The sequence below is a fragment of the Marinomonas vulgaris genome, assembly GCF_018145875.1.
In the GTDB taxonomy this organism is placed as follows: Bacteria; Pseudomonadota; Gammaproteobacteria; order Pseudomonadales; family Marinomonadaceae; genus Marinomonas; species Marinomonas vulgaris.
Map to the genome: position 1 here is coordinate 57,672 of NZ_JAGSSV010000010.1, position 49,377 is coordinate 107,048.

At 47.6% G+C, this 49,377-nt stretch carries 47 protein-coding genes (1 of these 47 cut by a window edge); 26 read left to right on the forward strand and 21 right to left on the reverse strand.

The window, feature by feature from the left end; translation table 11 throughout:
• The 4 genes in view from J9B83_RS09615 to J9B83_RS09630 are tightly spaced (at most 25 nt apart) and all read right to left on the reverse strand, a layout consistent with a single transcriptional unit that may run on beyond the window.
• Positions 1-363 carry the 5' portion of a VWA domain-containing protein gene (locus tag J9B83_RS09615; RefSeq protein WP_211536543.1) on the reverse strand. It extends 636 nt beyond the left edge of the window, so the window shows 363 of its 999 coding nt (coding positions 1-363); the start codon lies at positions 361-363; the stop codon falls past the left edge of the window.
• Positions 356-835 (reverse strand): DUF4381 domain-containing protein, encoded by a 480-nt coding sequence (locus J9B83_RS09620; RefSeq protein WP_211536544.1) that lies wholly within the window; start codon positions 833-835, stop codon positions 356-358. The genes J9B83_RS09615 and J9B83_RS09620 overlap by 8 nt, the downstream gene beginning before the upstream one ends.
• A complete protein-coding gene (locus J9B83_RS09625; RefSeq protein ID WP_211536545.1) occupies positions 835-1,743 on the reverse strand; it encodes a DUF58 domain-containing protein in 909 nt (302 codons plus the stop codon). The genes J9B83_RS09620 and J9B83_RS09625 overlap by 1 nt, the downstream gene beginning before the upstream one ends.
• A gap of 25 nt (positions 1,744-1,768) precedes the next feature.
• Positions 1,769-2,737, reverse strand: coding sequence for an AAA family ATPase (locus J9B83_RS09630; RefSeq protein WP_211536546.1), 969 nt, complete (start codon positions 2,735-2,737; stop codon positions 1,769-1,771).
• A 129-nt stretch (positions 2,738-2,866) separates the two neighbouring features.
• Here J9B83_RS09630 and J9B83_RS09635 point away from each other — a divergent pair, with 129 nt between their 5' ends.
• The 4 genes from J9B83_RS09635 (at position 2,867) to J9B83_RS09650 (ending at position 6,859) form a co-directional block, all read left to right on the forward strand.
• Positions 2,867-3,088 carry a DUF2835 domain-containing protein gene (locus tag J9B83_RS09635; RefSeq protein ID WP_211536547.1) on the forward strand — a complete coding sequence of 74 codons (222 nt, stop codon included), beginning with the start codon at positions 2,867-2,869 and terminating at the stop codon, positions 3,086-3,088.
• A 35-nt stretch (positions 3,089-3,123) separates the two neighbouring features.
• Positions 3,124-4,164, forward strand: a complete 1,041-nt coding sequence (locus tag J9B83_RS09640) for a quinone-dependent dihydroorotate dehydrogenase (protein ID WP_211536548.1) — start codon at positions 3,124-3,126, stop codon at positions 4,162-4,164.
• A 49-nt stretch (positions 4,165-4,213) separates the two neighbouring features.
• Positions 4,214-6,382 (forward strand): bifunctional 23S rRNA (guanine(2069)-N(7))-methyltransferase RlmK/23S rRNA (guanine(2445)-N(2))-methyltransferase RlmL, encoded by a 2,169-nt coding sequence (gene rlmKL, locus J9B83_RS09645; RefSeq protein ID WP_211536549.1) that lies wholly within the window; start codon positions 4,214-4,216, stop codon positions 6,380-6,382.
• A 216-nt stretch (positions 6,383-6,598) separates the two neighbouring features.
• The gene (locus J9B83_RS09650; RefSeq protein ID WP_211536550.1) at positions 6,599-6,859 is read left to right on the forward strand and encodes a formyltetrahydrofolate deformylase; all 261 of its coding nucleotides are present in this window, start codon (positions 6,599-6,601) and stop codon (positions 6,857-6,859) included.
• Between the two features lie 109 nt (positions 6,860-6,968).
• On the opposite strand, the gene J9B83_RS09655 is transcribed toward J9B83_RS09650, so the two are convergent.
• Entirely contained in the window at positions 6,969-8,057 is a 1,089-nt protein-coding gene (locus tag J9B83_RS09655) for a DUF3549 family protein (protein ID WP_211536551.1), read from the reverse strand.
• A 101-nt stretch (positions 8,058-8,158) separates the two neighbouring features.
• Between J9B83_RS09655 and J9B83_RS09660 the strand changes: the two genes are divergently transcribed.
• From J9B83_RS09660 to can, 4 genes are all read left to right on the forward strand, one after another.
• Positions 8,159-8,497: a YqcC family protein gene (locus J9B83_RS09660; RefSeq protein WP_211536552.1), complete on the forward strand. Its 339-nt coding sequence runs from the start codon at positions 8,159-8,161 to the stop codon at positions 8,495-8,497.
• 12 nt (positions 8,498-8,509) lie between these two features.
• Positions 8,510-9,382 (forward strand): DUF1853 family protein, encoded by an 873-nt coding sequence (locus J9B83_RS09665; protein ID WP_211536553.1) that lies wholly within the window; start codon positions 8,510-8,512, stop codon positions 9,380-9,382.
• A 124-nt stretch (positions 9,383-9,506) separates the two neighbouring features.
• The gene (locus J9B83_RS09670) at positions 9,507-10,361 is read left to right on the forward strand and encodes a putative RNA methyltransferase (RefSeq protein ID WP_211536554.1); all 855 of its coding nucleotides are present in this window, start codon (positions 9,507-9,509) and stop codon (positions 10,359-10,361) included.
• Positions 10,354-10,986, forward strand: coding sequence for a carbonate dehydratase (gene can / locus J9B83_RS09675; protein ID WP_211536555.1), 633 nt, complete (start codon positions 10,354-10,356; stop codon positions 10,984-10,986). Before J9B83_RS09670 ends, can begins: the two co-directional genes overlap by 8 nt.
• Positions 10,987-11,084: 98 nt before the next feature.
• Here can and J9B83_RS09680 read toward each other — a convergent pair whose 3' ends face one another.
• Both J9B83_RS09680 and J9B83_RS09685 read right to left on the reverse strand, forming a co-directional pair.
• A complete protein-coding gene (locus J9B83_RS09680) occupies positions 11,085-12,038 on the reverse strand; it encodes a LysR family transcriptional regulator (protein WP_211536556.1) in 954 nt (317 codons plus the stop codon).
• Between the two features lie 116 nt (positions 12,039-12,154).
• Positions 12,155-13,363, reverse strand: a complete 1,209-nt coding sequence (locus J9B83_RS09685; RefSeq protein ID WP_211536557.1) for an AGE family epimerase/isomerase — start codon at positions 13,361-13,363, stop codon at positions 12,155-12,157.
• 152 nt (positions 13,364-13,515) lie between these two features.
• Between J9B83_RS09685 and J9B83_RS09690 the strand changes: the two genes are divergently transcribed.
• Together J9B83_RS09690 and J9B83_RS09695 are read left to right on the forward strand one after the other, a co-directional pair.
• Positions 13,516-14,718 (forward strand): ROK family transcriptional regulator, encoded by a 1,203-nt coding sequence (locus tag J9B83_RS09690; protein WP_211536558.1) that lies wholly within the window; start codon positions 13,516-13,518, stop codon positions 14,716-14,718.
• Between the two features lie 63 nt (positions 14,719-14,781).
• Positions 14,782-16,299 carry a TyrR/PhhR family helix-turn-helix DNA-binding protein gene (locus J9B83_RS09695; protein WP_211536559.1) on the forward strand — a complete coding sequence of 506 codons (1,518 nt, stop codon included), beginning with the start codon at positions 14,782-14,784 and terminating at the stop codon, positions 16,297-16,299.
• 60 nt (positions 16,300-16,359) lie between these two features.
• Here the strand turns inward: J9B83_RS09695 and J9B83_RS09700 are convergent, their stop codons facing one another.
• From J9B83_RS09700 to J9B83_RS09715, 4 genes are all read right to left on the reverse strand, one after another.
• Complete coding sequence (locus tag J9B83_RS09700; RefSeq protein ID WP_211536560.1) at positions 16,360-16,524, reverse strand: hypothetical protein; 165 nt, start codon at positions 16,522-16,524, stop codon at positions 16,360-16,362.
• 163 nt (positions 16,525-16,687) lie between these two features.
• On the reverse strand, positions 16,688-17,509 hold the full coding sequence (locus tag J9B83_RS09705) for an HAD-IIB family hydrolase (RefSeq protein ID WP_211536561.1): 822 nt from the start codon (positions 17,507-17,509) through the stop codon (positions 16,688-16,690).
• 161 nt (positions 17,510-17,670) lie between these two features.
• Complete coding sequence (locus J9B83_RS09710) at positions 17,671-18,024, reverse strand: HopJ type III effector protein (protein WP_211536562.1); 354 nt, start codon at positions 18,022-18,024, stop codon at positions 17,671-17,673.
• 96 nt (positions 18,025-18,120) lie between these two features.
• On the reverse strand, positions 18,121-19,314 hold the full coding sequence (locus tag J9B83_RS09715; RefSeq protein WP_211536563.1) for a Bcr/CflA family multidrug efflux MFS transporter: 1,194 nt from the start codon (positions 19,312-19,314) through the stop codon (positions 18,121-18,123).
• Positions 19,315-19,580: 266 nt separating this feature from the next.
• Here J9B83_RS09715 and J9B83_RS09720 point away from each other — a divergent pair, with 266 nt between their 5' ends.
• A complete protein-coding gene (locus J9B83_RS09720) occupies positions 19,581-21,434 on the forward strand; it encodes an ABC transporter ATP-binding protein (RefSeq protein ID WP_211536564.1) in 1,854 nt (617 codons plus the stop codon).
• Positions 21,435-21,444: 10 nt separating this feature from the next.
• A complete protein-coding gene (locus J9B83_RS09725) occupies positions 21,445-21,774 on the forward strand; it encodes a DMT family transporter (RefSeq protein ID WP_211536565.1) in 330 nt (109 codons plus the stop codon).
• A 56-nt stretch (positions 21,775-21,830) separates the two neighbouring features.
• Here J9B83_RS09725 and J9B83_RS09730 read toward each other — a convergent pair whose 3' ends face one another.
• The 3 genes from J9B83_RS09730 to J9B83_RS09740 all read right to left on the reverse strand — a co-directional run bounded on the left by J9B83_RS09730 (position 21,831) and on the right by J9B83_RS09740 (position 25,781).
• On the reverse strand, positions 21,831-23,591 hold the full coding sequence (locus J9B83_RS09730) for an alpha-amylase family glycosyl hydrolase (RefSeq protein ID WP_211536566.1): 1,761 nt from the start codon (positions 23,589-23,591) through the stop codon (positions 21,831-21,833).
• 36 nt (positions 23,592-23,627) lie between these two features.
• The gene (locus J9B83_RS09735) at positions 23,628-24,863 is read right to left on the reverse strand and encodes a glycosyltransferase family protein (RefSeq protein WP_211536567.1); all 1,236 of its coding nucleotides are present in this window, start codon (positions 24,861-24,863) and stop codon (positions 23,628-23,630) included.
• A gap of 96 nt (positions 24,864-24,959) precedes the next feature.
• A complete protein-coding gene (locus tag J9B83_RS09740) occupies positions 24,960-25,781 on the reverse strand; it encodes an HAD-IIB family hydrolase (RefSeq protein ID WP_211536568.1) in 822 nt (273 codons plus the stop codon).
• A gap of 139 nt (positions 25,782-25,920) precedes the next feature.
• Between J9B83_RS09740 and J9B83_RS09745 the strand changes: the two genes are divergently transcribed.
• Positions 25,921-26,808 (forward strand): DMT family transporter, encoded by an 888-nt coding sequence (locus J9B83_RS09745; protein ID WP_211536569.1) that lies wholly within the window; start codon positions 25,921-25,923, stop codon positions 26,806-26,808.
• A gap of 101 nt (positions 26,809-26,909) precedes the next feature.
• Here J9B83_RS09745 and J9B83_RS09750 read toward each other — a convergent pair whose 3' ends face one another.
• A complete protein-coding gene (locus J9B83_RS09750) occupies positions 26,910-27,785 on the reverse strand; it encodes an MYG1 family protein (protein WP_211536570.1) in 876 nt (291 codons plus the stop codon).
• 113 nt (positions 27,786-27,898) lie between these two features.
• Positions 27,899-28,330 (reverse strand): MerR family transcriptional regulator, encoded by a 432-nt coding sequence (locus J9B83_RS09755; protein WP_211536571.1) that lies wholly within the window; start codon positions 28,328-28,330, stop codon positions 27,899-27,901.
• A 68-nt stretch (positions 28,331-28,398) separates the two neighbouring features.
• Between J9B83_RS09755 and J9B83_RS09760 the strand changes: the two genes are divergently transcribed.
• Positions 28,399-29,127 (forward strand): cation diffusion facilitator family transporter, encoded by a 729-nt coding sequence (locus tag J9B83_RS09760; RefSeq protein WP_211536572.1) that lies wholly within the window; start codon positions 28,399-28,401, stop codon positions 29,125-29,127.
• 100 nt (positions 29,128-29,227) lie between these two features.
• Here the strand turns inward: J9B83_RS09760 and J9B83_RS09765 are convergent, their stop codons facing one another.
• Entirely contained in the window at positions 29,228-29,779 is a 552-nt protein-coding gene (locus tag J9B83_RS09765; RefSeq protein WP_211536573.1) for a carboxymuconolactone decarboxylase family protein, read from the reverse strand.
• A gap of 150 nt (positions 29,780-29,929) precedes the next feature.
• Between J9B83_RS09765 and J9B83_RS09770 the strand changes: the two genes are divergently transcribed.
• Complete coding sequence (locus J9B83_RS09770) at positions 29,930-30,517, forward strand: TetR/AcrR family transcriptional regulator (RefSeq protein ID WP_211536574.1); 588 nt, start codon at positions 29,930-29,932, stop codon at positions 30,515-30,517.
• A gap of 2 nt (positions 30,518-30,519) precedes the next feature.
• Here J9B83_RS09770 and J9B83_RS09775 read toward each other — a convergent pair whose 3' ends face one another.
• The gene (locus J9B83_RS09775) at positions 30,520-30,957 is read right to left on the reverse strand and encodes a DUF3010 family protein (RefSeq protein ID WP_211536575.1); all 438 of its coding nucleotides are present in this window, start codon (positions 30,955-30,957) and stop codon (positions 30,520-30,522) included.
• A gap of 318 nt (positions 30,958-31,275) precedes the next feature.
• Here J9B83_RS09775 and J9B83_RS09780 point away from each other — a divergent pair, with 318 nt between their 5' ends.
• From J9B83_RS09780 to J9B83_RS09815, 8 genes are all read left to right on the forward strand, one after another.
• Positions 31,276-32,508: a pyridoxal-phosphate-dependent aminotransferase family protein gene (locus J9B83_RS09780; RefSeq protein ID WP_211536576.1), complete on the forward strand. Its 1,233-nt coding sequence runs from the start codon at positions 31,276-31,278 to the stop codon at positions 32,506-32,508.
• A gap of 229 nt (positions 32,509-32,737) precedes the next feature.
• On the forward strand, positions 32,738-33,730 hold the full coding sequence (locus tag J9B83_RS09785; RefSeq protein ID WP_211536577.1) for a Bug family tripartite tricarboxylate transporter substrate binding protein: 993 nt from the start codon (positions 32,738-32,740) through the stop codon (positions 33,728-33,730).
• Positions 33,731-33,828: 98 nt separating this feature from the next.
• Positions 33,829-34,269, forward strand: coding sequence for a tripartite tricarboxylate transporter TctB family protein (locus tag J9B83_RS09790; protein WP_211536578.1), 441 nt, complete (start codon positions 33,829-33,831; stop codon positions 34,267-34,269).
• A gap of 1 nt (position 34,270) precedes the next feature.
• Complete coding sequence (locus tag J9B83_RS09795) at positions 34,271-35,791, forward strand: tripartite tricarboxylate transporter permease (RefSeq protein WP_211536579.1); 1,521 nt, start codon at positions 34,271-34,273, stop codon at positions 35,789-35,791.
• A 116-nt stretch (positions 35,792-35,907) separates the two neighbouring features.
• Positions 35,908-36,591 (forward strand): response regulator transcription factor, encoded by a 684-nt coding sequence (locus J9B83_RS09800; protein WP_211536580.1) that lies wholly within the window; start codon positions 35,908-35,910, stop codon positions 36,589-36,591.
• The gene (locus J9B83_RS09805; protein ID WP_211536581.1) at positions 36,554-38,032 is read left to right on the forward strand and encodes a sensor histidine kinase; all 1,479 of its coding nucleotides are present in this window, start codon (positions 36,554-36,556) and stop codon (positions 38,030-38,032) included. The genes J9B83_RS09800 and J9B83_RS09805 overlap by 38 nt, the downstream gene beginning before the upstream one ends.
• The gene (locus J9B83_RS09810; protein WP_211536582.1) at positions 38,032-39,093 is read left to right on the forward strand and encodes an ABC transporter substrate-binding protein; all 1,062 of its coding nucleotides are present in this window, start codon (positions 38,032-38,034) and stop codon (positions 39,091-39,093) included. The genes J9B83_RS09805 and J9B83_RS09810 overlap by 1 nt, the downstream gene beginning before the upstream one ends.
• Positions 39,094-39,189: 96 nt before the next feature.
• The gene (locus J9B83_RS09815; protein WP_211536583.1) at positions 39,190-39,531 is read left to right on the forward strand and encodes a carboxymuconolactone decarboxylase family protein; all 342 of its coding nucleotides are present in this window, start codon (positions 39,190-39,192) and stop codon (positions 39,529-39,531) included.
• 105 nt (positions 39,532-39,636) lie between these two features.
• On the opposite strand, the gene J9B83_RS09820 is transcribed toward J9B83_RS09815, so the two are convergent.
• Positions 39,637-41,106, reverse strand: a complete 1,470-nt coding sequence (locus tag J9B83_RS09820) for a RimK family protein (protein ID WP_211536584.1) — start codon at positions 41,104-41,106, stop codon at positions 39,637-39,639.
• 285 nt (positions 41,107-41,391) lie between these two features.
• Here J9B83_RS09820 and J9B83_RS09825 point away from each other — a divergent pair, with 285 nt between their 5' ends.
• Together J9B83_RS09825 and J9B83_RS09830 are read left to right on the forward strand one after the other, a co-directional pair.
• A complete protein-coding gene (locus J9B83_RS09825; protein WP_211536585.1) occupies positions 41,392-42,570 on the forward strand; it encodes a GNAT family N-acetyltransferase/peptidase C39 family protein in 1,179 nt (392 codons plus the stop codon).
• Between the two features lie 103 nt (positions 42,571-42,673).
• Positions 42,674-43,732 carry a threonine aldolase family protein gene (locus J9B83_RS09830; RefSeq protein ID WP_211536586.1) on the forward strand — a complete coding sequence of 353 codons (1,059 nt, stop codon included), beginning with the start codon at positions 42,674-42,676 and terminating at the stop codon, positions 43,730-43,732.
• 95 nt (positions 43,733-43,827) lie between these two features.
• Here the strand turns inward: J9B83_RS09830 and J9B83_RS09835 are convergent, their stop codons facing one another.
• Together J9B83_RS09835 and J9B83_RS09840 are read right to left on the reverse strand one after the other, a co-directional pair.
• On the reverse strand, positions 43,828-44,679 hold the full coding sequence (locus J9B83_RS09835; protein ID WP_211536587.1) for a universal stress protein: 852 nt from the start codon (positions 44,677-44,679) through the stop codon (positions 43,828-43,830).
• A 29-nt stretch (positions 44,680-44,708) separates the two neighbouring features.
• Positions 44,709-46,199, reverse strand: a complete 1,491-nt coding sequence (locus tag J9B83_RS09840) for a SulP family inorganic anion transporter (RefSeq protein WP_211536588.1) — start codon at positions 46,197-46,199, stop codon at positions 44,709-44,711.
• A 425-nt stretch (positions 46,200-46,624) separates the two neighbouring features.
• Here J9B83_RS09840 and J9B83_RS09845 point away from each other — a divergent pair.
• On the forward strand, positions 46,625-49,377 hold a 2,753-nt coding region (locus J9B83_RS09845; RefSeq protein WP_211536589.1), incomplete at its 3' end, for a retention module-containing protein.

Here is a 49,377-nt window from a genome sequence, read left to right on the forward strand (position 1 = left end):
CACGGATTTCGCTGTATCGAGGCGATTTGCGGGTTGATCATTCAGCACCATGTCGGACACCTGCATACTGCCGGATAAATCCAAGGCGATTAGTAGATCCCGACCGGACGGCGTTACCTTGGTCGGCTCGCCAAGCCAGATCGGTTGAGCGATGGCCAATATCAATAGCACCCAAGCGACGAATAAACAGATGGCTTGATTTGGCGGTCGCTTGGTGGTGATGGCCTTGTCTTGATATTGCATCAGTTGTGCGGTGCTGTTCCACCAAAGAGCGTCTTCTTTTGGGGTTGCCTTGGGCAAAAAACGCATTAATAAAGGCAACGGCAAGAGGAGTAAGCACCATGGCCAAGTCAATTCAAGCATGGTGTTTCCTTATCCAAAACAGGGTGACGGCAATCATGTCGGCGCGTTGTTGCTCGTTGAGCTCTATCACTGGTCGATAAGGCCCATCGATAAACCCAGCGCCAAGAGAAGAAAAGCGTTTTTTGCCGGGTAGTTGCTCGTCGAGTTGGGCAAACAGTTGGGCGCTGGGCAATGATACGAGGTGCTGCTTTCCTTCGCTGACTAGGCAACGTCGAACCATTTCGTGACACAGTAAGAGGCTCTCTTTGTCGCTCAGCTCGGCTATGCTTTGTGTAATGGCCTGACACGCTTCTCGTCGATAGGTACGTTTTTGATGACGTTTATAATAAAAAGCACCAAGCGCCGTGATGGCGATAAGTAAGGCAGCGACCAGCAACCAAGTCCACCACACAGGAGGCCACATGGGGATGTTATCGGGCAGTAAATACGCTTTATTCGGCAATTCAAGAGGCGGCGTTGGGGTGTTTTCCATTAACGTAATGCTCCTTTTGCCAATAAGGTGCGAGCAATCTTTTCCGGCGATTCGTTTAAATCAAACACATAATGCTCAATGCCCAAGAGAGACAGGCGATGTTTGAATCTGGCATTGCTGGCAAAAAAGTCTGCCTTGGCCTGTTGAATACCTGATTCAGTCACTGAGATACGCTGAATGCCAAAGCCGCTGGTCATTTGGTAGTGTCCGGCGGGTAAATTAAAGGCGTGGCTGTCGATGATTTGTACCCAGTGAACGCGGTTGTGTTTGGCCAGTTGCCACAAGGCAGCTTCTTCTTTGTCGTCCCAATATTGTTTGTCCGTCAAGATGATCACATCTTTATTGTGAGCGTGATGAATCAAGGGGCTGCCTGTCCAAATACTGTCGGCAGTGTATTTGTCTGCCCTATGGCTCAAAGCCGTGGCGTTTTTGAGTTGTGCTAGCAGCACAGACAACGATTGTGTGTTACCGCTGGTCTGATGCTGAGCACCGTAGGTTAGGCGGTAAGACAAAGCATCGCCTTGTTGCTTGGATCGCCACGCGATCAGCCCTGCTAGTTGAGCGAATCGTGTTGAAATAAAGGTGTGTTTTGTGCCGAAGTAAGCGCTAGGAGAAAGGTCCATGAGCAAAAGTCGCTGGTGGTCATTTTCTTGCGCGTACAAACGGGTATGAGCTTGGCCGGTGCGAGCCGTAACACGCCAGTCGATATGGCGTAAATCGTCGCTAGCTTGATAGGAGCGCAGTTCGAGCATTTCCATGCCGTGGCCTTTTTGTCGGGACCGACGTTCTCCTGTGGTTGCAGCAAATCGCATGGCTTTGGGCGCTCGACCAAGGTGCTTTGCATAATGAGCGAGCAAAGCAAAATGCGTGTCGTCCAGTTCGGGGGAAGGGGCTAATAATGGGTTCATAGGCCAATCATCGACTCAATGACCCTCACAGCGCAGGCACGTGACTGATGAGTCTTTTTAACAAGTCATCCACGGACAAGCCCGCCGCTTGTGCTTCAAAACTGATGATCACTCGATGGCGCAACACGGGCAAAGCAATCTGGCGCACATCGTCTGGGGTGACAAAATCACGACCATGAAGTAACGCATTGGCGCGGGCGCAACGGTCTAACGCCAATGTACCGCGTGGGCTGGCGCCGTAGTCGATTAGGTTGGTGCCCTTGCCGGCGTCGCCAAGGTACAACTCCGGCTGCCGTGTCGCCATAATGAGTTGCACTATGTATTGCTCCACGCTTTCTGACATGTACAAAGACAAGGCTTTTTGTTGCAGTGCGAGTACATCCGCTGGGGTGCAAATGGGTTGCGATGGCGTGGAGGTGGTTTTGTGTAAATCTTGTTGTCTCACTAAACGCAGCACTTCTAACTCGCTGGCCGCGCTTGGGTAGCCCAGGTTGATTTTCATCATGAAGCGATCTAACTGCGCTTCTGGCAAAGGGTAGGTGCCTTCTTGCTCGATGGGGTTTTGTGTGGCGATGACAAAAAACAATTCGGACAAGGAGTAGCTGTGATTGCCAACGGTGACTTGCCGCTCGCCCATGGCTTCCAGTAACGCCGATTGCACTTTGGCTGGCGCGCGGTTGATTTCGTCGGCCAGTACAATGTCGTTCATGATGGGGCCAGGAATAAAGCTAAATTGTCCGGTTTCTTGCTGATAAATGTCGGAGCCGGTAACGTCGCCAGGCAGTAAATCTGGCGTAAATTGAATGCGTTGGAAGCGACTGTCGATAGCGTTCGCTAAGGCTTTAGCTGCGGTAGTTTTGGCAATTCCTGGCGGGCCTTCAAGCAGAACATGGCCATTGGCGATCAAGGCAACGAGTAATTCGTGGGTTAAATCGGGTTGGCCAAGAACGGCACGGTTTAAGTGGTCTTTTAATTGTTCAATTACAGCTACCATCGAACCTAGGTTCCTTATACTTCTGTCAAAAAAAGTGTCAACGCAATATAATAGCGCCCATATTATCGGATTCAATTCTTTACGCACAGGGTGTTCTCTGTAAGGGTAATGTAAGCACAGGACGAAAAGATGGCGAAAATTGTATTAAATGTGGCCCTGTCTGCATTGAAGTATGAGGCGATGTACGCTGGGTTGGCGAAAAACCTAGTGGCCAATAGCTTAGACGGTCGAAAAGTTCAGTTGCCCCTGTCAGCGTTTCAGCGTTTTGTCACCCACCAAGGAATTCACGGTTTTTTTGAAGTGGAATTTGATGATTCGAATAAACTGATTAGCGTTACAAAAATTAGATAGCGCTGTCTAATGTTAACCGCCTAGGAGCTTTATATATGTACCAACTCGCGCGCTCATTGTTGTTTAAATTAGACGCTGAAGTGTCCCATGATCTGTCTTTGGAGCTTCTTGGAGCCAGCAGCCGATTGGGCCTTAAAAAGTTCCTAGGGGAAATGCCGGCTACCAAACCTGTTGATGTAATGGGGTTGCGTTTCCCTAACGCCGTGGGCTTGGCCGCAGGGCTAGACAAAAACGCCGATGCGTTCGAAGCGCTGGGTGCGTTGGGTTTTGGCTTTGTGGAAGTCGGGACGGTGACGCCCAAAGGCCAGTCGGGTAACCCAAAACCACGGTTGTTCCGTTTGCCTGAGCACGAGGCCATTATTAACCGCATGGGGTTCAACAACAAAGGCGTAGAGCACATGGTGTCACGCATCAAACAGCACCGTTACCCGGGCATTTTGGGCGTGAATATTGGTAAGAATTTGACCACATCGGTGGAAGACGCCGCCGCGGATTATTTGGCTTGTTTGACTCAAGTGATTCCTTATGCGGATTACATTACCGCCAACATCAGTTCGCCAAATACTCCAGGGTTACGCAGTTTGCAATTTGGCGACAGCTTGGCGCAGTTGATTGCGCCGTTAAGCGAAGCCCGAGATCGTTACGAAGCCGAGCACGGTAAACGCGTGCCTTTGGCGGTGAAAATCGCCCCAGACATGACAGACGATGAAATCAAAATGGTCGCCGACACCTTGGTTGCTCAAGGTGTCGATGGCATTATCGCCACCAATACCACTTTATCTCGCGAGGCCGTAGTTGGTCATGCGTTTGAAAAAGAAGCCGGCGGATTGAGCGGTGCGCCGGTGCGCGATGCCTCTACTCATGTGGTGCGAGTATTGGCGGAGCATTTAAAAGACACCTTGCCGATCATTGGTGTGGGTGGTATTTCAAGCGGTGCCGATGCGGTTGAAAAACTGCAAGCGGGCGCACGCTTGGTACAAATTTATTCCGGCTTTATTTACCACGGCCCAGAATTGATCAAAGAAGCCATTGCGACCACAGACGCCTATTATCGTGAACGAGAGTTAGGCTTGTAGGTTGACCTTGCACGACACATTCACAGACATTAAAAAAAGTACTTTCATAATGAGCACACAAACACAGACTACCGAGTCAAACAGCCAGGTGTACGACCTAGAAATCACCTGCCCACTAGGCTTGGAAAACGTCTTAGAAAAAGAGTTACACAGTGAAGGGCTAACCCAAACTCGGTTTGGTGAAGGCCAAGTCAAGTTGAACACCGATTTGGAAGGCATGTACCAAGTTTGCCTTTGGTCTCGTGTGGCGACCCGCGTTATGTTACCGATTGCCAATTTTAAAATTGACTCTGCCGACGAGCTTTACGATGCGGTAAAAGCAATCAATTGGTCTGAGCACATGTCCGCGACCGACACCATTGCTATTGATTGCCATGGTACTAACCACCACATTCGTAACACGCAATTTGGTGCCGTGCGCGCCAAAGACGCAATTGCCGATTACTTTGTTGATTTGTCTGGCGAGCGCCCCAGCGTGCAAAAAGAACAGCCAGATGTGCGTATCGCCTTGCGTATTAAGCGTGAAGTGGTGACGGTCAGTATCGATTTGTCTGGCGAAAGTATGCACCGCCGTGGTTATCGTCAACAAGGCAGCATGGCACCGCTAAAAGAAAACCTCGCGGCGGGTTTGTTGTTGCGCGCGGGTTGGCACAAAGACTGCGGTTTGACGCAGTTGATTGACCCTATGTGTGGTTCTGGCACCTTCTTGGTGGAAGCGGCGATGATGTCTTTGGACATGGCGCCGGGTTTGGGTCGTCAATACTGGGGGTTCAAAGGTTGGAAGCAGCACGATCATCGTTTGTTCCAGCAGTTGAGCGACTTCGCGAAGAACCGTAAGCGCAATGCTGATGAGCTTGGCTTGCGTTTCCAAGGCACCGACCAAGACCAAAGAGCCATTGCCGCGTCTCGTGAAAGCATCAAACGTGCTGGCCTAGTGGGCGTGATTGATGTCAACATGACCCCCTTCCAGCAACATGAATTTGCCATCGATGAAACCAAACCCGGTTTGGTGATTTGTAACCCGCCTTACGGTGAGCGAGTTGGCGACGAAATGGCGCTGATTGCTTTATACCGTGAATTAGGCGAATGGGTGGTGAATCATGCCCGCGGTTGGCAATTTATGATGCTGACCAGCAACGACCACTTGGCGCGTCAAATTCCAGTTCGTCCTGAAAAAAGCACTCGCGTGATCAACGGCGGCATCGAATGTCGTGCGTATTTGTTCCCATTGCTTGAAGGTAAAATCAAAGAAGACGTGGTTGCCCAAGCGGCGATGACGCCGGGCGCACAGATGTTCGCCAACCGATTGCAGAAAAATGCCAAGAAGCTGAAAAAATGGGTCGAGAAAAATAAGATCCAATGCTATCGCGTGTACGACGCCGACATGCCTGAGTACGCCGTTGCGATCGATATTTACAGCGATTGGGCACACGTACAAGAATACCAAGCGCCGAAAAGCGTCGATCCTGAAAAAGCCAAACAGCGTTTGTTTGAAGTGATGTCGGCGATTCCGAGCGCGCTCAACATTGCTGAATCCAAGGTGGTATTGAAGCAGCGTCAGCGTCAGTCTGGTAAAGAACAATACGAAAAGTTTGATCAAACCAAATATGAAATGACTGTCGAAGAGTACGGCTGTGATTTTATTGTGAACCTGAAAGACTACCTAGATACCGGCTTATTTTTGGATCATCGCCCCGTGCGCAAACTGATTCAAGACAAAGCCAACGGCAAGCGCTTCTTGAACTTGTTTTGCTATACGGCGACGGCGTCTGTTCACGCGGGTCAAGGTGGCGCGCGCAACTCGTTGAGCGTCGATATGTCCAATACCTACACCGAGTGGGCGCGTCGTAATATCGAGCTGAACGAATTTTCGGATTTGCATCACCAAGTGGAACGCGCCGATTGCATCGAGTGGCTTAAGCAAAGCCGTGATAAATTCGACCTGATCTTTATGGACCCACCGACCTTTTCGAACTCGAAGAAAATGGCCGATGTGCTGGACATTCAGCGAGATCATGGGGAATTAGTGCGTTTGGCCATGGCGCGATTGGCACGAGGCGGAGAGCTTATTTTCTCCAACAACTATCGTCGATTTGTGCTTGATGCGGATCTTGAGCAAGAATTTAACGTGAAAAACATCACCAGTGAAACGCTTGACCCAGATTTCGATCGCAATGGAAAAATTCACCAATGTTATCTGATTAAGTTCAAAGGCTAATTTAAGAGCTAATCTGATAGCAGGCTGGAACGAGTAAAAAAGGAAAGCGCAGGCTTTCCTTTTTTCGTTTAAGCGGCAGAGAGAGCCATTATTTTGTCATCTTGATAGGACAAGATGTGTGTTTTGAAAAAAGTGTCTATAGTTAGTTCACGTCATGTTAATTCACGTAATCGTTATTTTAGGCCATTTTACAAAAACGACTGAATGAGGTGAGCGATGAAACTCAAATTAACGCCAACTCAAAACCTGTGTGTTGGGTATTTAGAATCGGGTTTTAAGCTGATTCAACTGGATGAGCAGTTTTACTTTATTAAAGGTGAGCGGCGACAAAAGGTGTTGCCCAAAACCTTAGATGCGCTGGTGAACCGAGGTGCACTTGAACATACCGAGCAAGGTGAATACGCCTTGAGTGATGAATTTATTGAACACCGCAAAAAAATGCGTCAAAAAGGCGAGGCAGAACTCACTTGCCACTAGCGGGTTGCTTTTGTCGCTCAATATTCAAATGATCAGAGCCTGTCGCGTTTTCCGCTACAGGCTCTGATGCTTTTTATTCCATTTATTCACTTCACTCGAGCCGATTTTATTACTGCACTGATTTAGGTGTTTGCGTGAAGAGGTAACCAACGGCTTGAGCCAGTGTTGGGCTAACGCGACCGCTACGTAGCAAACTCCATAAAGGTTGTTCGGTTTCTGGGTGTTGGCTGAGCTCGGCGGCGATTTGTTTAAAAGCGATGTAGCCATCTTCTCTGTGTGCCAATTTCTCCATAATGATGCGCAAAAGCTGTGGGTTTTGTCCGAGCCAATGGGGGCATTTTGCCGCTAATGCAGCGATAGGATGAAGCTCCTGATCTTGGCATTCGCTTAAACTGCCCAATAAACCAAACAAAGGCAGTAATAATGCATCGTTAAGGTCAGCTCTTGATAAGGCGCGTAAATAGCTGGCTTGCATCAAGGCGTCTTGCTCGGTTTGTATTAGTTCAATCAAGGTATTTTGTAGGCTTGTAGGCAAGATTTCATGTTCCAAGGCATGGCACAAAGCGCTGACTAGGGGCGACGCCGCTAAGGGCAAGGCGTTGTTGATCAAGGCGTGATATTTGTCGTCGTTCACGCGAGCGGCGAGTTCGGCAATGCCTTGTAAGCCGAGAGTTTGCCACGCTTCGTTCGCTTCGCTCAAATCTGACGATAAGTAGTCCACCACGGCTTGAAAGTACGCCGAAGGCGCTTGGTGTAAATCTTTACCGAGCATAGCGTGAAAGCTGGCCATGCGTTCTTGGTCTGGTTTAAAGGCGTATGGGCTGTCTTCTAATGCTTCCGATAAACCCGCTTCTTCGCCTTTATGAAGAATTTTATCGACGATGCTTTTGATAAAATGGTCTCGTGTGCCCAAATTCAAACAACCGGCTTCGTCCAGAGGTAATTTAAGAAACCAAATGACGCCGTCTTCGGCTTTGTTGGTTTGCGTTGCCTTGTTGCTCTGGTCAGCTAGTTTCTTTTTTAACAAGCACGCCAACCAAGCGTGTTGACGAAAAGGAAAGGGGTAGGCCTGCTGCTTACGGTCAAACTGGATGGCTTGTTGGGGCGTGATCTTGGTAATGTTGCGACCTAGGTCGTAATAGCTGACTTCACACTCGACCATGTCGAATAAGTCGGAAAGAGATTCAATCTTGTTCATGATAAAATGATGGCTCATGTTGCCGATAAAAGCCCAAATGCGCTCTTATGAGTTGATAAAATAGAGGCGTTATCTTACCGTTTTTCATAGGAGAAATCAGGTTGAAAGAAGTCTTTTCTGCTCATCATGTGTTAGCCGATTTGCTGATGGAGTTACAGATGGCAATGCAAAACGCACAGGTTTGGGATTGTGCCACGCCAAGCGACGCGGCACGGCAAAGCCAAGAGCCATTTTGTATTGATACCATGTCGTTTGAACAATGGCTGCGATTCGTGATGATAGAGCGTTTCAAAACAATGTTGGCATTGGGGCAAGATTTACCCGTACGGTGTCATATTTCCCCCATGGCTGAAGACGCCTTTAAAGGACTTTCCAGTGATAAAATTCACTCTATTGTGCGCTGTTTGGATCGTATTGATCAGCACCTGAGTAGCCGTTAATGGGCTGTTTTAATGAGTAGTAAAGGTTTCACTCATCCTATTGTGCGCGATCTGGCTTGGCTGGTGGAAGGGCATTATATCGAGTGCGATTTTGATCTTGCGCCGTTCTTGTTGGCAGACGTCAATCAGCGCTTAAAAGCATTGGATCTTGATTCCAGTTTGCTCGATCAAGCCTTAGCAGAATGCAAATCGCATTTTATGGGTAGCTATTTCGAGACGCTTTTTTCCTTTGCTATCGAGCATTTATCAACCCTGACCATTCGACTAGAGCATGTTCAAATCCAACGACAAGGCAAAACTTTGGGAGAGGTGGACATGCTGGTGGAAACACCACAAGGCCATTTACACCAGTTTGAAATCGCTATTAAGTTTTACTTAGAACGACCTGATTTAGCGCCTCACAATTGGATTGGCCCAAACAAAAATGACAGTCTGCTGATAAAGGTCACCCGTGCCCGTGAGCATCAATTAACCGTACTGCAAACAGAAGATGGGGCGGCAACGCTTGCGCCGCTTTTTGAAACCCTTGGTAAAAAAAGTCGGGTGCAAGCCAGTTTGTTGATGTTTGGACGCTTGTATTCAGCTTTAACGGATGCGGCGTCGGTGCAAGCTTGGTTGCTAAATAATAAGCGTGGTGCCTGGTTGCGGGTAAGGGATTTAAAGTGCTTGTCAGCGGTTTTCTCTCATGTTGTTTTCTTAGAGAAGCCCCATTGGATGGCGGCACCATCGCAGAATGTGGCCACTGAGTTCTGTGCCACAGCCTTAATAAATGCGATAGGTGAGTGGTTTTTACAGGACGATCGACCCAAGCATGTGTGCTTTTTTACCTCGGCTAACCCAGATGCACCGGCGCGTCATGTGTTTATTGTGCCAGATACTTGGTGACAAGTTTTTTATGTTTTGCTTGTGGCGAATAAGGTATTCTCCCTGTCGAAGTGCCTTGTAAGTGCATCAGAATCATAAGATTCTCCTAGTGTTTAACCGTTTTTTATCCAATTAAAGGAACATTGTGTCGACGCTTGAAAGTTTGATCTGTCCAATAGACGCCGCGCCCTTAAAGCTGAATGGACGGGTATTGTCCTGTGAGCATGGGCACACATTTGATCTGGCCAAAACGGGTTATGTGAACTTATTACCCGTGCAAAATAAACGCTCAAAAGATCCTGGCGACAGCAAAGAAATGGTCGCGGCACGGCAGAATTTTTTGAATCAGCAACATTATTATCCTATTGTTGAGGCGATCTTGGACTCCTGGCCAGATTCTCATATGGTCAATGATATGCGAATTCTAGACGCCGGTTGTGGTGAAGGTTATTACCTAAATGAAATGGGTAAGTCGCTGACATCAAAGGGTATTCATGCCGAGCGAACTGGACTGGATATTTCTAAATGGGCGGTATTGGCCGCCAGCAAACGGGACAAAAATGTCAGTTGGATTGTAGGCAGCAACGCCAGTTTGCCAGTACCAGAAGGGCGATTCGATGCCGTGGTGTGTTTATTTGGTTTTCCCGTCTTTTCGGAGTTCTCTCGAGCATTGAGCAATAAGGGTTTGCTCTTGCTGGTCGAATCTGGCGCCGACCACCTTATTGAATTGCGACGCCTATTGTACCCATCTATCCACGACTTCAAACCGACCTATGCCGATGGCGTCCCTGGTTTTAAGTTGATTAAAGAACAGGCTCAGCGCTTTACTTTTAGCCTGTCGTCGCAAACCCATATTCAAGAATTATTGAGCATGACACCACACATTCATAAGGCGTCTTATGAAGGGCGAGAAGCGGTGAAGTTGCTTGAGTCTATTTCGTTAACCGCGGACGTGAAACTCCGTTGGTATCAAAAAAATGAAGGAAACCATGATGTCTAATCATTTAGGAGATCTGTTTAATAAAAACCGAGAATGGGCGGCCAAGGTAACGGCGGAAGATCCCGATTTTTTCTCGACCTTGTCCCATCAACAATACCCCGAATATTTGTGGATAGGGTGCGCGGACAGCCGTGTTCCAGCCAACCAAATTGTCGACCTTTTACCGGGCGAAGTGTTCGTACACCGGAATATTGCTAACGTAGTGGTGCATACAGATTTAAACTGTTTGTCGGTGATTCAATTTGCGGTGGATGTGCTGAAAGTAAAACACATTATGGTGGTAGGGCATTATGGTTGCGGTGGCATAAAAGCCGCCATGGCCAACGAAGAACACGGCATGATAGACAACTGGCTACGTCATATCAAAGATGTGTATCGGTTACACAGAGAGGAAATTGATGCCATTGATGATGAACATGCGCGATTTGACCGCATGTGCGAATTAAACGTAGTGGAGCAAGTGGCCAATGTGTGCCACAGCAGCATAGTGCAAAATGCTTGGAAAATGGGGCAGGAATTGCATGTGCATGGTTGGTGTTACAGCCTTGAGAATGGCTTAATAACGGATTTGAAACGCACAGTATCCAGTGCAGAAGAATCGATTGAGCAGCTTAATAATATGTGATGCCGAAGATACATATTTAAACTCAGATATAAAAAAACGAGCATTGGCTCGTTTTTTTTATATCTATTTTTTTGTCTTCTGCTTATCGTGCCGATAAGCTACAAATTGTTGTTTTCGGCAATGGTTCTAGCGCAACCGGCGATGGTAGAGCGCAGCCAAATGTGGCCAGGATCATGCTGTAACAGCGGGCTCCAAAGCATTTTTAATTCCACTGGTGGAATATCAAATGGTGGCGGTAATACAACAACGCTCTTGTTGTCTTTCATTAAGCGCGTTGCAAGAGAAGGTAGGGTGGCGACAAGGCCAAGTTGTTCTGTGGCACGCATGGCCACATTGTAGTTACGAGTGAAGAGGCGAATATTGCGTTTAAAGCCTAAATCTGCCAAAGAACCATCCACCCAACCTAACTTTTGTACTTCTTCAGGTTGAATCCCAACACCCACACCAAAGCCGGTTTTGCTTACCCAAACATGGGGGGAGGCGAGGTAGGCTTCTAATGAAAAGTTCTTTGCGATTTCAGATCCGGCAGGCACCAAACAGGAAAAATGGTCGACCCACACGGATTTTTGATGAAAAGACTGTGGCAAGATATCGAACCGGTTGATCACCAAGTCTACCTTGCCTTTTTCCACGTCGTGAAAGCTCACATCGCTCGGATTCATGACGTCTAGAATGACATTAGGTGCTTCTTCTTGCAGCTTTTTCATCAAAGGCGGGATCAGAGTGGCTTCTGCGTAGTCGCTGGCCATGATGCGAAACACTCGAGAACTGGATTGTGCTTCAAAATTTTGACCAAGGTGCAGTACTTCATCTACCGATTGTAGGATGTTTTGCACCCGTGGTTGCAGTTGAATGGCCAAGGCCGTAGGCATCATGCCATCGCTGGTGCGAACGAGAAGTGGGTCGTGAAATAGGTCTCGTAAACGTCGTAAGCCATTACTCATGGCAGGTTGGGTGATGCCGAGTTGGTTCGCGGCATGAGTAACGTTTTGCTCTCTTAGTAGAGAGTCTAAATAACGAAGTAAATTGAGGTCTATTTTGTCTAACTGCATAAAGTAAGAGGCTCTCGTCCACCAACGTAAGGGGCTGCATCATACTTCATTTTGATAATGAATAGAATGATTGCCCCTTGCTTATCGTCAATGCTTTGCCAGTCTAGTTCGGGAGTTTATTGTTTCAATTGCTCGATAACTTCATAACACGCGCCCATGGTGTGGTAATCGGTTTTACCCGCTGGGCTTTTACAATTGTCTATGGCTTGGTTGTCTTGGGTTAGAATGCGAAACCATGCGCCATGGTAATGGTCGATCATATGCGACCAGCTGTATTGCCAAAGCTGCTGGTAGCATTCCCAGTACTTGTCTTCTTTAGTATAGATGGCCAGCATGGCGGCAGCGGCAAAGGACTCGGCTTGTACCCAGAAGTATTTGTCACCATCGCACACTTGTCCCTCTAGATCGTAGCCATAACAGAGGCCGCCGTGGGTCTTGTCCCAAGATTTTGTCCAAGCTCGGTCGAATAAATGCTGGGCGGTTGGTATCAGCCAAGCTTGTGGTGAGCGTTGATGAATTAACAATAACAACTTGGCCCATTCGGTCTGATGACCAGGCTGGAAACCCCAAGGGCGAAACAGATTTTTTGGGTCGTCTTTGTTGTATTCCCAATCTACTTGCCAATTGGTGGTGTAGTGTTCCCAAATTTCGCCCCCAGCCAGTTTGGCTTGGCGGAGACAGATATTGTGAGCCAGCTCAATGGCACGCTCTAGGTATTTTGGCGATTGGGTGGCATCGTACGCAGCGATAAGCGCTTCGCAGCTGTGCATATTGGCGTTTTGTCCGCGATATGGTGAGACGGTTTGCCAGTCTGGGGAAATTTCATCTTTGTACAAACCAAATTCGGCGTCCCAGAAATGGGTTTCCATGGTGTTAAAGGTTTCTTCTATCCAAGGTTTGACTTCTTCCACACCGGCTTTGTAGGCAGTGGCATAGGCCAGCATGACAAAGGCAAAACCATAACAGTGATTGGTTTCATCTAGGTTTTGATCTTGGCTGAGGAGCCATACATAACCACCATTTTCTCGCAGGTGACGCTCACGCAAATAGCGTAAACCATGACGAGTGGCGTCTAAATAGGCTTGTTGGTCAGAAGCGCTTGCGTTGTTGGCCGCAGCCGCTTGATAGGCTTTGGCGTAATTAAACACAAAGCGGGTACTGCTTACTAGATGTCGCGTATCTTTGTCGTAAATTTCGCCATCGTCTTTGAAGAAGTGAAAAAAACCCCCTTTTGGATCGAGACAACGAGGATGATAAAAGCCCAAGGTGGTTTGTATGTGGTCTTTTAGGAAACGAGGTGATGCGAAATCAGGAAGCGAAGACATGAGGTTGTCCTTGTTGTGGCGTCGATATTTTTATTGGTCTGGTCAGTACTTTTTTGAGCAAGAGTTAATCTAAATGAGTTATATTATTAAATCAATTAGATTTATTAAATGTCAGCAATTAGTTTACGGGCTTAATTAAAAGGTGATCGGCTATGAAATCGTCAGGAAGTACGTCTGAACAAGGCCGCGTTTACAATGAAAGAATCATTCTGCATCTGGCGAGACAACACCCAGAAATTTCTCGGGTCACTATGGCAGAGCGCACTGGCTTAAGCGCTCAAACCATCTCGGTGATTACCTCTTCTTTGCTTGAGCGAGATCTGCTTACTGTTACCGGTAAGGTAACAGGACGACGCGGGCAACCTTCTATCAAGCTAAGCATTAATAAAAAAGGCGCTTATGGACTGGGTATCAATGTGGACCGAGATCATATCAGCGCGGCTTTACTGGATTTTAGCGGCGACTGTGTCTTGCTGCTTGAGCGTATGGTGTCGTTTCCAACAGAGCATATGGCGAAAGCCATTGCCATTGAGTTGATCGAAGAAGTAAAAGCGACCCTTGGTGACGATTGGCGAAAGGTGCAAGGCATTGGCTTAGCCAGGCCCGACTATATGGACTCTTGGCTCGATACCTTGGTGACGGACACCGAACAAAGAAGCAAGCTAGAAGCATTAAAGCAAGCCTTGGCTTATTGGCAATCGGATGCTTTTGAGGTCTGGTTGGCGGAATTAACGGGCGTGGCCTGTTACTGCGAAATCGACGCCGTGGCCGCAGCGACGAGCGAGCTTTTGTTGGCAACGAAAGCACCGCAACGGGACTTTTTTTACCTATTTGTAAGCCGTGCTTGTGGTGGTGCTATGGTGGCCAATGGCGAGTGTTATTTTGGTGCCCATGGAAAAGCAGGCAGTTTTGGCCTGATTCCAGCGGCAACGGGTAAGCACGGTAAATGGATTCTTGAGGCTTTGTCCTTGTCGTCGTTAGAGCGCTTTTTTGCCGCTCATCAGGCCGCTTGGCCAATAGACGATTTTGCATGGGGCAACCCCGCCAATAAATCGCTGATCGATCAATGGGCGAGAGAGGTCGCTCTGGAAGTCACCCCAGCGCTGACCTCTGTGATTGCCTTGTATGACCCCGAAGCCTTACTGATTGGAGGGCGCCTGCCATCGTCTGTGTTGACGGCACTGATCCGTCACATTGAGTCCAGCCTGATGAAGCACAGCATGCTGCCGACTCCTTGTATAAGAGAAGCGCAAACGGCACGCACGGCGGGTGTATTAGGGGCGGCGGTACTGCCATTGTATGATTCTTTTGCGCCGCAAAGAAATTTGCTGCTACTGGATTCCAAAAAGCGCTAAGTTCTAAAGAAGGCTATACGACAAAAACACGTCAATCTAATCAACCATGAGACGACAAGGGCTATGAGACTAGAAATACAATGTGAAGATCGAATAGGCATGGTGCGCGAAGCATTGGATTTGTTCATTCCTCATGGTATCGACATGCGGCTGGTGGAGGTTGATACACAGCGGCGTTGTATTTATTGTGGCTTTTCCGACATCCCTTTTCCAAAATTGCAGCGTTTGCTAGCGGATATTCGTCGCTTAGACAGCGTCGAAGATGTGAAAACCGTGATGTTCACCCCATCAGAAAGAGAGCACAACGCGCTTTATACTTTGCTGGAAGCTCTGCCCGATGGGGTTGTGTCGGTGGATTTAAAAGGCCAAATTACCATGGTGACGCAATTGGCAGCCGATGATTTGGGTGTTGTGATCACAGACTTATTACACAAACCTTTATCGCTCTTTATTAAAGGGCTTAATGTATCGAAAGACACATGGACAGACCCTAATCGTGGCATGAGCAAACGTATTCGTCTTCGTGGCAAAACTCTATTGTTAGAAACTAAGCCGATTTTTGTGACCCACGACGATGGTGCTAAATTGCCGGCTGGCAGTGTGATTTACTTAAAATCTCAAGCGCGGTTGGATCGTCAAACGGCCAGTTTGAAGCAAGCCCCCGAGGCCGAGAATCACTTAGAACATTACTTTCAACCGTCGGTGATTAAAAGCGGTGCCATGGGACGTACACTGTTAAAAGCCCGCGCCTTTGCTCATTTAGACGCGCCCCTGTTGATACAGGGGGAAGTGGGCACGGGTAAGCGAGATCTAATCGAGGCTTTATTTCAGTATTGGCAACAGCAGCAGGGCGACGATGAGACTCAATTGCGGGTGCGTTCCGCTAGAGACTTATCCCAAGCCGATATTGCGCAGTTAGATAACCCTGAACTCACCGCGGGTTGGTTGGTGATTGAAGACATAGAGCACCTAGACAAGCAAGTGCAGCTTGATCTTGTCCAATGGTTGCTGAAGCAACCGAGTATGCACACCAGTTTAGATGCCAAAGTGCGCATAGTCAGCGTGTCGTCTAAGGATGAAAAAGCCCTAGGGAATGGTGAGATATTGGATCGAGGTTTGTACTTCGAATTAGCAAGCTTAGTGTTGTCGCTGCCTTCGCTGCGAGAACGCAAAGCTGATCTAGAGGGCTTGGTTCAGCAAACCTTATTATCTCAATCAGAACGCTATCGCTTTTCTATGCCAAGCGTGTCCAAAGGCGCGCTGGCTAAACTAGCTTTGTACGATTGGCCAGGTAATCTGAAAGAGTTGCAAAATGTGTGCTTGCAAACTCTACTGACGGCGACCAATAAAGAGTGGCAAGCAGAAGACATTCACCTAGCCGAAGCCCAAGAAACGGCCAGTCTACGTTTGTTGGATGGTTCGTTGGAGAAAACCGTGAAGCAATGGGAAGCGGATCTGTTGCGGCGTTTGTACCCCAACTTTCCCAGCACTCGAAAACTCGCCAACGCAGTTGGAATGAGCCACAGTGCCATTGCGAATAAATTAAAAGAGTATGGGATTAATACAAAAACGCCGGATTAAAATCCGGCGTTTTTGCTAGTAGAAATAGTTAACACAGAGGTAGCATAGCCGCTTTGGTAATTAGTCTGGGCGTTTCTGGCGCGATATAGGTCGACGCATTTTTTCTTCGCGCTCGATTTTAATTGGCTGAAGTTTGGTTTTTGGTGCGACAGCGATTTTTTGAATGTTGGCTACCAAGAAAGCAATGGCTGCACAGGCAGCGATAAACAATAGAAATTCAAACATGGCATTTCTCCAATTTCGTTATTCTTTTAATCATGATGGTGCATTATGACCACTGGGTAAAGGCAATTATGTTGTCTTTACGTTAATGGCGGCATGGGAGTTAAAAATCAACCCAAGTCGGTTATTTGTCGTTCTTATTGCGCGTTTTCATTTTACAGACTTTCTACAAGTCATAACGTTTTCTTAAATACCGAGCCACGCCGTCTTCGTCGTGATGACCGATAATCTGGTTGGCGGCTTCTTTCACGTGGGGCATGGCGTTGTCTGTCGCAAAGGCCTCGTCGGCCACGTTGAACATGGATAAATCATTGTCGCCATCTCCGAATACTATTAACCGTTCGGCACCGACTTCCGCTTTTAGTTCCGTAAGTGCTGAGCCTTTGCACACATTACTGTGATGAATATCTAACCAAAAGGCATCCTGATTGTAGATTCCGCCGCCTGAGTAGGCGGTAAGATGCTGGTGTTTTTTGCTGTCTTGAATAATGTTATCGATAATTTCAGGTCGTCCCATGGCGCTGATGTTGGTGATTTTCGCGTGTTGGGGCAGTTCATCAAGCGTATGCAAACTCATGTTTTTATTGTTGCCCAGCTCATTGGCTAGGTAATTGTTCACATCGCCAATAACAGGGGAATGATATACACGGTGTGAGCCATCTTCGTCGAGGCAAAAAACGAAGGGCGTTATTTGGTTTTCTTCAAACGAGCCAAGTAACTCAAAAATATGCCCTTGGGACAACAGATTACGGTGACGATATTGGCTTTGGGCTGGGTCCCACCATTCCACACCATTTTTGAAGATTTGCCAGTTTGGAAAGTCATGGCCTTGAATGCAGGGCATGGCGGCGAAATGGGTGCGCCCTGTGGCGACGGTATAAAATACGCCCGCTGCTTTTAGGCGATCCAAGGTTTCTAATGTGTAATCAGAAAGGCGCTGGTGCCGGTTGAGTAGGGTACCGTCTAAATCAAAAGCCACTAATTCCATAATCACCTCATCGTTTTCAGTGTCAGCACTATCGCATTGAATGGGGACGGGTTTCAACCATGGCAAAGCGTGGGATAGTTTGTGAGCTGTGAATTAGACAATACGCCATTGAGATAAAAGAGGATCACAATGGCGTCGGTGTGTCGGCTGTTAGCTGTGGGTTACACGCTTTTAGCTGTGAGTGCAGGGGTTGGAAACGCAATGCCGCTCCAGCCATGGATCATAAACTGACGAATGTTCTGATGGTCTTCCCCCGTTGGGTTGTCTAACACGTCGACGCGGTAAAAGTCACCGAACAAGTTCAAGGTTTCGATTTTGTTTAGTTTAAGCAAAGAAGCCAGAGAGAAAATTTTGCATGAACCATTATTTTCATTAAGTCCGTTGCTTTGTTCGCCATTAGTGAAAGACGTCGGTGTGAAATCGTATTCACGTTCGATCACATCAATGACTTCTTTAAACATCACCTGTTCAGGGGTGGTCTTGACTTTCTCAACAAGGGTTTGAGTGGTTAGCACAGTAGGCTCCTTTTAGTGTTATAAAATTTAGAGTTATAAATTCAGATATAAAGTAAGACTATTAAATAATGATTTTCGATAAAGGTCTAGGTCGATTCACTGTTCCAGCATTGGTTTTGTGTAGCGAATCGTTACTTGAAATACCACAAAGGAAATGACGCCACAGGTCGCTATGGTGACCAGCATGGGAATAAAGGTGCCATTGTGCAGTAGACTGATGACGGTGCCGCCTAAAGCACCAAACGCAAAACGAGAGGTTCCTGCGAGGGCGGTGACACTGCCATTGTGGTTGCCAGCGTGCTTGAGTGCACCGGCCATAAACCCGCTGCCTAAAATCCCCATCGGGCCCATGTACATGATGCTGGCAACAATGATGGTCCACAGTGGTGGTCGATCGAACAGACAGATAACGAGCATCATCACAGACGCAAAAATAGGTACATAAATCGCGTATTTAGACAGGGTTTCTGTTCCTAGCTTCTCTACATAACGGCTGTTGATGGTGGAAGCAATCATCATGGAGATCACGTTTAAGCCCACTAAAAAACCAAAGTGAGCAGGGTCAACATCATAGATTTCGATGTATACAAACGATGCACCGGTAATAAAGCTCATCATGCCGCCAAAATAAAAGGCGGCCACCACGATATAACCCAATACGGAGGGGTTTTTTAATAAGGTGATATAATTACGAATGGCCTTCATAAAAGAGAAAGGCGAACGGTTTTCTACCGGCAAGGTTTCTGGGATGACACGTAAAAATAACCCTATGGCACTGAGAGCCAACAGACCTAAGAAAACAAAAATGTAGTGCCAATCCAGCAAGGTCAAAATAGCGCCGCCAATAATAGGCGCTGCCAATGGTGCTAAGGCCATCACCAACATGACCAGAGACATGGCTTTGGCGAATTGGTTGATCGACATGCCATCTTTGACCAACGCGGGAACACATACAGCCACAGCCGCGCCACCAAAAGCCTGAATAGCACGACCTGTCAGCAGCATGTCGTAGCTTTGTGACAAAGCACAAAAGAAGCTACCGAAGGCAAACACCAGCAACCCGCCTACCACCACACGGCGGCGGCCAAGCGCATCGGAAATCGGCCCAAAAACCAGTTGAAACAAGGCAAACACAATCAGATAAATACTGAGCGTTAGCTGAACCAAGCCAATGTCCGTGTTCAAACTGCTGGCGATTGTGGGGATACTGGGAAGGTAAGCATCAATGGCAAAAGGGGTCAAACCAGCCAACAGGCCAAGGACTAAAATAACAGGTAAAGTGAGCTTCATATATCAACTTAGTTAGGGCCATCTTTTTGTTTATACGCAGAATGCTTATTAAACAAAAATCCAACGATCAGAGTGAAAGAAAGTATAATCGCTTTGTATTCACAAGGACGGATTAATTGTGCAAACACTGAGTAAAGACAGTACGGCGTCAATTTTAAGGCTTTATCAGTTGTGGTGTTCATTTTTGTAACGTGGTTCAATTTCGCTCTTATTTTGTGGGTTGGTCATCTTAACTCATTCACTGTTTCCCTTTTAAAAGGAATGTCATGCTAGGTTTTTTTGAAAAGTGGGTCTCTGCATACCCTGATACCGAAACCGCTCAAGCCCCTAAAACCTTGTACGCATTTTGTCGATACTTTTCAAAAGGGGTGGAAGTGCCGCTTTTGCTCATGTCTTTGCTCACCGCCACCATTGCTATTTTGGAAGTGGTACTGTTTAGCTTTATGGGACAGCTGGTGGACTGGTTGATCAACCGAGATCCTGAGACGTTTTTTGCCGAAGAAAGCACCCATTTATTATTAATGTCGTTGATGATCTTGGTCGCCATGCCGGTGGTGACTTTCTTACATTCGGCGATTATTCACCAAACCTTGCTGGGTAATTACCCCATGCGCATACGTTGGTTATCGCACCATTATATTTTGCGTCAAAGTATGTCGTTTTTTCAGGATGAATTTGCTGGGCGTATTTCTACCAAGGTGATGCAAACCTCTTTGGCGGTTCGAGAAACCGTGATGAAGTTGCTCGATGTGCTGGTTTACATCTCGGTGTACTTTATTTCTATGGTGGTGTTGATCGCCAAAGCCGATTATCGCTTGATGATTCCTATGCTGGTTTGGCTCGCCTGTTATGTACTTTTGCAGGTCTATTTCGTGCCAAAACTGAAAAAAATCTCAGCGGAACAGGCCGACGCCCGCTCTACTATGACGGGGCGAATTGTCGACAGTTACAGCAATATTTCTACGGTCAAACTTTTCTCCCATCACCAACGGGAAGCGGATTACGCCAAAGATGGCATGGACGGTTTTCTACAAACCGTACACAAACAGATGCGTTTGGTCACCATGCTGAGCGTGGGCGTCCAAGTTTCGAATTATGTTTTGGCGTTTTCAGTGGCGGCCTTGTCGATTTGGTTATGGACCGGCAGCATTATTAGCGTGGGGGCGATCGCCATTGCGGTGAGTTTGGCCCTTCGCCTGAATGGCATGTCCCAGTGGATTATGTGGGAAATCAGTACCTTATTTGAAAACATCGGCATGGTGAACGATGGAATGAAAACTTTGTCTCGCCCGATTGAGATAGAAGATAAACCGAACGCACCAAGCTTATCCGTGCCAAATGGCATGATCGAATACGATGCGGTGAATTTTCACTACGGCAAACAAGACAGCAAGGTGATCGAAAATTTGGTGTTGTCGATCAAAGCGGGCGAAAAAGTCGGTTTGGTCGGTCGCTCTGGTGCCGGTAAATCGACAATCGTGAATTTGCTGATGCGTTTTCATGACATCGAGTCAGGGCAAATTCGCATTGATGGACAAAACATTGCAAATGTTCAGCAAGACTCATTGCGTGCGCAAATCGGCATGGTGACGCAAGATACGTCTTTGTTGCACAGAACGGTGCGAGAGAATTTGCTCTACGGTCGCCCGGACGCATCCGACGACGAGATGATCGCGGCGGCGAAAAAAGCCGAGGCGCATGACTTTATTCAGACCCTTACCGACCCGTTTGGCAATGTAGGTTATGACGCTATGGTGGGAGAGCGTGGCATTAAGCTTTCTGGCGGCCAACGCCAACGTATCGCCATTGCCCGAGTGTTGCTAAAAGACGCTCCCCTGTTGGTGCTAGACGAGGCTACCTCGGCGTTAGACTCTGAAGTGGAAGCAGCGATTCAAGAAAGTTTGTACAAGTTAATGCAAGGCAAAACCGTAATTGCCATAGCGCACCGTTTATCTACTATCGCGGCCATGGATCGTTTGATTGTGTTAGATAAAGGGAATATTGTGGAGCAGGGCAGTCATGAAGAATTGATTCAACACAATGGCATCTATGCAGCCTTGTGGGCACATCAAACAGGTGGCTTTTTAGCAGAAGAGATTACATTAGAAACGGACGTTTAAAAAACTGACCATGACTTACTTTATTTTGTTTTTAGCCATTGTCGCTGAGGTGGTTGCCACATCGGCGCTAAAAGCGTCGGATTCGTTCAGCAAACTGGGCCCTAGCATCATTGTTGTGGTCGGTTATATCTTTTCTTTTTACCTCCTCACGATTGTCATGCGCACCATACCGACTGGCGTGACTTATGCGATCTGGTCAGGTTTGGGCGTGGTGTTGATTTCTTTGTTTGGGTATTTGTTTGCCAACGAGAAACTGGATCTGGCGGCGTGGATTGGCATGTCGCTTATCGTGATTGGCGTGGTGGTCATCAATGTGTTTTCAAAAACGGTGAGCCATTAAACTGAGTCAATCACTCACCGCTGTGCTTCTGATAATTTAGTAAAGTCGTAAGCGAATCAAACCGTGCTTTTAACACGACCTTTTTTGTTTGCCAACCAGACAAATTGATAGGGCATTAAGGTAATTTTGCCCAAGTGATCTTCGTATACCTGCTCTGATACCAAATCCGTCCAGTCGTCTGTGGCGATCAAGTTTAGTTCCGACAAGCTGAAGCTTTGCGGCTGATCCGTCATGTTATACACGGCGAACAAGCTTTGACGGCGGTCGAGACTTTGGCGCCAAAAGGCAAACAGATTTTCCCCCATGTGCAACACATACTGGGTCGCATTTGGGTGAAACGCCGGTTGAACGCGACGAATCTGCGTGAGTTTGGTGACACTGTTAAAAACTTTTTGATGGTGAGTAGGCGTATTAAGCGCGTGCTCTAGATCTTCCATATCCCAAATATGGCGGTTAATAGAACGAAAGTGTCCGGTGTTTTCCACTCTTTCTAAATCGTTTTCTGTGCCAAATAAACTATGGATATAAAACGCTGGCACGCCTTCTAAAGCCATCATTACCCCAGCGGCGCAAAGGAATCGGGCAAATTGCCATTGATCTGGTCCTTGTTGCGCTGAACCAGATAACGCATTCCACAGGCTGATATTGATTTCGTAAGGTTTAGCTTCACCCTCTGGCGTGGTGCGCGAGCTGATTTTGCCGCCGAAGCGTTTCATGGTGTTGATTAACGTCTCTAACTCCCATTCTGATAACAAGCCTTCGGTTGGGCGCAGGCCAATGCCATCATGAGAAGCGAGGAAGTTCAAATAGGTCGTGCCTTGCTGGGCGGGCGGCATGCTCATTAACCATTGTTTCAAATGGTTGCTGTTGCCTGTGACCAAGCTGTTAATCAGTAACGGTGGCAGAGAAAAGTTGTAGATTAAATGCGCTTCGTTGGCGTTACCAAAGTAGGTCAGGTTTTCTTGGTTGGGAATATTGGTTTCGGTAATAATCACCGACTCTGGGGCGTAATGTTCTATCATTAAGCGCAATAAGCGAATAATTTCATGGGTTTGCGGCAAATTAATGCAGCTGGTGCCGGGAATCTTCCACAAAAACGCCACCGCATCCAAACGAAACCAGCGTATGCCTTTTTCAAGATACAAATGGATAATGCGCAAAAATTCCAGTAGCACCTCTGGCTTTTCAAAATTCAAATCCACTTGGTCATGGCTAAATGTGCACCACACGTGCTTTTCACCATTTTTGGTTTGCACTTCTCGTAGTAAAGGCGAGGTTCTTGGGCGAACCACAGCGCTCAAATCCATATTAGGGTCGGCTTCATAGAAAAAGTTGGCGCCCGGATCAACGCCGGCTTTGAAGTTCTCAAACCACATGCTGCGGCTGGAGCAGTGGTTGATTACTAAGTCACCCATGACTTTAAAGTCTTTGGCGAGATTTGAAACATGACCCCATCGCCCACAGGACGGATTCACCGTGGTGTAATCCATTACGCTAAAACCATCATCTGAGCTGTAAGGAAAGAAGGGCAGCAAGTGCACCGCAGAAATCGAGTCAGCCAATTTGCTTTTAACGAACTGATGCAGGGTCTCCAAAGGGGCTTCATCTTTACGACGCAAAGTATCAGCGTAGGTAATGAGCATAATATCGGACTGATCCCACAGGTTTTTGTGGGGGCGAGGAGATTCAGTGGCAGGGTCTAGGTGGAAGGTCGCCAAACATTTATCCGCCAAGTCTTTACCGTTCAGATGAGGGTAAATGGTTTGTAAATGCGCGATCAGCCGAGGTTCTAAATGAGATAAAGGGGCGTTTTCCATGATTATCTACCTGTGTTGTGGATCGAAAAAGTCATCCTATTTGGATGACTTGGGGCCAAACTCATTCATGTCTAATTCCACTGCGTTTGCCAACTGAGACATGACACCCGGAAAAGCGCTAACAACGCGGTTCCAGCTTGGAATAAAAGGCGTTTCCATCGGGTTTTCAAGGTACTGGTTACCCGCTTTCATAATGTTACTGGCAAAGAGCTCGACCGCTTGCTCTTCGGTGTGCACGTCTAATTTAAGGCCATTTATTTCGGCATCATTACGATAGGTTTCAATGAAATCCAACGCCACGCGGTAATAGGTCGCCTTGATAGTACGGAAGGTTTCCTGGTTAAAAATTGTGCCATTGGTGGCCAGCTTTCTAAAAATCGCCTTGGTGATATCAATGGACATTTTAGACAAGCCGCCGTCGTCGTTGTCGGCAGAAAGGTCTTGGTGTTTGTGGTCGTAAATATCGGCAATATCTACCTGACACAAGCGGTTGGTCGAATAGTTGCGATACATTTCACTTAATACGCCAATTTCTAGACCCCAATCACTGGGGATGCGTAAATCGGTCATCACATCACGACGGAAAGAAAACTCGCCAGCCAGCGGGTAGCGATAACTGTCTAGATAATCCAAATAATCCAAATGACCAAAGACTTTTTTCAATGAGCACAATAACGGCGTGACCAGCAAACGGCTGACACGGCCGTTCATTTTGCCGTTGGCGGCGCGGGCATAAAAGCCTTTACAGAATTCGTAGTTAAAATTGGGGTTAGCGACTGGGTAAATCAAACGTGCCAGTAATTCACGATCGTAGGTGACAATGTCGCAATCATGCATGGCGATGGATTCGGCTTTGCCCGCTGCTAAGTTATAGCCCATACAAAACCAAACGTTACGGCCTTTGCCTGGGTCAGATGGTGACAAATGTTCGCCTTTTAACACACTGTCGATGGCCCGTAAGCGTGGACCGTCGTTCCATAAAACTTTGACATTTTGTGGTAGAACGCTGAAAAAATCTAAAGCGTGGCGGTATTGTTCTTCGGTGGCGCGATCTAGACCAATGATGATTTCAGACAGGTAGGGTACCTGTTGCAAATGCTTCAAGATATTTGGCATAGCGTCTGTTTCTAACTCTGAATACAGACAAGGCAGAATAAGAGACATGGGGCGGGTTTTTGCAAACTCACAAAGCTCCTTCTCCATTTCTTCTAACGGTCGATTGGCCAGGTTATGAAGAGTGGTAATGATACCGTTTTGATGAAAGTCACCCATGGTGGATCTCCTAAATAATAATGTAAATGCTGTTTTTGTTGGTGTTGTTTTCTACTCGTTCTATTTTTACTGTTTGTTTTTCACAAGGTGATTTGCCTACAAAATGCCATGTTTAGTGAGCCATAAATCGACGGCTTGTGCCCAGCCTTCTGGTCCATAACCGTCGGTTAACCAGGCATCACTTCGATGTGGTATTTCTGGTGGCGCATGCACGGGCGAACGAACCACCACAGGCACATCGGCTTTGCTGAGCATGCCAATGTCGTTTTCACCGTCGCCTAATGCCATGGTGTTGATGGGTTCGTCACTTTGTTGTTCATACACTTCGATCAACCATTGCATGGCGTTGGCCTTGTCGCACTGTTTTCCCATAAGGTGAGCGAATCGCCCGCCTTTTTGAACCTGAACATCGAAGGGAGCCAGTTGATCTCGCAGGGTGTTTAAAGCCTGTTTGGAGTCGTTCCACACCATGGGCTCGGTAAATTCGCGCTGCATGGCTTGAGTAGCACTTTTTTCATCTAGGCCGGTGATTGATATCAGCTCTTGGCAAGTCATGTCGCTGAAACGTTGAAAGTCGTAGCTGTCGTGTTTGTCGTTGGTCAGTTCGATGAGCTGATCACGATGAGGCCCGAAGGATTTACGCCAATAGTCGCCGCAGTCTTCGAGTGTTTCTTCAATATTAAGAAAGAAGTTTTTTGGAAGGTAGACCGCAGAGCCATTTTCGACAATAAAAGGGCCTTGATGTTCTAGAGCCTGGCGGAGCGAAAGAAGCTCGGCAAAGGTTTTGCTGGTATTGATAACACAAGGAATAGCAAAGGTCTTTAAGGACTCTAAAGTGGCCTTAGCGGGCTGAAAACTGTAGGTGTGATGATCAAGTAAGGTGCCATCTAAATCGGTAAAAAGTAAAAGCGTTGTCATGTTCATTCCTGTTTGGGTCCATCCGAGTCTTGCTGGTGGACGTTAATTTAGGCTTGCAAATCCAGTGCCAGTGCGCAAAAGTAGCCACCTTCTTAAACAAGGTGAGCGTCCTAGGTTAACTGGGCGATTAAACAAATTGATGACAGGTTCGCTACGGTTACCCTTTTTTATTGCGCTTGCGTTGCTCGCGTTCGCGGCCAATTCGGTATTGTGTCGATTGGCATTGGCTGGCGGGTTAATCGACCCTGCGAGTTTTACCCTGTGGCGCTTGTTGAGCGGTGCCGTTACCTTGGCATTGTTGTGTCTGTTGCAATCGTTCAAAACCAAGCCCCAGTCGTTATCTAGCATATGGCGTGAGGGAAGCTGGTTATCGGCGCTGGCTCTGTTTGTTTATGCCCTTGGCTTCTCTTATGCCTATGTGACGTTAGAGACTGGAATTGGGGCGTTAATCTTGTTTGGCGCGGTGCAATTGACCTTGATTCTCTTTGCGGCTTGGGCTGGGCAAAAGCTGGCGTTCTTAGAGTGGCTAGGGCTGCTTATCGCCTTTGCTGGTTTCGCTTACCTTGTGCTGCCGACCTTATCGTCGCCGTCTTTGATAGGCTTCATTTTGATGACGTTTGCGGGCATTGCGTGGGGGCTGTATACCTGGCGCGGTAAGATTTCTGCTAAACCCTTGTTTGCCACCACGTCTAACTTTGTGCGTACCATTCCCATGCTGGGTGTGGTGTTGCTCGTTGTGAGTGTGAACGGCACGATACAAATGGATTCAGAAGGGTTGTTTTACGCCATCGTCTCAGGCGCAATTATGTCGGGATTAGGCTATGCCTTGTGGTACGCGGTATTGCCTTATCTTAGTGCCTCGTTAGCGGCGGTATTACAGTTGTTGGTCCCTGTCATCGCGACATTGGGCGGCGTTGTTTTTGCCAATGAATCCATTACCTTACACCTTATGATCGCCACATCGGGCGTACTTGGTGGGGTGTTGTTGGTCATTATTGGGAAAAAACGCACCTCGAAAAATGCCTAGTTTTGGTGCGTTTTTGGTGTGATGTGCAAAAATGGGCAGTCCGTTTGCCTAAATTAGGTCGTTATTGGCGGCTAAACTTTAAGCGAAATCTTGTCTTCAACTTAGTCATTCAGCGCCATATTGGCCATCTTCATGGTGCTTTCAAACGAGCCGCAGCCTGCGATAAAGCGACCATTATGACAAAACATGGCGTCGTCTAGACCGGTAACGGCTTGCAGTTGTTCATCAGATAAGCCAGCCCATGGGGCAGGAAGTTTTTTACGGTCTTCGAATGAGCCAAGCTCGACGGGCACAGTTTGAATGCGCCACTGTCCTGTCTGTGATGGGTAAACCATAAATAAGGCGTCTTGCGATAATCTAAGGACGGTGGTTTTCCACGGCGTGTATTGTTCCAAAACGATGACTCTTGGGTCGTCGGCTTTTTCGATGGCGTTGGCCACGATACTTTTTGCGTTTACACCACCACTGGCAGCGGCAATGAATCGAGTCAATAGACGAGATGCAAAGGCAACGGCTTCATCGAAACAGGCGTCAAAATCGCCTTCTTCTTGCCATGTAGGATTAAACATAGAAATGGTCTGGCTAAGACTAATGCCCGTTTGCACGCCTTCTACGTGTCCGCAATCAATAGCGTCTATCACTGAGACGAGATTTTTGTCTAATGATTGAGCGACTTCTTTACTGCCAGCGCATATGTCTAGGCCGTACTTTTGCCAAATTAAGCCAAAAGATGAAAAGGGAATACCATTTTCTCGTGCACCAGCGCCGCCTTTTTGATGATGGTCGAAACGGCCTTTATCTGCGTCGTATATTCCACCTACGTCGACCACAATGTCCGCTTTGGCAATGATGTCTAAATCACGTGTGCGGATTAAGTCTACCGATGGGAAGATCTGTTTAAGCGCGGCGACAGCAAACACGTCGTCGGCATGAAAGTTGCCATTGTGCGTTGCGATTACTTGAGTTTGTTCAGTCATTCTATTGTCTCTTTGGTTGATCTTGTGTTACTTGGCAGCACACAGGTATTAAGGGCGCAATGTTACGGGGTTTTGACGAAGGGTGACACCGTTCATTTTAATAGAGTTTGGGTCTAATCAGTCGGTGATCCAGCACCTACCGTCTCGTTGGATAGGGTTTCAATAATGCGACAATTAAAAATAACCCCACCTTCACAACACCCATTGAGTCTTTTTAGTTCGTGCTCCATTGCCTGCAAATCTTTCAAACGCGCCCGAACCTGTTCCAATTGCTGGTTCACTTTAGCGTCGACACTGGCACACGGTGCCTGTTGCTGGTCTGCCAGAGACAGCAGTTCACGAATATCATCAAGACTGAAACCGAGACCTCGGCTTCGTCGGATAAAGCGCAGTCGCGAATGATCTTGTGCCGTGTACAGTCGATACCCAGATTCCGAGCGGGCGGCCTTTGGTAAGAGTCCGATTTTTTCGTAATAGCGAATGGTAACCGACTTGATACCAGTACTCTTAGCCAGTTGTCCGACCGTGTATTTTTTTTCGCTCATGGCTATTGACCTTATAGCTACTATAACCCTTATTGTATCAGCGAATTTCAAGCTAAGGAGAGTCTGTAATGGACAATTGCTGTGAAAATAAAGCGGGTGAACTGGCACAACTGAGAGCCAGTCAAAGTAAGGTGCTTTATATTGCGTTTGCTATAAATGCGGTGATGTTTGTGGTGGAATTTTGCGCTGGATTAATGGCAAGCTCGACCGCGCTGCTGGGAGACTCACTAGACATGTTTGGTGATGCGTCAGTTTACGCGCTGACGCTTTTTGTGTTGGATAAAAGCCGCCGTGCACGAGCTGGGGCGTCTTTGTTCAAGGGTGGGTTCATGCTGTTGTTTGGTGTCGTCGTTGTCGCCGATGCTATCCGTAAGCTCATGGTACAAGAGCTGCCCGTTGCTGAGTGGATGAGCGCTGTGGGTGCCTTGGCCTTAGTGGCAAATGGCATTTGTTTTTGGTTACTTTATCGACATCGTGCCGATGATCTTAACATGCGTTCCACTTGGTTGTGTTCCAGAAACGATCTGTTCGCCAACAGCAGCGTGATTATTGCGGCGGGGCTGGTGGCTCTTACCAATAGTCTCTGGCCAGATATTATTGTGGGCCTGGCCATCGCCGTGCTGTTCTTACTCTCTGCTTGGCAGGTTATCCGAGAAAGCCTCGTGGAATGGCGTGGCGAGCGTTCTGATGCCAGCACCACAGTTAACACTACTTCAGCCACAGAGGCGGCAACAGCGGGCAGTCACTGCTGCTCGTCATCACAAAGCTCTTGTACCAGTAAATCTGACAAGAGTTAGGTCGAATTAATGTGGGGTAACAAAAAAACGGACAAGGCTAAGCCCTGTCCGTTTTGGTTTTTAGTCTATTCTCTTTCGTTTGGTATGTATTCGTAATGAACTAGGATTTAGTCCAAGCGAAAGGTTTGAACATATCATCAACGGGTGTTTTAGCCACGTGGTTTACGTAGTTACTGATGACTTTTTGAGACAAGCCAAGGATGATTTCTAAGACTTGTTTTTGGCCGTAGCCTGCGGCGTAAAATGCCTCTAGTTCGGCATCTGTAGCGTTACCGCGCTGACGAACTAAGCTGAGTGTTAGGTCTTGAAGCGCTTGTAGTTTCGGCGTTGGCATGGGTTCGCCATTGCGCAGGGCATCGGTAAGAGCTGGGTCTACTTTCATTGAATGCGCGATGGCAGTATGGGCAGGCACACAAAAATGGCATTCGTGTTCAACGTTAATGGTTTGCCATACTACCGTTAATTCTTCTGCATCAAATGACGTCGCGGTAAACGCCTGATGCAGTTGAGTGTAGGCTTTTAGGATTTCTGGTGACTCCGCCATTACTGCATACAAGCCTGGGATAGTGCCCATTTGCGCTACCGCGCCTTCAAGAATTTCTTTACTGCCTTCGGGGGTGGTGTCTAGTGTGTGAAAAGTAAATTCGCTCATGGTTGGTTTCCTATTCAATAATTAAGGTTCAAGTAGAGGCTTTTTTATAAAGCCTTTCTGAATGTCGAGAAACAATTTAACTTTAAATGAACGATCGTTCAAGCTATATTTGAACAACCGCTCAATTATATTTTTTCATAAGGTTAGATGATGAGTAAAAAACCCAAGTTTGAACGCGAGCAGGTGATTGCGAACGCGACTAATCTATACTGGGAAAAAGGCTATCACGGCACGTCCATGCGCAATCTTCAAGACGCGATCGACATGAGGCCGGGCAGTATTTACGCCGAGTTTGGCAACAAAGATGGTGTATTTAAAGCGTCGCTGGAATTTTATGCTCAAGCGGCAATTGCGCAATTGAACAAGATCAAAGCCGATGGCTTGTCGCCACTAGAAGCCTTAAAGGCGTTTGTAAAACACGCCGTGGTGGATTCTCAGCACAATGCGCCGAGCAGTGTGTGTATGTTGGCCAAAACGATAGCGGAGCTGACAGAGGAACACGAAGAATTATTAACGGTGGCAAAGCAGGCACTGAAATCCGTAGAGCATCAGTTTGCGCTCTTGATTGAGCAGGCACAGGAAGCGCAAGCCGTTTCGTCACAAAAAAGCGCCAGTGAACTGGCGCGTTTCTTACAGATTCAAATTACTGGATTACGCACTTACGCCAAAACCAGCGACGAGCCACTGCCACTGGCGCAGATGATTGACGATCTGTTTGAGCATTATCCTTTTCAATAAAGTTACGCTTCTGGCAAATGCTCAGACAGCGCCACGTAAGCCACGGTGAAAGCGCCTTCTTGGAACGCGCGTAAGCCAGTGGCTTTGAAAGGAATCGGCATGGGATTGTGTTGCAAAATCTCTTTGGTTTTAGCGCCACTGAACAAATCCACTTTTACTGTGTCAATTAGCTGAATAGCGGCTTCGATTTTAAAGCCCACAGCGCCCCCTGCAAATTTTCCTTTAGTCGGGCGCTCGCGAATCACCACGCGTTTTACCTTGTAATCCTCAAACAGCTTTTTCAGCATAAATTGAAATTTTCGTACGCTTTCGGCGTTATCTGGGTTGCTCAATGTGTGTCGTGTTTGGCGGCAATCGGCAATTTGAAATAAGCCGTCTTGCTTAGATAACAAGCACAAAATAACTTCGCTGCCTTTGATTTCGATACCACAAGTGATCATAACTGCATCCTAACAATGTCCTAGTAAAAGTCTTGGTGAAGGTTTTGGCGCATTATGGCACATCAAAGGGCAATCTCGCAGAGTAAAAAATGCTGCACCTTGAAAACCAGACACGTCATATCTGAGGCGAAATAACTCGGTTATGGTTTATTACACTCTTTTGATTTTATCATCTCTTATTTTTTAAAGGGATCTTGTAATATTGCGAGATAATATTTTGCCAAAACGCAAATAACGACATTTTATTCTGCTAAAAGCGAAAAAATGCTTATGCCGATAAGATGACTCTTTTCCTTCTGACTAATTAGGTTGTATAAAATGACGGCTTTATCGCCCATGGGGATTCCTTGTCCTCAGGTGAAATCTTTAGACGAAATTCTTCCACATGAACCTTTATTGATGATGGGCGCAGGCCCAGTTCCCATTCCTGAGCGCGTGGCGAAAGCCAACTCTGTGGTGATCAATCACCTTGGCGGCGTGATGGCTCAGGTGATTGATCAAGTAAAGGCCATGGCGCGTTATGTGTTTCAAACCGAGTCTAAATGGGTTCTTGGCGTGGCAGGGCCGGCATCGGCGGCGATGGAAATGTCGGTGGCGAATTTATTAGAGCCAGGCGAGCGAATTTTATGCATTAACAACGGTTTTTTTAGTCACCGGATGGCGGAAATGGCGACGCGCATTGGCGCCGATGTGCATGAATTGCATGTAGGCGTACACGAAGCAGCTGACCCTGAACGAGTGCGTCGTGCCATCGAAGAAACGTGTCCAAAAGTACTGACCTTGGTACAAGGGGAAACCTCCAATACGGTGTTTAATCACTCGTTGCAAGAGATCACCAAAATCGCCAAATCCTACGGTTGTCTAGTGGTAGTCGATGCCGTGTGTACGCTCAGCACCATGCCTTTGAAAATGGACGAATGGCAAGTGGATGTGGTGATCACCGGCGGTCAAAAAGGTTTGTCGTCTATTCCGGGCGTGTCGTTATTGGTGTTTTCAAACGAGGCATGGGCAACGGTTAAAAATCGCAGCAAGCCAACCGTGCAATGGTGTTTTGACGCCCAATTGGCAGAGAATTTTTGGCACAACCATGGTTACCATTATACCGCGCCTGTGTCTGGCATTATGGCGTTGCACGAAGCCTTGAAATTGGTCTGCGACGAGACGCTGGAGCATCGATTTGCTCGGCATTTGCGTTGTTCAAAAGCCTTGCAGGCGGGTGTGGAGGGGATGGGCTTGTCGCTGTTTATTCCTGAATCTTCGCGGTTGAATTCTGTCGTGGGGATCAATATTCCGGAAGGTCTGACAGCACCACAAATTTGTCGCCATATATCCGATATGTATCGAGTGGAAATTGCCGGCTCCTTTGGTCAACCGATCATTCGTATTGGCCAAATGGGTGAGCAATGCCGCGAGCATAACTTATTTCGTACGCTTCATGCTTTGGGCAGCACCATGCGAGATTTAGGAGTAAAGGTAGACCAACCTAATGGCATGGCGGAAATGGAAAGCTATTTGCAAAAAGTGCCTCGAACCTTGTATCAAGTAGCTTAGTGTTATGTGAATCTGGCTTTTTGCAGGTTTAATCAATCTCCTTGTGGCGATGAGCCATAAGGGGATTTTTTTTGGCTGGCAAGCAAGGCAAGAAAAAATAAGCAAAAAATAGTCAAGGCTGACAGGATAGTGACAGGTTTAGCGCGTAAGGTTTACCGACTCAAGTAGGTTGAACAACTTTATAACTTGATTGGCTACCCACAAAAAAAATAACAAGCAGGAGATAACCATGCTTAAAACCCTTTCTCTGAAATCCGTTCTTATCACTGGTGCTGCGGCACTGACCATCGCTGGACAAGCTTACGCTTACGAACCTGCTCGCAGTGCTGAATGTATCGCACCGGCTAACCCAGGCGGCGGTTGGGATTTCACTTGCCGTAGCGTCGGTAAGGTTCTGGTTGATCAAAAATATTTCTCTGGCAATGTGCAGACCGTTAACATGTCTGGTGCGGGTGGCGGTGTGGCCTTTGCTCATACAGTCAGCAAGCGCGACAGCGATGCTAACCTGATTGTTGCGGCGAGTACGGCGACGACAACCCGTCTTGCGCAAGGTCAATTCCCAGGCATGAACGCTGACCAAGTTAAGTGGGTAGGCACATTGGGCGCAGACTACGGCATCATCGCCGTGGGTAAAGACTCTAAATACACCTCTTTGACACAAATGATCGAAGCGCTTAAAAAAGACCCAGGCGCGGTAAAATTCGCCGGTGGTAGTGCATCCGGTGGTTGGGACCATTTAAAAGTTCTGATGACGGCGCAAAAAGCCAACGTGGAAAAATTACCACGCATTCGTTACCTAGCGTTCAGCGGTGGTTCTGAAGCCTTGGTTCAGGTGGTTGGCGGACACGTTGATGCTTTCACGGGTGACATCTCTGAAGTGAAAGGTTTCATGGATTCCGGTGACCTTCGCGTATTGGCTGTTCTTTCTGAAGAGCGTTTACCAGCACCGTTCGACGCTATCCCAACGGCGATGGAGCAGGGCATTGATTCTGTTGCACCAAACTGGCGTGGTTTTTACGTTCCGGGTAATGCCGAAGCGGATTCTTACGACTGGTGGGTTAGCACTATCGATGAGCTATACAAAACCCAAGAATGGAAAGATGTGATGACCAAAAACGGTCTAATGCCCTTCCATAAGTCTGGTGCTGATTTTACACAATTTGTGAAAAACCAAACCTTAGACATCAAAATCTTATCTCAAGATATCGGTCTGATTAAATAACATCAGACGATTTTTGGAGGGGGCATTTGTTCTAACACAGTGCTCCTTCCTGTTTTCTTTTTTCACCCTTTACTTATTCTCTAACATGGAGCAAAGACATGCGTATTAATGATCGTGTGTTTGGCATGCTTATGCTGATTCTCGCCGTTGTGTACGGCTGGGAAGCAACAAAGTTCCCCATTCCCTTTGGTGGACACGAAAGTGTCGGACCTGAAACCTTTCCTATTATGTTGTCCATCATTCTAGGGATCAGTGCCATTTACCTGATGGTTCGCCCCGATGAAGATGAGCCATGGGCACCTGTTGGTATGCTGATTGAGCTTGGTGTGGTGGTGCTTTCCATGTTGGCGTTTGCTTGGGCGATCGAGCCAATCGGATTCATGCCGGCAGCAGCCTTGGTGGTGAGTTTTTTAAGTTGGCGGATGGGAGCCAGCATTGCGAGAAGTGTGATCACAGGCGTGACCAGCTCCGTGGTGATCTTCTTCCTATTCAATAATGTGCTAGAACTAGCACTGCCTCTAGGTCTATTGGAGTTTTAATATGGATACTATGAGCTTATTAATGCAAGGCTTTGCGGTGGCGTTAACGCCGGAAAGCATTATGTTTGCAGTGATCGGTGCCATCTTGGGTACGCTGATCGGTGCCTTGCCAGGCCTTGGCCCTGCAAACGGTGTGGCGATCCTGATTCCGTTGGCCTTTAGTTTGGGCTTGTCTCCAACATCGTCGTTGATTTTGCTGACATCGGTTTACGCTGGTGCCATGTACGGCGGTCGAATTTCGTCTATTTTGCTGAACATCCCGGGCGATGAGCCAGCCATGATGACCTGTTTAGACGGTTATCCTATGGCGGTGAAAGGCAAAGCCGCGGAAGCCCTAGCGATTTCGGCTATTGCGTCTTTTTTTGGTAGCTTTATTGCCACCATCGGCTTAGTAATTTTAGCGCCGATTTTGGCGAAGTTTGCCTTGAAATTCGGTCCTTCAGAATACTTCGCTTTGTTTGCCTTGGCGTTCGCGACCTTGGGCGGCATTACCGGTAAAAACCAGTTTAAAACCTTGATGGCCGCGGCGATTGGTCTAATGATCGCCACAGTGGGTATCGATATTTCTACCGGTGTGCAGCGTTTTACCTACAACACCTTGGAGTTGTTTGAAGGCGTTGACTTTATTATTGCGATCGTCGGTTTGTTTGCGATCAGTGAGTTGTTGTTTTTCCTTGAGCGTCACGCGGGTGATGGTCTAAAACAAGTCGCGATTAACAAGCTGAAATTGTCACCAAAAGACATTATTAAAGTACTGCCTGCGTCTTTTCGTGGTGCGGTGTTAGGCTTTGTAGCGGGTGTTTTACCAGGTGCAGGCGCCTCTCTGGGTAGTTTTATTAGCTATACATTGGAAAAACGCGTATCTGACAAGGGCGAATTTGGTAAAGGCGACCCTCGTGGTGTGGCTGCGCCAGAAGCGGGCAACAACGGCGCAGCATCTGGTGCGCTTGTGCCTATGTTGACCTTGGGTGTACCGGGCAGTGGTACGACTGCTGTGTTGTTGGCCATGTTGATCTCGTTGAATATTTCTCCGGGTCCTATGTTGTTCCAACAAAATGCCGACTTGGTATGGGGCGTTATCGCGGCCATGTTCGTCGGTAACCTAGTCTTGTTGCTGTTGAACATTCCTATGGTTGGCATCTTCGTTAAGTTGTTGAGCATTCCGCCCAAATACTTGATGCCAGTGGTCACGCTGATCGCCTCAGTGGGTATTTATTCTGTGAGCCACAGCGCGCTGGATTTGTACTTCATGGTGGGCTTTGGTGTGCTGGGTTACATCTTCCGTAAAGTGGATATTCCTCTTGTGCCTATTATTCTTGGCATGTTGCTTGGGCCAGAAATGGAGAAAAGCTTGCGTCATGCCTTGGTATTATCCGATGGCGATTGGGGCGTGTTGTTCAACAGTGGTTTGAGCATTGGTCTATGGACGGTAGCGATTCTTGGTTTGGTATTGCCAATTATTATTGGCCCGATTGTTCGCGCTAAAATGAAGCGATCAAAAGACACTGTTAAAGACAGCTAAGCCCTGCAATACTAAGGGTAATGTGACACAAAAATTCGAGCCGCGAGAGTGGCTCGAATTTTGTCGTTTGTACTCTTAAATGTGTATTCAAAAATAATAATAGATGGCGAAGCAGTATGCGTATTTTAGTGGTAGAAGACACTCAAGTATTGGGTCAAGCAATTTGCGACCGATTGACCAGTTTAGGGCATGGTGTTGATTTAATGGGTGACGGCCAACGTGCCGATGATCTATTAAAATACCAAGCGTTTGACTTGATTCTACTGGATTTGAACCTGCCCAGTTTGTCAGGCTTGCAGCTGCTGCAAAAGTTACGACAACGGGACGACGATACGCCGGTATTGATTTTGACCGCTCGAGATCAAATAGAAGACCGCATTCGACTGCTCGACGAAGGCGCCGACGATTATCTTACCAAGCCTTTTGACTTTGGCGAGTTAGAAGCCCGTTGTCGTGCCTTGTTGCGCCGCAAACAAGGTTACGCGTCGAACGTCACGGAACATGGCAATATTTTGGTTAATCGCGACAGTCGACAAGTGTTTGTCGAGGGCGAGCTGGTTGGGGTGACCAATCGCGAGTTTCGCTTGCTGGAAATCTTCCTTGGGCATTTGGGGCGTGTGCTCAGTAAAGATGAAATCACCGATCATTTGTTTAATTTTAACGAAACTCCAGGGCCGAATGCCATTGAGTTGTACGTTGGTCGTTTACGCAAAAAAATGATTGAGGGGGATTTGGTCATCAGCACCTTAAGAGGCATTGGGTATGTGGCAGAAATCGCCAAACCATCAAAGCCTCAGTGAAGAAGAGGAAAGCAAGGCGCTAAAAAAAGCCCCTTCTTTACGGTTTCGCTTTATTCTTGCTGGTGTGTTGGTGATCGGTATTATTGCCAGTTTGGCGATTAATTTAATTTTCGATTACAGTCAAAAACTGGCCGATTTATCTTACGACCGTCTGTTGCGCAGTGCTTTACTGCAAATGGACGAAAATGTTGGCTTGATTCGTAATGAAGTCAGTATCGACATTCCTTGGTCAGCCTTTGCCACCTTGGCACAAGCCGAAGAAGACCGCGTGTTCTATAAAGTAGAAAGCCTAGAGCAGGGCTTTATTACCGGCTATCAAGATTTAAACAGCTTTCCACCAAACCCTCCGGTGCTCGACCAAATTCAGTTTTACGATCAGATGTTTTCGGGTGAAATGGTGCGCTTTGCTTGGGTGCAGCGCTACATTACTGACCCAGAAACCGCGCAAACCGTACGAATCATCTTGGGTCAAACACGCTTATCCCGAGAAGAAATGGCCGCTGCCGTGACACAAAAAGCCGTTGAAGTAGTGGTATTGATTGCGCTGGTGGCGATTACCTTGATCATCATTGGTAGTCATTTGGTGTTGCGGCCTTTGCATCGTATTGAGCGCGCTTTAGAAGAGCGAGTGATGGGCGATCTCACTCCAATCGACATCAATACACCGAAAGAAACGCACCATTTAAAAGTCGCCATCAACCACTTTATGGCTCGTTTGCAAGCCAACCTAGAGCAACTGGAAAACTACACCGCCGACGCGGCGCATCAATTGCGTACGCCTTTAGCCAGTTTGCGAGCTCTGGCGGAAAACGCTCGCGATATAGGGTATTCCAACAGTGCGTCACCTGAAAAGCAGCATCAGGCGTTAGAAAGTATTGTCCAACAGTGCGACACCTTGAGTCAGACAGTCACGCTGCTGTTGAATCAGGCGGTGGTGTCGCATCGGTTGCAAACTCATCGCCTAGAACTGATGGATTTGCTGGTGCCGATCACGGCCTCTTGTCGAGAGCAAGCGCTTACCGCCTTGCGTCAAGGGGTGCATTTGTCGTTGGAATGCGAGCTAAAAGAAAGCTTAATATTAGGAGACAGTTTCTCGATTCAACAGATGATGCAAAATCTGATTGAAAACGCCGTTCGATACAGTCAGCAAGACCAAGACGCACCGGCTGAAGTGATTGTGCAGGTGATGGAATTTGATCTTTTTTATCGGATTAAGGTGATTGATTACGGCGAGGGCATTCCTGAGTCGGAAAAAGAACGGGTGTTTGAGCGCTTTTACCGTGGGCGCTACGATGTTGCAGGCACGGGTGTTGGCTTGTCTATGGTACGGGACATTGTGAACCATCATTCTGCGCGAGTTAACATTCTTAATACCGAACCAAAAGGCACCACGTTTCAGGTGGACTTTGCTAAGCATCGATTTGATGGAGACAACCAATAATGCGCCTTTTTCACATCTTGTTGCTTATGGTCATTCTTCAGGTTGGTCGTGCTTGGTCAGCGGAGCCGGTCTGGTTTGGCGATAAAAACAATACGCGTATGCTGTACATTAACTCGGCGCTTGACTTAGCGTCGTTTGAACCTATCTTGACGGTGTTTGTGGCCCTGTACCCAGACATCAAGGTAGCGTATCGAGACGTCAACACATTGGATTTGTATTACCAAACCATTGAAGAGCACAAGCAGCCTGAAGCCAGCTTGGTGATCAGCAGTGCGATGGATCTGCACTTAAAACTGGTTAACGATGGCTACGCTCAAACGTACCAATCTAATTTTACTGAGCGCCTATCGGCGGATTTTAAATGGCGCGATCAGTTGTTTGCTTTTTCGCTAGAACCCATTGTCATGCTGGTAAACAAAGCCGCTTTTCCGGGAGACATACCAGAAGATCGCCAATCATTATTGCAAACTATTCGACAAAATGAACAAGCGATGACAAAACGCATCGGCACTTACGATATTCGTCAAAGTGGCGTGGGATATCTGTTGGCCAGTCAAGATGCACGTCAAGCCGACGTGACTTGGGGGCGCTTGCTGGAAGCTTTTGGCAGCCATAAAGTCCAAACTTATTGTTGCACCCATGAAATTATCGACGATGTGGCATCGGGTGAATTGGCCATTGGCTATAATTTGCTTGGCTCTTATGTGTCGCAACGAGCTCGGGATGATGATCGACTGACGATGATTTTACCGAAGGATTATACCCTGATGCTGATGCGGGCGGCTCTGATTCCTAAGAGTGCCCCAAACCCAACCGACGCGGGGTTGTTTTTGGATTTTTTATTATCGGATAGCGCACAAAAAATGATGCAAACTCAAGGGCTGTTGTTTCCCATTCGCCCCGATGCGAATACACCAAACGACCCTTATGTTGTGAATGCGCCAGGGCCAACGGGGGTGATTGAACTGGATCAGCAACTGTTAGTTGGTCGAGATTACGCCAAGCAAAAGCGTTTTATTCGTAACTGGGAAATGGCATTAGAAATCATCGCAGAGCCTTGATTTTTTGTTGCTCTTTGTCAGTGTTTTTGCGTTTGAGACTTTAATAATTTTTAAAATTCTATATATTAGCGAAAACTAATTATTTGGGGTTTTACAATGAAAAGTTACAAAGAAATCAACAAAGACCAAAACACACTCGGCCGCGAATACCATCAAGCCGCGCCAGACGTATTGGGCAGCTTTATGGCTTTGCACGGCGCAGCCATGGCAGAGGGCGTTTTATCGGTTAAGGTAAAAGAGTTGATCGCACTTGCCATTGGTATTGCGGCACGTTGCGATGGTTGCATTGCCGCTCATGTTAAAGACGCCTTAAAAGCCGGTGCGACACGTGAAGAAGTGGTTGAAACAATTAACGTGGCGGTTGTCATGGGTGGCGGTCCTTCTGTGGTGTATGGCACGCAAGCGTTAGGCGCGGTGGATGAATATCTAGCTGGCTAAGGTCAGTTTAAAGATAGAGTACTATAAAAACACGAATAAAAAAGCGACTTCATGAGTCGCTTTTTTTATGGTTTTCAATCAGATGAATTGGCTTGTTTCGTTGGCTTATAAGTCGCCGCGCTTTTGCTGCATACGACGTAAGAATTCCGACATGATGTGCATGTACAGCTCGTCCCCTAGGTATTTGTCTTCCACACCGCGGTCGATACTAGGGTTGTCGTTTACCTCGATTACGTAACCACGGCCGTTAATTTCTTTCACATCCACCCCGTACAAACCATCACCAATGGGTTTGGTCGCCGCGATGGCCGCTTGCAATACGCGACGCGGTACTTCAAACGTCGGCAAGGTATCAAAACCACCGCTTTCGCTGGCACTGTCGCTGTGTTGGTATATTTGCCAGTGGTCTTTGACCATGTAATAACGGCAGGCGAAAATTGGTTTGTTGTTTAACACACCAATGCGCCAGTCGAATTCGGTGTACAGGTATTCTTGTACCAACAGCAAAGAGGACTTTTTAAACAGTGTAGCCAAGCTGGCGGTGAGTGCCTCGCGGTTTTCTGCCTTAATTACGCCTTTTGAGAAGGCGCCATCGGGAATTTTTACCACCATTGGGTAGCTGATTACCGCTTCTAGGGCGTCTTCTACGTCTTTTTCACCCTTGTGTACAATGCGCGTTTTTGGGCAAGGTACTTTATGGGTGTTGAACAAATCCGCCAAGTATACTTTATTGGTGCAACGCATAATGGACTGAGGATCGTCCATCACCACCAGACCTAAGCCTTCGGCTTTTTTGGCAAAGCGGTAAGTATGGTGGTCAATATTAGTGGTTTCACGAATAAATAAACCATCGTATTCTGGCAAACGCATGATGTCTTTTGGACCGATGGTTTCTACGTGAATGCCCAATTGTTTACCGGCCTGAATGAACTTTTTAATCGCTTGATCATCACTTGGTGGCATGGCTTCTTCTGGGTTGACCAGAATGGCCATGTCAAATTTTGCCGCCCGTTGAGTGCGACCCTTACTCCACACTTTATTACTGAAGGCTTCCAATGATTCAGCAAACAAGGTTTCTTCCGCGTCGTTAAGGCTTTTATGAGAAGTGATTTGTAAATCACTTACTTGCCACGTTTTGCGAAATTTCAACTTCACTTCCAGCACTGGGCAGGCAAAAGCTTCGAACATTTTACGTGCGAATTCCTTCATTTCAGGCTGTGTCGTTTTTCCAAACACACAGTGAAACGTTATCTCAGTCGGCGCATCGGGCGTACCAAGCTTTTGAGCGAGCGCGGGTAAAAGTTGCGCCACTTGCATTTCGTACAAAGCTTTCTTGCTGATGTCGTTTAACACACGCACAGACGGCATAACGTGATGGCCGCGACTTTCTGCCAACAGCGAGCAATAGTATCCATCAGATAAATATTTGCTGCTTTTACACAGGTTGATGATGCGAGTTCGCCCTTGGCTTTTTGTCGCCATGTTCAGATATTGCGTGAAAGTAATGACACGATCGCTTGGCATAAACGCAGACCAATCTTTGGCCTGATCAACAACGATGTAAGTCTGTGACATGTGTTTTGGTGTTCCTTTTAAATAGCGAGTTTTGAGGTTATTTAGCGTGTTTGGTGTATCTCGATTTGTGCGGATAGTGCGCTTGTTTTGGTGATTTAACAATAGTCTAAAAGTAAATATTACGATGTTTTTTTGTTGAAAATTTAGACTATCTTTTACACAAAATTCGCCCTAGAATGCGCAAAATTTTTCATCGTTTTGTTCTTTTTAACCGCGTTGGCGTTTCACGCTCTGGTTCAACAATAAAACGATTCTAGTGACCTTTTGCCCTTTCGAGGCGATACCATGACCAAGCTTATTTCTCCTGTTAATCCTGCTCCTCAATCTTCTCTAGATGCAAGTATTCCAGTCACAAGCGTGCAGTTGGCGGTATTGGACGACCTTAATGGACTGCTGCAACTCGAAAGCCTTGCTTTCACTGGCGATCGCTTGAGTCGTCGCAGTTTTCGTCGCGCCATTAACAGCGCTGGGTCTGCTTTGTTTGTGGCGAAAAGAGGAGATGAATTATTGGGCTACGCCTTGCTTCATCTTCGTCAGGGGACGCGTTTGGCGCGTTTGTACTCGCTGGCGGTGTCGCCGTCTGCGCGTGGGCTGGGTATAGGAAAATTACTGATTCAAGCCTGTGAGAAAAAAGCCCTAAAGCAAGGCAAGATGCTGTTGCGTTTAGAAGTAAGCGATGTGAACCACAGTGCCATTGGTTTGTATCAAAAGCTGGGCTACAAGGAGTTTGGTCATTACGACGCCTATTACGAAGACCAAACCGATGCGATTCGCATGCAAAAGCGTTTGCGCCATGCCGGCGGCGAGCAGACTACACGGCCTATGCCTTGGTTGGCTCAGGGCACGCCCTTTACGTGTGGGCCGGCGTCGTTGCAAATGGTGTTGTCGGCGATGCAGCCCGACTATCAAGCCACGCCCGACGACGAGCTAGAAATCTGGCGCGAAGCCACGACGATTTTTATGACCTCGGGTCACGGTGGCTGTCATCCCATGGGATTGGCATTGGCGGGGCAAAAACGCGGCTTATTAGCCAGTGTTTGGTTGAGTGAAGAAGGGCCCTTGTTTGTTGACAGTGTGCGCAATGAACTGAAAAAAAGTGTGATTACCCGTGTCCACGATGGCTTTGCCAAACAGTGCCATGAGTTACAGGTGCCGGTGCACTATTCGTCGATGCCTTTAGACCAGCTGATTGCTGAATTTGATGGTGGAGCCGTGGCGATTATTTTGATCAGTACCTTTCGTATGGATGGCAAAAAATCCCCTCATTGGGTAGTGATGTCGGGGTATGACGAGCATTGTATTTTGGTACACGACCCAGATTTGGACGACGAAAAACCTTTACCCGATGATCCACCAAGCCCATTAGATTGTCAGTTTGTCCCCATCGCACGAGATGAATTCGAAAAAATGTCGCGCTTTGGTCAGAGTCGTTTACAAGCGACCGTGGTGCTTAAAGCCCATTAAAATACCTTTGGGTTTATGCTATGAAGGCGAGCGTGTTACTGTTCTTTTCATTGGGTGCACAGTTTTGTAAATAGTTTTGTCAAATCGATGGAGGAACAGTCACATGAAGGTTGCGTTTACCAGTGATAACATTGCCGGCGCGTCAGACGCCGTATTTCACGCCATGATGGAAGCCGCACAGGGCGACGCCATGCCTTATGGTCACGACGATGGCACGGCGCAGGTTACCGCCATGCTGGCTGAGTTGTTTGAATGTGATCTTGAGGTGTTTCTGGTGTCCACAGGCACCGCGGCTAATGTACTGAGCATCAGCGCGCTAACGCCGCCGTGGGGCAGTGTCTTGTGTCATCAAGACTGTCACTTATTAAAAGATGAAAGTACGGCGCCAGAATTTTACGCAGGCGGTGCGCGTTTTGTTGGTATTAACGGCGCGGACGCGAAAATTGACCCCGTTGTGTTGAAAAATATCATCGGTCAGAAAAAAGGCGATGTACATTCGTGCCAAGCATCGGCGGTTAGCGTATCGCAGGTGACTGAAATTGGCAGTGTTTACAGCGTGGCGGAGTTACAGGTGATTACCGACATTGCCAAAAGCGCTGGCTTGCCGGTTCACATGGACGGTGCACGATTCGCCAATGCTTTAATCGCTCTTGGTTGTTCTCCCGCTGAGATGACCTGGAAAGCAGGCGTGGATGTGTTGTCGTTTGGAGCCACTAAAAATGGCGTGATGGCCGCTGAAGCCATCGTGGTGTTTAAGTCCTCTTTAGAAGAGAAAGGACTTTCTTTTGAGCGAGTCGTTCAAGAACTGGGTTTTCGTCGCAAACGCGGTGGTCACTTGCATTCAAAAATGCGTCTATTGTCGGCGCAAATGCAAGCCTACCTCACGGACGATTTATGGCGCACAAACGCGACCCACGCCAATACCATGATGGCGATGTTGCAAGATGGGCTGAAAGAGATTCCCGATGTGGTAATAGAAACACCGGCGCAAGCGAACATGCTGTTTTGCCGTATGCCTTTGGCGATGATCGACTACTTGCAAAAAGAAGGCTTTGGTTTTTACACCGGACGCTGGGAAGAAGGCGTGATTCGACTGGTAACGTCCTTTAGAACGCCAAAAGAAGGTGTGCAGGCCTTCATCGACGCTGCTCGACGCTTTTAAGAATGAGCGATTAGGTAAAGACGGGGGAGCGGAACGACATAAAAAGCCCCAGCGACTTTTTACAGTGTCGTTGGGGCTTTAAATTTGCAGTGAAATTAACGCAAGATGAGCAATGGAATATCGCTTTCAATGATCATTTTGCTGGTATTACTGCCGACAAAGAACTGTCGAACTTTGGAATGAGCATAAGCGCCCATCGCCATGAGTTCAATCTTGTGTTCTTTACGATAGTCGGTCAGCACCGGATAGATTTTCCCAGGAATAATCGACGCCATGACTTCAAAACCTTCGTCTTCAAGGCTCTTTTGAGCACTTTCAAGCTTGGCTTGGCGTTCTGCTGTCGCTTCACCGGCCATGACCAGATGGCACGGCAAGCCTTTTAACAGTGGGCTTTGTGCAATGCGTGCGATGGCATTATCAGCGGCTTCGCGGCCATCATAAGCAATCATGAAATTATTCGGTGGTGTAAACGCATCGACGGTAATTAAAATGGGACGATGCAAAGTGCGTGCCGCACGTTCAATGTGCGAACCAACCGTTTGCGCCGACAGAGTATGATTTACCCCAAGGCGACCTAGAATAACCAAGCGTGTTTCTTCTTCTAGGTCAATTAAGTTGTCGACCAAATCACCATGACGCTGCTGAGTATGGATCTGAGTCGCTCCCGCTTTTTGAGCGATGTCATGGGCGTTGTCGAGAATGAGCTTGCCGTATTCCAATGCCAATTTCGCGCGTTTGGCGTCCAGCTCAACCAATTCGTCGAGCAGGTGCTCACGACTCCCTAAGCCAATCGCACCGGATAAATCGTCGTCGGTGCGGATTGCCTCTTTCTCAAGTGAATGTAGCAAGGTCAGCGGCGAGGCCATCTTATTGGCTGCCCATACTGAGGCGTTGGTGACGTATTCAGTTAAAGTCGATCCATCGATACAAGCCATTATATGTGTCATGTCGCACTCCTTATTTTTATGAGAGCGGCCTAGTGGCCGCCCATGACTTTTTCAACTTCTTCAGGGTTGTTATGCACCCCAAATTTGTCGACTACGGTTGCGCTGGCTTCGTTCATGCCGATTAGCTCGACTTCGGCGCCTTCGCGGCGGAATTTGATCACCACTTTGTCTAAAGCCGATACCGCGGTGATGTCCCAAAAGTGAGCCTCGGTCAAATCGATAGTGATCTTATCAGCGGCCTCTTTGAAGTCAAAAGACCCGGTAAACTGATCTGACGACGCAAAAAATACCTGCCCAATGACTTTATATGTGCGATGGCCTTTGTCTTTGCCTTGTTCGTTTTTTACCACCATAAAGCGGCCAATCTTGTTAGCAAAGAACAAAGACGCGAGTAAAACACCCACGAACACGCCGATCGCTAAGTTGTGTGTTGCCACAACAATAGACACCGTGGCTAACATAACAAGGTTAGTCGATAACGGGTGTTTTTTCAGGTTAATAATGGATTCCCAAGAAAAGGTGCCAATGGACACCATGATCATTACCGCCACCAAGGCGGCCATGGGGATTTGCCCAATGAGTTCGTCTAAAAAGACCACCATGATCAATAGCAGCAAGCCGGCGATGAAGGTCGATAAACGGCCGCGACCGCCAGATTTGACGTTAATAACGGATTGACCAATCATGGCACAGCCGGCCATACCGCCTATCAAGCTGGAACCAATGTTGGCGATGCCTTGACCTTTACACTCGCGGTTTTTGTCGCTGGTGGTGTCGGTGAATTCGTCGACAATGGTCGCCGTCATCATGGATTCCAACAAACCTACAACAGCTAGCCCTAGAGAGTAAGGCAGAATGATCATTAGCGTGTCTAAATTGAGCGGCACATCTGGCCACAAGAAAATCGGCAAGGTGTCTGGCAATTCGCCCATGTCGCTCACGGTACGAATGTCTAATCCATAGGTCATGGCGAAAACAGTCAATAACACAATACATACCAGCGGTGAGGGAACGGCTTTGCCGATTACTGGCAGCAAGGGAAAGAGGTAGATAATCCCTAATCCTGCTGCTGTCATCGCGTAAACATGCCAAGTCACATTGGTTAACTCAGGTAATTGTGCCATAAAGATCAGAATGGCCAAGGCGTTGACGAACCCTGTTACCACCGACCGAGACACAAAACGCATCAAGGCACCCAGTTTTAAATAACCGGCAATAATCTGAAACACCCCAGTCAATAAACTGGCGGCTAGAAGGTATTGCAAACCGTGATCTTTCACCAAGGTCACCATTAAAAGTGCCATGGCACCGGTCGCAGCAGAAATCATCCCAGGACGACCGCCTACAAACGAGATAATCACCGCAATGCAAAAAGACGCGTACAAGCCGACTTTTGGATCAACCCCGGCGATGATGGAAAATGCAATGGCTTCCGGGATCAGCGCCAATGCCACAACCGTACCGGCAAGCGAGTCACCTTTAATGTTCGAGAGCCAGTCTCGTTTTATCGAATCGATCATTTTTTACCTTCTGAAATACATAAAAACCAAAGAAAACAGCGGTTGCTGTATTTGGCGCTTAATCGTTAAAACAACATGGAGTGTTGTGCCTTATTTATCATGCTTAGCAGGCAAAAAAGGCAAATAGAAAGAGTCATAGACTCTAAAAAAGACAATAAAACGGCGTTTGTTAAACTTTTAATAGGCCGAGTTATTTAAGTGGCGAAAGTATAGAGATTTGCCCTTTACATGGCAACGATCGAGGTAAATAAGCCCTAGAAACAGCTTTTTATCAAAGCTAAGAGTCTAAAAGAGCGAACAAAAAGGATGTAAAAACGCATGACTGTACCAAGGTACAATAGCCGAGCGCACACCGATGGATTACTGTGGCAGTAATTATACGAATATTCTGACTTTTTAAAGTCTCCTTTATAAGGAAAAACACCATGAGCGACAGTCAAGTACCTTTTGCAACACTCGGCAGCACGATCGGTTTCATCTCTAAGGCAACCGGCCTGGTTATCGTACAATCCATCGACGGACAAGAGCGTGTAGTGAAAATTGGCGATCCAGTTTTCTTTGGTGAAACTGTTGTGACTGGTACAGGGGTATCTGTCACCATCGCCTTTATCGATGGTTCTGATGTGGTGATTGGAGACGACTCCATTGTCGAATTGACTGACGAAATCTACAACACGGGCGATGAAGAAGAGCTGGTTGCCGACTCCACCTCAGAGGTCGATGCCCTTCAAGCCGCTATTTTAGCTGGAGTTGACCCGACGTTAGTTCAAGAAGCACCTGCTGCCGGTGATGCAACGGATGAGCAACAGCGTTTTGATGTAGATGTTGAACGAAATGATGATACCTCTTTACCCACCTTTGGTGTAGATACCCTTAGCGCATTACCTACCTATGGATACGACACGGATAATGGTGATGCAGAAGAAGACGAGGTTATTCAAGAGCAAAGCAGCAACACTACAACCGCTGCGGCAACAATTGCGGCGGTTGCTGGCACCGTAGTGATCGATAGCATTACGGACGATAATGTCATCAATTCAACCGAAGCAAGTGGCACCATCACCGTATCTGGCTCAGCTACCGGCGGCGACATTTCTCAGGGTGATGCCCTTCAATTAGTGGTGAACGGTACCACCTACAACACTACCGTTGAGTCCGATGGAAGTTGGTCAGTTGACGTGGCAGGCAGTGACCTAGCTGCCGATACAAACGCCACAGCAACAGTTACGTCAACTAATGATACTGGTAGTACAGTGACGAGCACTGGCGATACGACATATAGCGTCAATCAGGCGCCAACAACAACTGCAGCGACCGGCAGCGTGACAGAAGATGCGAGCATTACAGGCAGTATCAGTGCAGAAGATGTGGATCTGCCAGCAGGAGCGAGCTTGACGTTTAGTACCACGTCCACTGCAGCTGGTTTGACTTTTAACAGTGATGGCAGTTACGTGTTCGAAGCGTCGTCTTACGATGGTCTAGAGTTGAATGAAATACAAACCATCGTAATTCCAGTTACCGTAACGGATGATCAAGATGCAATCGCTGAAACTACCTTAACAATTACAGTGACAGGCACGAACGACGCGGCGACGATCAGTGGTGACACCAGCGCATCCGGTTCAGAAACCGATGTAGCGTTGAGCTTAGGCGGCACCTTGACGGCAACGGATGTGGACAACACAGACAACGCGTTTACCACACAAACCACCGTTGGCACCAACGGCACGTTCACTATTGCTGAAAATGGCGACTGGACGTTCGTGGCGAACAGTGCGTTCAACGAATTAAACGTTGGCGACAGCAAAGTTGAAAGCTTCAACGTGACGTCAGTGGATGGCACACCTAGCACGGTGATCATCACGATCAATGGCACTAACGATGCTGCGACGGTCAGCAGTGCGAGTGTGGCTCTGACAGAAACCGACAGTGTGTTGAGCACCGGCGGTACGTTAACGGCAACGGATGTGGACAACGTCGACAACAGCTTTACTGCGTCAAACACAACGGGCACATACGGTAAGTTTGCGATTGGCACCGACGGTGCATGGACATTCACCGCCAACAGTACGTTTGATGAATTGAACGTCAACGACAGCTACACAGAAACCTTCAACGTCACCAGCGTAGACGGTACAGCGAGTACGGTCACCATCACGATCAAGGGCACGAACGACGCGGCGACGATCAGTGGTGACACCAGCGCATCCGGTTCAGAAACCGATGCGGCCTTGACGCTAGGCGGCACCTTGACCGCGACGGACGTGGACAATACAAACAACGCGTTTAACGCGAATGAAATTGAAGGCGCCAACGGCACGTTTACCATCGCAGAAAATGGCGACTGGACGTTTGTGGCGAACAGTACATTCAACGAACTGAATGTAGGCGACAGCAAAGTCGAAAGTTTCAACGTGACGTCAGTGGATGGCACGGTACAAGCAGTGACTGTGACCATCAACGGCACGAACGACGCGGCCAGCATCAGTGGTGAAACAAGTGCATCGGGTTCAGAATCCGATGTAGCGTTGAGCTTAGGTGGCACCTTGACCGCGACGGACGTGGACAATACAGACAACGCGTTTACCGCGAATGAAGTCGAAGGCGCCAACGGCACGTTCACCATCGCTGAAAATGGCGACTGGACGTTTGTGGCGAACAGCGCGTTCAACGAATTAAACGTTGGCGACAGCAAAGCCGAAAGCTTCAACGTGACGTCAGTAGACGGAACAGAGCAATTGGTTACCGTGACGATCAATGGCACCAACGATGCGGCCAGCATCAGTGGTGACGCAAGTGTCGTGGCAGATGAGACGAATGTGGCGTTGAGCCTAAGCGGCACCTTGACCGCGACAGATGTGGACAACGCAGACAACACCTTCACAGCGGATACCATCGTTGGCACCAACGGCACGTTTACCATTTCAGAAAATGGCGAATGGACGTTCGAGGCGAACAGTGCGTTCAACGAATTAAACGTTGGCGACAGCAAAGTTGAAAGCTTCAACGTGACGTCAGTGGATGGCACGGTACAAGCAGTGACCGTGACCATCAACGGCACGAACGATGCGGTGATCATCAGTGGTGACACCAGCGCATCCGGTTCAGAAACCGACGAAGCCTTAACGCTCAGCGGCGCTTTGACCGCGACGGACGTGGACAATACAGACAACGCGTT

Excerpts from the sequence above, each read along its gene's own strand:
- J9B83_RS09820 (WP_211536584.1), bottom strand. The coding sequence starts at position 41,106 with ATGTCACAGACTTACATCGTTGTTGATCAGGCCAAAGATTGGTCTGCG.
- J9B83_RS09825 (WP_211536585.1), top strand. The coding sequence starts at position 41,392 with ATGACCAAGCTTATTTCTCCTGTTAATCCTGCTCCTCAATCTTCTCTA.
- J9B83_RS09785 (WP_211536577.1), top strand. The coding sequence starts at position 32,738 with ATGCTTAAAACCCTTTCTCTGAAATCCGTTCTTATCACTGGTGCTGCG.
- J9B83_RS09775 (WP_211536575.1), bottom strand. The coding sequence starts at position 30,957 with ATGATCACTTGTGGTATCGAAATCAAAGGCAGCGAAGTTATTTTGTGC.
- J9B83_RS09805 (WP_211536581.1), top strand. The coding sequence starts at position 36,554 with ATGTGGCAGAAATCGCCAAACCATCAAAGCCTCAGTGAAGAAGAGGAA.
- J9B83_RS09680 (WP_211536556.1), bottom strand. The coding sequence starts at position 12,038 with ATGCAGTTAGACAAAATAGACCTCAATTTACTTCGTTATTTAGACTCT.
- J9B83_RS09735 (WP_211536567.1), bottom strand. The coding sequence starts at position 24,863 with ATGGGTGACTTTCATCAAAACGGTATCATTACCACTCTTCATAACCTG.
- J9B83_RS09815 (WP_211536583.1), top strand. The coding sequence starts at position 39,190 with ATGAAAAGTTACAAAGAAATCAACAAAGACCAAAACACACTCGGCCGC.
- J9B83_RS09665 (WP_211536553.1), top strand. The coding sequence starts at position 8,510 with ATGAGTAGTAAAGGTTTCACTCATCCTATTGTGCGCGATCTGGCTTGG.
- J9B83_RS09770 (WP_211536574.1), top strand. The coding sequence starts at position 29,930 with ATGAGTAAAAAACCCAAGTTTGAACGCGAGCAGGTGATTGCGAACGCG.
- J9B83_RS09690 (WP_211536558.1), top strand. The coding sequence starts at position 13,516 with ATGAAATCGTCAGGAAGTACGTCTGAACAAGGCCGCGTTTACAATGAA.
- J9B83_RS09750 (WP_211536570.1), bottom strand. The coding sequence starts at position 27,785 with ATGACTGAACAAACTCAAGTAATCGCAACGCACAATGGCAACTTTCAT.
- J9B83_RS09725 (WP_211536565.1), top strand. The coding sequence starts at position 21,445 with ATGACTTACTTTATTTTGTTTTTAGCCATTGTCGCTGAGGTGGTTGCC.
- J9B83_RS09790 (WP_211536578.1), top strand. The coding sequence starts at position 33,829 with ATGCGTATTAATGATCGTGTGTTTGGCATGCTTATGCTGATTCTCGCC.
- J9B83_RS09705 (WP_211536561.1), bottom strand. The coding sequence starts at position 17,509 with ATGGAATTAGTGGCTTTTGATTTAGACGGTACCCTACTCAACCGGCAC.
- J9B83_RS09720 (WP_211536564.1), top strand. The coding sequence starts at position 19,581 with ATGCTAGGTTTTTTTGAAAAGTGGGTCTCTGCATACCCTGATACCGAA.
- J9B83_RS09630 (WP_211536546.1), bottom strand. The coding sequence starts at position 2,737 with ATGGTAGCTGTAATTGAACAATTAAAAGACCACTTAAACCGTGCCGTT.
- J9B83_RS09840 (WP_211536588.1), bottom strand. The coding sequence starts at position 46,199 with ATGATCGATTCGATAAAACGAGACTGGCTCTCGAACATTAAAGGTGAC.
- can (WP_211536555.1), top strand. The coding sequence starts at position 10,354 with ATGTCTAATCATTTAGGAGATCTGTTTAATAAAAACCGAGAATGGGCG.
- J9B83_RS09655 (WP_211536551.1), bottom strand. The coding sequence starts at position 8,057 with ATGAACAAGATTGAATCTCTTTCCGACTTATTCGACATGGTCGAGTGT.
- rlmKL (WP_211536549.1), top strand. The coding sequence starts at position 4,214 with ATGAGCACACAAACACAGACTACCGAGTCAAACAGCCAGGTGTACGAC.
- J9B83_RS09730 (WP_211536566.1), bottom strand. The coding sequence starts at position 23,591 with ATGGAAAACGCCCCTTTATCTCATTTAGAACCTCGGCTGATCGCGCAT.
- J9B83_RS09760 (WP_211536572.1), top strand. The coding sequence starts at position 28,399 with ATGGACAATTGCTGTGAAAATAAAGCGGGTGAACTGGCACAACTGAGA.
- J9B83_RS09640 (WP_211536548.1), top strand. The coding sequence starts at position 3,124 with ATGTACCAACTCGCGCGCTCATTGTTGTTTAAATTAGACGCTGAAGTG.
- J9B83_RS09745 (WP_211536569.1), top strand. The coding sequence starts at position 25,921 with ATGACAGGTTCGCTACGGTTACCCTTTTTTATTGCGCTTGCGTTGCTC.
- J9B83_RS09800 (WP_211536580.1), top strand. The coding sequence starts at position 35,908 with ATGCGTATTTTAGTGGTAGAAGACACTCAAGTATTGGGTCAAGCAATT.
- J9B83_RS09635 (WP_211536547.1), top strand. The coding sequence starts at position 2,867 with ATGGCGAAAATTGTATTAAATGTGGCCCTGTCTGCATTGAAGTATGAG.
- J9B83_RS09620 (WP_211536544.1), bottom strand. The coding sequence starts at position 835 with ATGGAAAACACCCCAACGCCGCCTCTTGAATTGCCGAATAAAGCGTAT.
- J9B83_RS09685 (WP_211536557.1), bottom strand. The coding sequence starts at position 13,363 with ATGTCTTCGCTTCCTGATTTCGCATCACCTCGTTTCCTAAAAGACCAC.
- J9B83_RS09835 (WP_211536587.1), bottom strand. The coding sequence starts at position 44,679 with ATGACACATATAATGGCTTGTATCGATGGATCGACTTTAACTGAATAC.
- J9B83_RS09740 (WP_211536568.1), bottom strand. The coding sequence starts at position 25,781 with ATGACAACGCTTTTACTTTTTACCGATTTAGATGGCACCTTACTTGAT.
- J9B83_RS09795 (WP_211536579.1), top strand. The coding sequence starts at position 34,271 with ATGGATACTATGAGCTTATTAATGCAAGGCTTTGCGGTGGCGTTAACG.
- J9B83_RS09625 (WP_211536545.1), bottom strand. The coding sequence starts at position 1,743 with ATGAACCCATTATTAGCCCCTTCCCCCGAACTGGACGACACGCATTTT.
- J9B83_RS09780 (WP_211536576.1), top strand. The coding sequence starts at position 31,276 with ATGACGGCTTTATCGCCCATGGGGATTCCTTGTCCTCAGGTGAAATCT.
- J9B83_RS09830 (WP_211536586.1), top strand. The coding sequence starts at position 42,674 with ATGAAGGTTGCGTTTACCAGTGATAACATTGCCGGCGCGTCAGACGCC.
- J9B83_RS09765 (WP_211536573.1), bottom strand. The coding sequence starts at position 29,779 with ATGAGCGAATTTACTTTTCACACACTAGACACCACCCCCGAAGGCAGT.
- J9B83_RS09650 (WP_211536550.1), top strand. The coding sequence starts at position 6,599 with ATGAAACTCAAATTAACGCCAACTCAAAACCTGTGTGTTGGGTATTTA.
- J9B83_RS09810 (WP_211536582.1), top strand. The coding sequence starts at position 38,032 with ATGCGCCTTTTTCACATCTTGTTGCTTATGGTCATTCTTCAGGTTGGT.
- J9B83_RS09700 (WP_211536560.1), bottom strand. The coding sequence starts at position 16,524 with ATGTTTGAATTTCTATTGTTTATCGCTGCCTGTGCAGCCATTGCTTTC.
- J9B83_RS09755 (WP_211536571.1), bottom strand. The coding sequence starts at position 28,330 with ATGAGCGAAAAAAAATACACGGTCGGACAACTGGCTAAGAGTACTGGT.
- J9B83_RS09715 (WP_211536563.1), bottom strand. The coding sequence starts at position 19,314 with ATGAAGCTCACTTTACCTGTTATTTTAGTCCTTGGCCTGTTGGCTGGT.
- J9B83_RS09695 (WP_211536559.1), top strand. The coding sequence starts at position 14,782 with ATGAGACTAGAAATACAATGTGAAGATCGAATAGGCATGGTGCGCGAA.